Annotated in this window: 53 protein-coding genes (1 of these 53 running past the window's edge); 18 read left to right on the top strand and 35 right to left on the bottom strand. The window is 50.2% G+C overall.

Annotation, left to right across the window (positions count from 1 at the left end):
- The 3 genes from GS535_RS05590 to GS535_RS05580 form a co-directional block, all read right to left on the bottom strand.
- A protein-coding gene (locus GS535_RS05590; RefSeq protein ID WP_160791157.1) for a flagellar biosynthesis protein FlgB crosses the window boundary here: on the bottom strand, nucleotides 1–260 show its 5' portion. The gene continues 163 nt to the left of window position 1, outside the view; 260 of the gene's 423 nt are visible here — the first part of the coding sequence; it begins with the start codon at nucleotides 258–260; its stop codon lies beyond the left edge, outside the window.
- 46 nt (nucleotides 261–306) lie between these two features.
- A complete protein-coding gene (locus GS535_RS05585; protein WP_370518135.1) occupies nucleotides 307–2877 on the bottom strand; it encodes a hypothetical protein in 2571 nt (856 codons plus the stop codon).
- Nucleotides 2878–3094: 217 nt separating this feature from the next.
- Nucleotides 3095–3340, bottom strand: a complete 246-nt coding sequence (locus tag GS535_RS05580; protein WP_018980951.1) for a hypothetical protein — start codon at nucleotides 3338–3340, stop codon at nucleotides 3095–3097.
- Between the two features lie 245 nt (nucleotides 3341–3585).
- Here GS535_RS05580 and GS535_RS05575 point away from each other — a divergent pair, with 245 nt between their 5' ends.
- The 7 genes from GS535_RS05575 (at nucleotide 3586) to glf (ending at nucleotide 9919) form a co-directional block, all read left to right on the top strand.
- Complete coding sequence (locus tag GS535_RS05575; RefSeq protein WP_160791155.1) at nucleotides 3586–3954, top strand: flagellar hook-basal body complex protein FliE; 369 nt, start codon at nucleotides 3586–3588, stop codon at nucleotides 3952–3954.
- Nucleotides 3955–3966: 12 nt separating this feature from the next.
- Nucleotides 3967–4242: a flagellar biosynthetic protein FliQ gene (locus tag GS535_RS05570; protein ID WP_018980949.1), complete on the top strand. Its 276-nt coding sequence runs from the start codon at nucleotides 3967–3969 to the stop codon at nucleotides 4240–4242.
- Between the two features lie 2 nt (nucleotides 4243–4244).
- Nucleotides 4245–5084, top strand: a complete 840-nt coding sequence (locus GS535_RS05565; RefSeq protein ID WP_370518123.1) for a flagellar biosynthetic protein FliR — start codon at nucleotides 4245–4247, stop codon at nucleotides 5082–5084.
- 19 nt (nucleotides 5085–5103) lie between these two features.
- Complete coding sequence (locus GS535_RS05560) at nucleotides 5104–6192, top strand: flagellar biosynthesis protein FlhB (protein WP_160791154.1); 1089 nt, start codon at nucleotides 5104–5106, stop codon at nucleotides 6190–6192.
- A 206-nt stretch (nucleotides 6193–6398) separates the two neighbouring features.
- On the top strand, nucleotides 6399–8126 hold the full coding sequence (locus GS535_RS05555; RefSeq protein WP_160791153.1) for a flagellar hook-basal body complex protein: 1728 nt from the start codon (nucleotides 6399–6401) through the stop codon (nucleotides 8124–8126).
- A 135-nt stretch (nucleotides 8127–8261) separates the two neighbouring features.
- Nucleotides 8262–8696, top strand: coding sequence for a hypothetical protein (locus tag GS535_RS05550; protein WP_160791152.1), 435 nt, complete (start codon nucleotides 8262–8264; stop codon nucleotides 8694–8696).
- 62 nt (nucleotides 8697–8758) lie between these two features.
- On the top strand, nucleotides 8759–9919 hold the full coding sequence (gene glf / locus GS535_RS05545; RefSeq protein WP_160791151.1) for a UDP-galactopyranose mutase: 1161 nt from the start codon (nucleotides 8759–8761) through the stop codon (nucleotides 9917–9919).
- A 66-nt stretch (nucleotides 9920–9985) separates the two neighbouring features.
- Here the strand turns inward: glf and GS535_RS05540 are convergent, their stop codons facing one another.
- The 9 genes from GS535_RS05540 to GS535_RS05500 form a co-directional block, all read right to left on the bottom strand.
- Nucleotides 9986–10372, bottom strand: a complete 387-nt coding sequence (locus GS535_RS05540) for a flagellar biosynthesis regulator FlaF (protein ID WP_160791150.1) — start codon at nucleotides 10370–10372, stop codon at nucleotides 9986–9988.
- A gap of 39 nt (nucleotides 10373–10411) precedes the next feature.
- Complete coding sequence (locus GS535_RS05535) at nucleotides 10412–11152, bottom strand: flagellar hook assembly protein FlgD (protein ID WP_160791149.1); 741 nt, start codon at nucleotides 11150–11152, stop codon at nucleotides 10412–10414.
- An 18-nt stretch (nucleotides 11153–11170) separates the two neighbouring features.
- Nucleotides 11171–13072, bottom strand: a complete 1902-nt coding sequence (locus GS535_RS05530; RefSeq protein WP_160791148.1) for a hypothetical protein — start codon at nucleotides 13070–13072, stop codon at nucleotides 11171–11173.
- 63 nt (nucleotides 13073–13135) lie between these two features.
- Nucleotides 13136–13999: a flagellar motor stator protein MotA gene (motA, locus tag GS535_RS05525; protein ID WP_160791147.1), complete on the bottom strand. Its 864-nt coding sequence runs from the start codon at nucleotides 13997–13999 to the stop codon at nucleotides 13136–13138.
- 76 nt (nucleotides 14000–14075) lie between these two features.
- Nucleotides 14076–15203 carry a flagellar motor protein MotB gene (locus GS535_RS05520; RefSeq protein ID WP_160791146.1) on the bottom strand — a complete coding sequence of 376 codons (1128 nt, stop codon included), beginning with the start codon at nucleotides 15201–15203 and terminating at the stop codon, nucleotides 14076–14078.
- A 51-nt stretch (nucleotides 15204–15254) separates the two neighbouring features.
- A complete protein-coding gene (locus GS535_RS05515) occupies nucleotides 15255–16028 on the bottom strand; it encodes a hypothetical protein (protein WP_160791145.1) in 774 nt (257 codons plus the stop codon).
- Between the two features lie 180 nt (nucleotides 16029–16208).
- On the bottom strand, nucleotides 16209–16676 hold the full coding sequence (locus GS535_RS05510) for a flagellar FliJ family protein (protein WP_018980937.1): 468 nt from the start codon (nucleotides 16674–16676) through the stop codon (nucleotides 16209–16211).
- A gap of 16 nt (nucleotides 16677–16692) precedes the next feature.
- A complete protein-coding gene (gene fliI / locus GS535_RS05505; RefSeq protein WP_160791424.1) occupies nucleotides 16693–18081 on the bottom strand; it encodes a flagellar protein export ATPase FliI in 1389 nt (462 codons plus the stop codon).
- A gap of 202 nt (nucleotides 18082–18283) precedes the next feature.
- Nucleotides 18284–19129, bottom strand: a complete 846-nt coding sequence (locus tag GS535_RS05500) for a DUF1217 domain-containing protein (protein ID WP_160791144.1) — start codon at nucleotides 19127–19129, stop codon at nucleotides 18284–18286.
- Between the two features lie 193 nt (nucleotides 19130–19322).
- Between GS535_RS05500 and GS535_RS05495 the strand changes: the two genes are divergently transcribed.
- Both GS535_RS05495 and GS535_RS05490 read left to right on the top strand, forming a co-directional pair.
- Entirely contained in the window at nucleotides 19323–20063 is a 741-nt protein-coding gene (locus tag GS535_RS05495; RefSeq protein WP_160791143.1) for a glycosyltransferase family 25 protein, read from the top strand.
- Complete coding sequence (locus GS535_RS05490; protein WP_160791142.1) at nucleotides 20060–20524, top strand: hypothetical protein; 465 nt, start codon at nucleotides 20060–20062, stop codon at nucleotides 20522–20524. Before GS535_RS05495 ends, GS535_RS05490 begins: the two co-directional genes overlap by 4 nt.
- 62 nt (nucleotides 20525–20586) lie before the next feature.
- Here GS535_RS05490 and GS535_RS05485 read toward each other — a convergent pair whose 3' ends face one another.
- The 3 genes from GS535_RS05485 to GS535_RS05475 all read right to left on the bottom strand — a co-directional run bounded on the left by GS535_RS05485 (nucleotide 20587) and on the right by GS535_RS05475 (nucleotide 22601).
- Nucleotides 20587–21099: a hypothetical protein gene (locus tag GS535_RS05485; RefSeq protein WP_160791141.1), complete on the bottom strand. Its 513-nt coding sequence runs from the start codon at nucleotides 21097–21099 to the stop codon at nucleotides 20587–20589.
- 9 nt (nucleotides 21100–21108) lie between these two features.
- Nucleotides 21109–21441, bottom strand: coding sequence for a rod-binding protein (locus GS535_RS05480; RefSeq protein WP_237442207.1), 333 nt, complete (start codon nucleotides 21439–21441; stop codon nucleotides 21109–21111).
- A 92-nt stretch (nucleotides 21442–21533) separates the two neighbouring features.
- The gene (locus GS535_RS05475) at nucleotides 21534–22601 is read right to left on the bottom strand and encodes a flagellar basal body P-ring protein FlgI (protein WP_237442221.1); all 1068 of its coding nucleotides are present in this window, start codon (nucleotides 22599–22601) and stop codon (nucleotides 21534–21536) included.
- Nucleotides 22602–22943: 342 nt separating this feature from the next.
- Between GS535_RS05475 and GS535_RS05470 the strand changes: the two genes are divergently transcribed.
- Nucleotides 22944–23813, top strand: coding sequence for a transglycosylase SLT domain-containing protein (locus tag GS535_RS05470; RefSeq protein WP_160791140.1), 870 nt, complete (start codon nucleotides 22944–22946; stop codon nucleotides 23811–23813).
- Between the two features lie 55 nt (nucleotides 23814–23868).
- Here GS535_RS05470 and GS535_RS05465 read toward each other — a convergent pair whose 3' ends face one another.
- Nucleotides 23869–25467: a tetratricopeptide repeat protein gene (locus GS535_RS05465; RefSeq protein ID WP_160791139.1), complete on the bottom strand. Its 1599-nt coding sequence runs from the start codon at nucleotides 25465–25467 to the stop codon at nucleotides 23869–23871.
- Between the two features lie 223 nt (nucleotides 25468–25690).
- On the opposite strand from GS535_RS05465, the gene flhA reads away from it, so the two are divergent.
- Together flhA and GS535_RS05455 are read left to right on the top strand one after the other, a co-directional pair.
- Entirely contained in the window at nucleotides 25691–27898 is a 2208-nt protein-coding gene (gene flhA / locus GS535_RS05460) for a flagellar biosynthesis protein FlhA (RefSeq protein WP_202401514.1), read from the top strand.
- 168 nt (nucleotides 27899–28066) lie between these two features.
- Nucleotides 28067–28819: a hypothetical protein gene (locus tag GS535_RS05455; protein ID WP_160791138.1), complete on the top strand. Its 753-nt coding sequence runs from the start codon at nucleotides 28067–28069 to the stop codon at nucleotides 28817–28819.
- A 24-nt stretch (nucleotides 28820–28843) separates the two neighbouring features.
- Here GS535_RS05455 and fliP read toward each other — a convergent pair whose 3' ends face one another.
- The 12 genes from fliP to flgG all read right to left on the bottom strand — a co-directional run bounded on the left by fliP (nucleotide 28844) and on the right by flgG (nucleotide 38589).
- The gene (gene fliP / locus GS535_RS05450) at nucleotides 28844–29635 is read right to left on the bottom strand and encodes a flagellar type III secretion system pore protein FliP (protein WP_202401513.1); all 792 of its coding nucleotides are present in this window, start codon (nucleotides 29633–29635) and stop codon (nucleotides 28844–28846) included.
- The gene (locus GS535_RS05445) at nucleotides 29628–29975 is read right to left on the bottom strand and encodes a hypothetical protein (RefSeq protein WP_160791137.1); all 348 of its coding nucleotides are present in this window, start codon (nucleotides 29973–29975) and stop codon (nucleotides 29628–29630) included. Before GS535_RS05445 ends, fliP begins: the two co-directional genes overlap by 8 nt.
- Before the next feature lie 80 nt (nucleotides 29976–30055).
- Nucleotides 30056–30418, bottom strand: a complete 363-nt coding sequence (fliN, locus tag GS535_RS05440) for a flagellar motor switch protein FliN (protein ID WP_160791136.1) — start codon at nucleotides 30416–30418, stop codon at nucleotides 30056–30058.
- 3 nt (nucleotides 30419–30421) lie between these two features.
- A complete protein-coding gene (locus GS535_RS05435; RefSeq protein WP_160791135.1) occupies nucleotides 30422–31090 on the bottom strand; it encodes a hypothetical protein in 669 nt (222 codons plus the stop codon).
- 42 nt (nucleotides 31091–31132) lie between these two features.
- On the bottom strand, nucleotides 31133–32233 hold the full coding sequence (locus GS535_RS05430; RefSeq protein WP_160791134.1) for a flagellar motor switch protein FliG: 1101 nt from the start codon (nucleotides 32231–32233) through the stop codon (nucleotides 31133–31135).
- An 11-nt stretch (nucleotides 32234–32244) separates the two neighbouring features.
- A complete protein-coding gene (gene fliF, locus GS535_RS05425; protein ID WP_370518122.1) occupies nucleotides 32245–33945 on the bottom strand; it encodes a flagellar basal-body MS-ring/collar protein FliF in 1701 nt (566 codons plus the stop codon).
- A 138-nt stretch (nucleotides 33946–34083) separates the two neighbouring features.
- Nucleotides 34084–34449 carry a hypothetical protein gene (locus tag GS535_RS05420; protein ID WP_237442206.1) on the bottom strand — a complete coding sequence of 122 codons (366 nt, stop codon included), beginning with the start codon at nucleotides 34447–34449 and terminating at the stop codon, nucleotides 34084–34086.
- Nucleotides 34450–34459: 10 nt separating this feature from the next.
- Nucleotides 34460–35122, bottom strand: coding sequence for a MotE family protein (locus tag GS535_RS05415; RefSeq protein ID WP_160791133.1), 663 nt, complete (start codon nucleotides 35120–35122; stop codon nucleotides 34460–34462).
- A 103-nt stretch (nucleotides 35123–35225) separates the two neighbouring features.
- Entirely contained in the window at nucleotides 35226–35843 is a 618-nt protein-coding gene (locus tag GS535_RS05410; protein WP_160791132.1) for a hypothetical protein, read from the bottom strand.
- A gap of 169 nt (nucleotides 35844–36012) precedes the next feature.
- Entirely contained in the window at nucleotides 36013–36753 is a 741-nt protein-coding gene (gene flgH, locus GS535_RS05405; RefSeq protein WP_160791131.1) for a flagellar basal body L-ring protein FlgH, read from the bottom strand.
- Nucleotides 36750–37784: a flagellar basal body P-ring formation chaperone FlgA gene (gene flgA, locus GS535_RS05400; RefSeq protein ID WP_160791418.1), complete on the bottom strand. Its 1035-nt coding sequence runs from the start codon at nucleotides 37782–37784 to the stop codon at nucleotides 36750–36752. The genes flgH and flgA overlap by 4 nt, the downstream gene beginning before the upstream one ends.
- 16 nt (nucleotides 37785–37800) lie before the next feature.
- On the bottom strand, nucleotides 37801–38589 hold the full coding sequence (flgG, locus tag GS535_RS05395; protein WP_018980913.1) for a flagellar basal-body rod protein FlgG: 789 nt from the start codon (nucleotides 38587–38589) through the stop codon (nucleotides 37801–37803).
- A 345-nt stretch (nucleotides 38590–38934) separates the two neighbouring features.
- Here flgG and flgF point away from each other — a divergent pair, with 345 nt between their 5' ends.
- From flgF to GS535_RS05380, 3 genes are all read left to right on the top strand, one after another.
- Nucleotides 38935–39687, top strand: coding sequence for a flagellar basal-body rod protein FlgF (gene flgF / locus GS535_RS05390; protein ID WP_160791130.1), 753 nt, complete (start codon nucleotides 38935–38937; stop codon nucleotides 39685–39687).
- A gap of 153 nt (nucleotides 39688–39840) precedes the next feature.
- Complete coding sequence (flgK, locus tag GS535_RS05385) at nucleotides 39841–41394, top strand: flagellar hook-associated protein FlgK (protein WP_237442205.1); 1554 nt, start codon at nucleotides 39841–39843, stop codon at nucleotides 41392–41394.
- 23 nt (nucleotides 41395–41417) lie between these two features.
- On the top strand, nucleotides 41418–42506 hold the full coding sequence (locus GS535_RS05380; protein ID WP_160791129.1) for a flagellar biosynthesis protein FlgL: 1089 nt from the start codon (nucleotides 41418–41420) through the stop codon (nucleotides 42504–42506).
- A 145-nt stretch (nucleotides 42507–42651) separates the two neighbouring features.
- Here GS535_RS05380 and GS535_RS05375 read toward each other — a convergent pair whose 3' ends face one another.
- The 6 genes from GS535_RS05375 to GS535_RS05350 all read right to left on the bottom strand — a co-directional run bounded on the left by GS535_RS05375 (nucleotide 42652) and on the right by GS535_RS05350 (nucleotide 48890).
- Complete coding sequence (locus GS535_RS05375) at nucleotides 42652–44076, bottom strand: tetratricopeptide repeat protein (RefSeq protein WP_160791128.1); 1425 nt, start codon at nucleotides 44074–44076, stop codon at nucleotides 42652–42654.
- A gap of 144 nt (nucleotides 44077–44220) precedes the next feature.
- The gene (locus GS535_RS05370) at nucleotides 44221–45201 is read right to left on the bottom strand and encodes a flagellin (RefSeq protein ID WP_160791127.1); all 981 of its coding nucleotides are present in this window, start codon (nucleotides 45199–45201) and stop codon (nucleotides 44221–44223) included.
- A 169-nt stretch (nucleotides 45202–45370) separates the two neighbouring features.
- Nucleotides 45371–46072, bottom strand: a complete 702-nt coding sequence (locus tag GS535_RS05365; RefSeq protein WP_160791126.1) for a hypothetical protein — start codon at nucleotides 46070–46072, stop codon at nucleotides 45371–45373.
- A 60-nt stretch (nucleotides 46073–46132) separates the two neighbouring features.
- On the bottom strand, nucleotides 46133–47332 hold the full coding sequence (gene fliM / locus GS535_RS05360) for a flagellar motor switch protein FliM (RefSeq protein WP_160791125.1): 1200 nt from the start codon (nucleotides 47330–47332) through the stop codon (nucleotides 46133–46135).
- A 19-nt stretch (nucleotides 47333–47351) separates the two neighbouring features.
- Nucleotides 47352–47885 (bottom strand): flagellar basal body-associated FliL family protein, encoded by a 534-nt coding sequence (locus GS535_RS05355; protein ID WP_160791124.1) that lies wholly within the window; start codon nucleotides 47883–47885, stop codon nucleotides 47352–47354.
- A gap of 198 nt (nucleotides 47886–48083) precedes the next feature.
- Nucleotides 48084–48890, bottom strand: coding sequence for a response regulator transcription factor (locus tag GS535_RS05350; protein WP_160791123.1), 807 nt, complete (start codon nucleotides 48888–48890; stop codon nucleotides 48084–48086).
- 329 nt (nucleotides 48891–49219) lie between these two features.
- Between GS535_RS05350 and GS535_RS05345 the strand changes: the two genes are divergently transcribed.
- The 3 genes from GS535_RS05345 to GS535_RS05335 are packed head-to-tail and all read left to right on the top strand — an operon-like array spanning nucleotide 49220 to nucleotide 51046.
- A complete protein-coding gene (locus GS535_RS05345) occupies nucleotides 49220–49894 on the top strand; it encodes a CsgG/HfaB family protein (RefSeq protein WP_160791122.1) in 675 nt (224 codons plus the stop codon).
- 15 nt (nucleotides 49895–49909) lie between these two features.
- On the top strand, nucleotides 49910–50341 hold the full coding sequence (locus GS535_RS05340; protein WP_160791121.1) for a DUF4810 domain-containing protein: 432 nt from the start codon (nucleotides 49910–49912) through the stop codon (nucleotides 50339–50341).
- 6 nt (nucleotides 50342–50347) lie between these two features.
- Complete coding sequence (locus tag GS535_RS05335; RefSeq protein WP_160791120.1) at nucleotides 50348–51046, top strand: DUF799 domain-containing protein; 699 nt, start codon at nucleotides 50348–50350, stop codon at nucleotides 51044–51046.
- 93 nt (nucleotides 51047–51139) lie between these two features.
- Here GS535_RS05335 and GS535_RS05330 read toward each other — a convergent pair.
- A partial coding sequence (locus tag GS535_RS05330; RefSeq protein WP_160799173.1) for an autotransporter-associated beta strand repeat-containing protein occupies nucleotides 51140–57671 on the bottom strand: 6532 nt, incomplete at its 5' end.

Below are 57671 nucleotides of genomic sequence, written 5' to 3'. Positions count from 1 at the left end.
GTATTATGTGCGTATGTTCCACCCCCCGGCCCTGTCATATGCCCCGGGTGCGTGCGCATCAATGTGACTGCTTGAGCAGAATTAAGCACACCTTGGAACGGAGACACATCTTTAGGACTATATTTAGGCGTGTTCGCATTCGCCACATTCCCTGCCAAAACGGTCTCGCGGTTTTGCAACCACTCCATCCGCCTTTCAGCAAGGTTCAGAAGGTCAACACCACCCACAGCATGCGAGGAAAAACCTGTTATATCTGCCATCAATTTTGCTCTACTACGGAAAAGACGACATGGACATGACGCTTTATCATGGCGAAACGAGCAGCTTAAACATCCGCCCCGTATCACCGTCAAAAGACCGATCACCAACTTTATGAACAACCCAGCGCAATGTTTCAGCATCACCAGCACGCGAAGCATCGGACGCCAAACGCAGTGCAAGAAGCTGCTGATCCATACTAAGAGGCCCCTGATCGGGTATCAAGCTTTCTGCCATCTTTCGCACTTCTATGATAGCTGCAGCCCAATTTTCCTGCCCCTCATAGATCTTAGCCTTCATATCTGAAGCTGCAGCGCTATTATCGCCATTTAAGAGATAAAAAGCAACCTCTGGCTTCCCTGAAGACAAAGCAATACGCGCAACGAGACGGTTGCGTTTAGCGACCTCATTCTTTGGTAAGGCCGCATTCCCCGTCTCAGCTAACGCACGCGATGCATCAGGCAGCATTCCGCGCTTTAAATACGAATCTGCTAAGGCCTCTCCAGCCATTGCTTTCTGAGTAGGGTCTTCAAACATAGGCACAGCTGACGAGAAAGCCTGCGATGCTTCGTCATACAACCCAAGAGAATTAAGCATTTTCCCATAAAACACCAGCACATCAGCCTTTTCAGGCCCCGGCGGCAGATCAGGCAGATGCGCGCGCACCATGGCTGCTCCATGCAAAAGTGCCCCCCCTGTCTTAGGTGAAGCTCCCTGCTGACTTTCCTGCGCCACACCTTTTAAAGCTTGATGCAGCATCGGAGCCAGCTCAGGTTCCTCCCGCATGGGCGCTTTTTTGGCTTGATCCATCGCTGTCAACGCATCATTCCAGCGCTTGACCCGCATATACGCGTCCGCCTGCAAAATGCGTACCCACCCATCACGACCAGACAAACGCGCGTCTGGTAGAAGAGACGAAAATTGGCGCGCTGCTTCCATAGAGCTCAAACGCCCTTCTCTTAACTGAAGAGCAATTCTCTCTTCCATTGCTTTTTCAGCAATCGTCGCGTCACGATCACTTTCCAGCCCCTTTAAGAGTTCCTCACCGATTTTCGATCGCCCACTACGAATATCACGGAAAGCACGCGCAAGACGGTACGGCGCCCCCTTCGGCATTGCGTCGAGAGCACGCATATCTTCCTGCGTGCCATAGCGCGCAATATGCTCCGTCGCGAGCGGTAGCACGACATCTCGCAATGTCTCTGGGTAGTTCAGAAGTCGTGGAAAGTCCGTGGCTAAATAATGCGCTGCCTCTTGATCGTGTCCACCTTTAGCCGCGTAATAAAGGCCTTTCCAAACCTGGATTGCCCGCTGCTGGCTTTCAGGCCACTCATCATCAAGAAGCTGTGCCCCTTGCGGATTCCCGTTAAGCAACTCTGTCGCCCCTAGGAAAAAACGCACATCAGGACGGAATGCCTCCTCAGGGTCATCCTCCAGAGCAACATTTGCAATTGAACGCGCCTCTGGGAAGGAGCCAATATTAAACGCCGCCTTCGCCGCCTCCAGTCGTTTTGCAAAACGATCTTTAGGCTCAGCATCTGCCGCATCAATCAATGCTTTGCGATAGCGTGCGTTCGCTTGCTGATACGAAAGATGCTTCAGCCCCAGCCATGTCAAATCGACATCACTGGCGTAAACGGCTTGATCCAAATCAGGCGGCTTCCCACCGCTGATGGTCATTAAGTCCCCCACCGGTGTGCGCTTCAGTTCAACCTTTGGTGGGGCGTGATCTGCAATAACAACCCCTTCAAGAGACGGCCACACATCGTAACCATCCCCTTTCCGCAGCGACAGAATACCGCCATTATCAAAAGCTGCCGTCCCCACAACGAGGCTTTCCCCTGATGTCGGATCTTTTAAAGACAACACACGCCCCGGGCGCTTCATGGGGAATAAAAGCCCAGCCGGCGTTTCTTGCGGAGTAATGACCTGACGCGTGTCATATCCACCACCGGGCGGCGGTACGTCTCCTAACACCCAGCCGTTACTTTGCTGCGACAAAAACAACCGACGCGTATCAGGCAACGGCACGGTGATCATCGTCGTTTTAGGTAATGTTTGGACGCTCAGATTGGAAAAAATACCATCGCCACGCAGCGATGATGTATCAAGCGGCTCTTCACCATCAATAATCAGAACGAAATTCCGACCACTTTGATACGCTGCAATTCCCATCTCTGTCGGAATTGGTATCAAAACACGATTAACTGAAGCAGGATAAGAAGGCACTTTCCGAGCGGTGCTTGAATGCTCTAAAGCATCACCCGGCTTTACCCCATTTTGTACTTCTTCTTTCGTAAAAACAGGCGATAACGCTGCTTTTGAATGGCCATCTTTAACACCAGCAGCGCTCTTAGATGCCGGATGATCGTCAGCTTTCTTTTGGGAAGTCCCTGCGCCAATTACATGCGCCCGCCACCCTGCCGGAACGCCCTTCAGTAATACGTCTCCACCATCAGAAGAGGCCTGACCCTCCTGTCCTCCTGAGGACGTTGGCCCATCCTGAGAGTGAGGAGCAGAGGCCGTAGCCGCGCGATGATGGTGCCCTTTATGACTGTGCACATGGTGATGATGTGAAGCCGCAGCGTAGCTATCTCCACCCCATACAAGCCCAACCACACAGGACAAAAGAAGAACCCTTTTAAAAGAAAGGGTATCTCCATACCTGCTCCACCCGCGCGCGTGGCCCATAGGGCCTGTCAAAACCTCGTGACGAGTGAGCAGCATTAAACGGTTTTCTCCAAGTCTGGTTCGGCAGCAAAGCACGTCCGTCCTTTTACAGGAGGTACCTCCTATGAGCTCAGGCACCCCCTACAAAAAACATCGCGCAAACGGATCAGGCCAGAAGGTTAAGAATCGAGTTCGATGAAGCCCCTTTATCATCACTCTTCGCAGAAGGAGAGATCTGCCCCGTTGCATCAAAAGGTGATGTTGATTTCGCGTTCCCACCGCCTGTTGCCGAAAGCTTAAGGGAATCAGCCATACGCTCTGGCTGGACAGCCTCACGCACAGAGCGGGCTTGATGCGACGTGGCTGAGCGCATCACAGATGCGAGCTGAGAAGCAGCAGAAGCTTCTGACATGACAATCCTCTTTGCTAATGAGAGCCGAACACCGGACGTTCGATCCCTTTCGAGATACCCTATCGCTACATGTACTCCAAGAGTTTTTTAGTAATAATATGGGAATCTGCCCTTATTTGTCCTTTTTACTATGGAAAACAACGCTAACATAGGATAGGTCTTTACTGGAGATTATGCCCTTAGGGCTTGTCACGCTAGCTTCTCTAATACATCACACATGACATACCTTGAGAGGATTTTGGGCCATGTCGATCAGCGGAACATCTCTCGCTTCTGCTCAAAATATCGATGCCAGCACGGCTTATAGCAACGCGCAAAAACTGACCCAATCGACATCATCCAATGCTCTGGGATCGGATCAAGATAACACCACAAATGGCGCGACTAACAATGCCGTCACGAGCTTTAGCGCTGTACTGAACAACGCTCTTCAGGGCGCTGTTGACACAGGGAAAGCAGCTGAAGTCCAAACAGCTAAGGCACTTTCTGGCAAAGGCAATATGTCTGACGTCGCAGCCTCTGTTGAAGAAGCAAAACTGACTCTACAAACCGTTACAACATTACGAGATCGTTTTGTCAGTGCATACCAAGAAGTTATGAGAATGTCCGTTTAGGATATATTCTTCATGAACGGCACAGTCGATGTTCAAGAAATCCTTCGCCAAACTCTGATGGTCGCCGTCAAGTTGGGAGCTCCCTCCCTCTTAGCGTCGCTTTTGGCTGGGCTTATTGTGTCGCTCTTCCAAGCCATGACCCAAGTCAGCGAAGCGACTTTGTCGTTCGTTCCAAAGTTCGTCGCGACAATGGCCGTTTTAGTGCTTACGGCGTCTTTTATGTATTCCACCATTCATGCCTATACCCAAATGATCTTTGACCAAATTATTCGGGTTGGGGGCTCCTGAAGGTGAATGGACTGGCTGGCTTCTTTGGCTCTCCCAATATCGGGGCCCCCAATGGGTCAATCGCCATTCTCGCAGGCACCTTTGTCATTATTTTATGCCGTGTCAGCGCAGTTATCATTACCGCTCCCGCTCTTGGGGAAACCACCATCCCCACACGGATCCGAGCAGGGATCGCCTTAGCCGTTACCATTGCCCTTCTTCCCGTCATTCAAGACCGCCTTACCGCCGTTTCCGGTGAAGCACTCCGTATGCCGGCTATGGCGTTGCTTATCGTGGGGGAGGAGCTTCTCTGTGGTTTCTTTATCGGCACGTTAGCGCGCCTCATCGCTCTATCACTTACTATTTCCGCCCAAATTATCTCCGTCTTCACCGGGATGACCAGCATCATTCAGCCTGACCCGCAATTAGGCGCGTCCAGCACAGCAATTAGCCATATGGCGAACTCTCTCATTCCGGTCATATTGATGACTACCGGGCTCTACGCCCTCCCCTTACACGCCATATCGGGCTCTTACAGCCTTTTCCCTGCTGGGCATATCACGAGCCTTCTTATGGGTGATATGACCGTCAGCATCGCACGCACGGCGTCTGAAACTATGCAAATTTCCATGCAGCTCGCCGCACCTTTTATTCTCATCGGGGCCTTATGGCCTGCAATGTTAGGGGTGCTTAACCGCCTTATGCCGTCTATTCAGGTGTATTCTACGGTTATCCCCGCCCAAATTATCGGTGGCATCCTTCTACTAGCTATGCTTATTCAGGTCATTAGCGGGACATGGACCGAACGTATTCAGGGGATTTTGTCCAATCTCCCAGGCATCGGCTTTCCCCCTCACCCATAAGGCACAATAGTAGGAGCATATGGCTGAAGAAGGCGGTGGCGGTGGTGGCGAAAAGTCACAAGACCCGACAGAAAAAAGGCTCGAAAAAGCACGCGAAGAAGGAAATGTCGCTCAATCTAAGGAACTTCTTCTGCTAGTTTCCTTGGGAACATTTGTTCTGGTATTTTCGATCACGATCGTCAAATCTGCCTCTGTCTTTCTGACGACGATGAAAGGCATTTTCACCAATATTGGTCTTTTATCAAGCGACCCGGCTATCCTCTACACCGTTATGCAACAAGCCGCGAGAGGCGGTCTTCAGCTTGCACTTCCTATTATGATTACAGGGGCTTGTGCTGTTCTTGCCTGCGGGGTGCTACAAACGCGCTTTCTTTTCCGTCCGCAAGCACTCAAACCCGACCCTAGCCGCCTCTCTCCTATGAAAGGGATCAAACGCGTTTTTGGGCTCAACAACCTGATCGAAATGCTCAAAACACTCGCAAAATTCGCTGTTTTTGGGCTTATTTTATACATCGTCGCCTGTGAAACGCTCCGTATCGCCCCTCAAAGCGAACGTTGGGCTCCCCCTCACCTTATGTCAGAGCTCAAGAATTGGTTTCTCTACGCAACACTTCTCGTTATTATTGTTCAATGTGTTATTACTGTAATGGACGAACTATGGTCGCGTTACCATCGTTTTTCTAAACTAAAAATGAGCTTCCAAGACATCAAGGATGAAACGAAGCAAACAGATGGTGATCCACAAGTCAAAGCGAAACTTCGACAGATTCGTACCAGTCGCTCCAGACGACGCATGATGAGCTCTGTTAAAGAATCCACCGTTGTTGTGACCAACCCAACCCATTATGCCGTAGCGATTTATTACGACCAAAATGCAGGTTCAGCTCCAAAAATTGTAGCCAAAGGCGTCGATGAACTCGCCTTCCGCATTCGCGATACGGCCCGTGGTGCAAAAGTCCCCGTTGTGTCGAACCCACCTCTCGCCCGCGCTCTTCACACACTGCCCTTAGATACTGAGATCCCTGAAGAATTTTGGAAGCCAGTCGCTGCTATTATTGCTTATGTTGTTAAACTTAAGACACCCGGTGCACGTGTTGGAGGGCCTTAGAAAGGACGTGTTTATCCATTGCACTGTTGGTTAAAAAACTCTATCTTAGAGAAACGTGTGAGAGTGGCTCGCCGGCAGAGAAAAGCATCAACTACACGGTATCCCCTCTCAATTATTCCGTTGCACCCGTTTTCTTGCTCGCGTAACATAACTAAAACAGCGTGAGATTGACGCGGCACGCCTCAACAGCAGGGACTCTTAATCATATGGCTGGTGTTTTTAATGCACTCACCACGGCTGTCAGTGGCATTAACGCCCAAGCAGACGCCTTTACAAACCTGAGTAACAATATCGCAAACAGCCAAACTGTTGGTTATAAAGCGAGCACAACAGCTTTTGCCGATTATGTTTCTGGCAACATGCGATTGAATTCTGCTTCTCAGGCGCAGTCAAATACCGTCCAAGCCGTTACCGTACAGCATGTTGACAACTCCGGAACAGCTACAAAAAGCACGAATAGCTTGGCGATGCACGTCTCTGGTGCCGGAATGTTCACGGTTTCCAAACCATCTGGGGTAAGCTCATCAGCATCAAACACGACCACTTTCCAAGCACAGCAATATTACACACGAAACGGCGATTTTTATCAGGATAAGAAGGGTTATCTCGTTAATACGTCCGGTTATTACCTCAACGGGTACATGGTGGACAGCACGGGGGCTCTGAGCAACCAACTTTCACAAGTTAATGTGGCCAACATTGGCTTTAAGCCGACAACAACAACGACATTAAAGATGAATGCGGAGATCGGGAAACTTCCCGCACAAAGCACGAACTATACTCCACAAAGCTATACCTCTCCAACAACGACGACATATGATTCCTCGTCCAATCCTCACAAGATTGCGACACAATGGCAGGAGAGCTCAACAAACCCACTCGTTTGGGACATGTCCGTTTATGATGCTGATGGAACAGGCACAATCGCACCAAACGACTATCAAGTCACATTTGATAACTCTGGGAACCTCGCGTCTGTCGTTGATAAATCTACAAATCAACAAGTAGGCTCGAGCACACCGGGCTCCACAGTCAGCATCCCGATTAGCGCGAAATATGGCCAGAATGATTCACAACACATGAATTTTCTTCTGGGTACGATCGGTGGGAAGACAGGGACGACTATGGTGGCTCCTAATGCTATACCGTCCACCACAAGCCAAGCTGCCCCTCTCACCGCATCTGGCACCACATTGACTATGGGCAAAACACTCCTCGGCACGGCCACGGGTAGTAATCAGAGCTACATGACAACCCCGATGGAGGTGAACGGCACGCAGGTCGCTGCGAAATGGACACAAAGCTCAGCGTCACCACCAACATGGACGGTGCAGGCTGTAAATCCTTATGATTCATCCTCTTCATCTTCCGTTCAGGGGGCTACTCATACAGTCGTCTTTAATCCTGATGGCACGATGAAAACAGTCGATGGCGGTGATCCTTCAGCCGCAAAAACAGCCATTACTGCCTCCATCAAAGGTCAAAATTATACGTTAGATATGAGTGGTGGGTCGTTAACGACGAGCCCAACTCTCAATGCCGATACGAGTGCTTTGACAAATGATAGTGTGGTAAGCGGAACTTATACTGGGCCAAGCATTCAAAGCGATGGCTCTATCATGGCGCAATTTGATAACGGTTACTCGCAACTTATCGGTAAGGTTTCTCTGACGAACTTTAACAACTTCAACGGACTACGTGCTGTTGATGGTCAGGCCTATCTCGCAACGTCTGAATCTGGAACACCACAAACAGGTGTCGTTGGTACTAATGGTACCGGGTCACTTGCTGTTGGCTATACCGAGTCATCCACGACAGATCTGACCGGTGATTTGTCTGCACTCATCGTGGCTCAAGAAGCCTATACGGCTAATACAAAAACCGTCACAACAGCAGATCAAATGCTGCAATCAACTATCGCGATGAAGCAGTAATACTTTCGTTAATGTGAGGTCTTCCATTTGAGGAACACCTCACATGACATGAAAAGGGAGATATTTCCTTACCTGTTGGTATAATTATATAAATATCTTCTCTTTCTAACGACCGACCGAGCGAGGTAAATGTTTATGGTGTCTGCTCTTTTGTCTCCATATCGTTTGGTTCGCTTGGTCTCGCTTGCTAGCTTCTGCCTTCTTCCTTCAGTTGGGCAAGCCCAAGTATCCTTCCATGGAACGCGGCCTTATTTCCCTCCGCCTCCACCCAATAGAGGGCCCATCGGGCCACCACCGCCTCCCCCTCCTCCGGCAGCGCCAGGCCCTCAAGGGCCTTATTATGGTATGCCATACGGGCCTAATCCATATGGGGAAGCCCCGAACCCGGGTTATGCACCACCTCCACCACAACCACCTCCACCGCCGCCACAACCATATTATTACGGCGATTCCTATTATAATAATGGCTATTATGGTGGAGGCGTTCCTTACGTATCCTCTCCGGGCGCGGCTTATCCATCAGCGCCTCCCAGCCGCTCCTGTGTTGATAATGTTTGCACAGGGCAGTAAGTTTCCTCCTTTAAAGAGGAGAATAGCCTTCTCTCCATTTATGATTGAAGCTTTGGGGCGTTATGAAATTTTGTATTGTCGGCGCGGGTTTTAGTGGAGCCGTCATTGCTCGGCATCTTGCACAGCAAGGCCATACCGTCACCCTTGCTGAAGAACGCTCCCATATTGGTGGGAATTGCCATACATCGCGCGACCCCGATACACATGTGATGCTTCATCACTATGGGCCTCATATTTTTCACACAGCCCATCAACATGTATGGGAATATGTGCAGAAATTCGCTACTTTTCAGCCTTATATTAACCGCGTCAAAGCCATTTCTGGTGGGCGTGTATATTCTCTGCCCATCAACCTCTTCACGATTAATCAGTTCTTTGGGAAAACATTAAGACCTGATGAAGCCCAAGAATTTCTTAAAGAAAAATCTGATTCATCCATCAAAAACCCTCAAAACTTTGAGGAACAAGCTCTTTCCATGATTGGCCCGGAACTCTACCAAGCCTTTTTCCGCGGCTATACACTCAAACAATGGGGCGTAGACCCAACGTCGTTGCCTGCCTCTATTCTCAAGCGCTTACCTGTTCGTTTTAACTATGATGATAATTACTTCAATCATCCCTACCAGGGAATTCCTGAAGAGGGATATACGACCCTTATTGAGAATATTCTTGATCATCCGAATATTCATCTCCACCTCAATACAGCATTTGAGGCTCTCACGGCTGCAGAATCTTATGATCATATCTTTTATACCGGCCCGATTGATCGGTATTTCAAGTATTGTCATGGCCGCCTTGGCTACCGCACATTAGATTTTGAGCGTTTCGATGCAGATGGAGATTACCAGGGAACGGCCGTCATGAATTACTGTGATGAAGACGTGCCCTATACGCGTATTTCAGAGCATAAGCATTTCGCCCCATGGGAAGCAGCTCACCTCAAGAAAACGACATGCTTCCGCGAATATAGTCGCCTAGCTACCCCAGAAGACGCGCCTTACTATCCTATCCGCCTGACAACAGAAATGTCACGCCTGGAACGCTATCTGAACCAAGCAGAAACAACAGAAGGTGTATCTTTTCTCGGACGGCTAGGAACCTATCGTTATCTTGATATGGATCGCACCATCGCAGAAGCGCTGTCAGCGTGCACCGTAATTGACCAAAAACTGGCACACTCTTCTCCGATCCCGTCCTTTTTTACAGATCCTCACAGCGCATAAAAAAAGCCCGCTCCTTCAAAAAAGGAAGCGGACTTTTATCAAGCGATCACACAGTACAACAACCGGTTAGGGAGTTCCGGCTCCCTCGTCGGTTATCGTCTGCGTCAATCCATCTAAAACATTCTGCGCAATCTCAATCAAAGGGCCAATCGGCCGTTCAGGATAAAGAAGCGCTTTAATCCCGTATTTCTGAGCTGCATCTGCCATCCGTAAAAATAGAAGCCGATCCTCATTGTCCACAACAGACAAATCGACAGCATTTGCTTTTTGAATAAGCGACCAAAGACGCTGATTCTTGGAAATAGCTTCGTTGCGTACCAAGATATCATCCGTATGTTCTGCCAATTTTAATTCCGTAATGAGCTTACGGAAGCACATAGCATCGGCCTCTCGGTCGGACAAAGCCGCACTCACCGTATTCCGGTACGCCCTCATCCCATCATTCTGATACATCGTCTATGATCCCTCCTTCACAACGCTCTATACGCCTTCTTACGAAGAAATAGACTGTACATTCGACATTGGGACAACAGCCCCGCCCATCTGAACGCTCACGCCGGAATCACCCTTGGTGATCCCGGTGATCTTGCCATTAACAGAAAACGGCACATCCGTCGTCGTTCCATTGCCATCAACCGTTTTGACAGAAACACTATAAGGCCCATCAGAAAGTTGAGTGCCGTTATTACTCTTCCCGTCCCAGCTCCATGTATTATTCCCACCAGAGCTCTCCAACACATCACTCTTGACCACTTGCCCCGCAGCATTCGCGACTGAAATTCCGACAATTTGGCCGGGTGATGTATTCCCAACAGACAGAGATGCAGAACCAGATTGTAGCGGCAGTGTCGAAGTCTGGGCTGAGGCCATCTGCCCTACCATGGAACGATTCTGAGTAAGCTGAGAGCTTTCATTCAGAGAAATCAACGCACTCAGATTCTTATTCGTTTGCACCTGCTGTTCTACGGCAGAAAACTGAGCAAGCTGCGAAGCGAGCTGATCATTCTTCATCGGACTTGTCGGGTCTTGGTGCTGTAACTGCGTCGTCAACAGTTTGAGAAAATTATTCTCATTCCCTGCCATAGAGGCAAAAGCCCCCGATGCCTGACTAGACGCACCGGAAGCCGACGTCGAGCTACTCTTGCTTGTTGAAAGTGTTGAAGCCCCTGAGCTTGCGGCATAATCCGTCGCTTGCTTCAGCGAACTTATAGCTGATGAAACGGACACTGGCATGGATACTTCCTCTTCAGGTCAGACCGAAATATTCAAACTACCGCTCGACGCAGCAGGTAACGTTCTACGATGAGACACGATGTTTTCAGCCCCCGAAACAGGCCCAACATCCTCATCTCTGGATGATAAAACAGAACGAACACCGTCATAATTCTGGCGTTGCTCTTCTTGTGAAGCTCCTCCCCCTTGGCCAAACTGGCCACCAAAGGAAGGATCCTGTCCCAAATGATCTTGAGCTTGATCACCGTTCATACCACCTAATTCAGCTGGGAGCACCTCAATTTTCACAGAAGTTGAGTGAATTCCCGCAGCATTAAGCTGCTCAAGAAGGTCGTGATGGCTTTTGGTCAACGCTTTCGTCGTCGCGTCATCCGCTCCTTGAAGCGCGACCTCCGCCACACCATCTGGCAAGCGCGTCACCTGTACCCGGACAGATGCTGCATCTGCTGTTTTTACCGTCATCTCAAGCTTAGACGACGAATGAGACACCTGCTTCTGTGCTAAAGCAGCGATTGATGAATGCGTATCAGTTCCCGTATCTCCTTCGTCAGTACGGGTTGCTAAACCCGCCGTATCAGCCTTTTTGGCCGTCACGTCCCCGCTATGATGAACATCTCCTGCATTTATCATCGTTTGGAAGGTTGTCGATATTCCTGAAGAGGAGGCCTCATCCGCCTTAGCCTGTCCGTCATGCTCAAGCTCACCAGATGCTAAAAGAGAGTCCTGATTATTGCCCTCTCCATGCCCTCCATCATCAGACAAAGCCCCCTGAGATGGCGCATTTTGTAACGCATTAACAGGATTTGAGCGTGCTGTATCAATCGTTGCAAGCCCTAGTCCTTCCTGATCACCGTTCTCCCCAGCCTCATTCTCACTGCTCTGGCGCGTTGTGCCCGACGATTTGGCAAGATTTTGTTCCACCGTAGCAGAAGCTTGAGTAGATGGCGTTGTGTAGAGCGCTTCTGACTTCACATTAAGATATGACGCCCCATCCACACTCACTTCTTGATGATGTGCTGCATCCGAACGTTCTGACGAAGCAGAAGAGGGCCCCCGTGTCACCGAAATATCAGAGATCTGCACATTCTCAGGCAGAGCAACAGAAGAAGTATTACCAGCTTGCATCACAGGAGGCGACGGCGTCACTGTAGGCAGAGCATCATGAGGTGATTGTGCCTGCGCAGCTTCTGAAACTGACTGAGAACCTACCGTCATCGTCGCGGCAGAAACCGAAGACGCCCCCGTGCCTTTTTGCTCTTCTGGCGACGATGCTATTTTCACCATAGATGCAAGGGCTTTATCTCCCTCCACAGATTGCTGAGGTGCTTTTTTCATCGCATCGGGAAGCTCCACCTTGCCGCCCGCCTGCAGTGACGTCTCTGCCGACAACCCGGCCTCTCCATCTTGAGACGAATGTGCTTGCAGCATCTGCACCATCTCAGGCTGATTGAGCATAGAGGATAAAAGCACCCATGCTTGGTCACTCTGCACACCGTCGCTGTCTCCAGCTTTTCTAGCCGTAGCGTCTTTGTCCGATGTGGAAGAGGCTTTTTCTTCTTTCGTGGACGTATTTTGTGTCTCTGTTGTATCCTTATCCTGTGCTTCTTGCTGAGTAGCAGAAGCGTCCTTCACGCTTGCAGACATGTCATCTGACTGATCTGCGTCTTGAGCTTGATCCTGCTGCGAGTCTTGCGACGAAGAGGCAACTTTAGGTTTTGGGAACGTCTCGCGCTGCTGCGACGCATTAACACAGTCAGCCCCCTCTCGAGCTTGGCGCTTATACTCATCTAAGAGCGCCGAAAAGGTCGATGCCGTCGATGGGGTCACAGTCGCAGAGGAGAGATCTTGTCCACCTCGTCCCTCAGCCACAGGCGTCCCCTCACGACGATCGACCACCTTAAGAAGGGAGATCGAGATCATTGCACCAAGTCTTTCTTGGCATAACCATCATACTGACGTTCCATGACCACCCCCTCTGAAGTCTTAGCGCGTAAGATCTGCAACCATTGAATCCACCTCAGAAAAGCCAGGCATAAATTCTTCTGGGATTTCCTTACGGCCTAGCTCAACACAGACCTGCGGTGGCTGCCCCTGCACAAAAGCCACCAACACTGTTCGGATAATATCATAATACTTGCTATCCGTTGTGACCACTGTTTTCATCTTTGCTGAAAGCGGGGCCACCACACCATAGGCAAGCAACACACCCAAGAAAGTTCCCACAAGGGCGCCACCAATCATCTCACCCAACACAGCAGGTGGCTTGCTTATGGCAGCCATAGTCTTGATCACCCCCAACACGGCCGCAACAATCCCCAGAGCAGGAAGCGCATCGGAAAGACTTTGCAAGCTTTCAGCCATATGAAGCTCTTCATGCAAACGCTTCTTCAACTCACGGGTCATCACCTCATCAAGTTGATAACCTTCATCCAAATTCATGCTGATAAGACGTAAATAGTCACAAATCAGATCACGCGTATGTGCATCATTTTGAATCGCTGGGGTTTCTGCGAAGATAGTACTTTCCATAGGGGTTTCAAAGTCATTCTCGAGCGAGACCATCCCTTTGGTATTAGCCTGCCGTAAAAGACGATATAATAAAGCAAGAAGATCAAGATAATTTTGTTTACTGTAGCGTGTCCCTTTTAGAACAAGCTTGAGATTCTTAGGAAGCTCCTTTAGCGCTGCGATACTATTGGACATGATAAAAACGCCAATAGCCGACCCAAGAATGGTTAACAGCTCAAACGGCATAGACGCAAACAAGGGAGCCAAGGCCCCCCCTGATGCTGCAAAGGAGCCAAAAACACACAAAAGCGCAAACACAAGGCCACCGATAAACAGCATCTCGATACCATCCCTTTCAAAGCACGCGCTCAAGCGCTCACTCTCATTAGTGCACAACCGCGTTATGCACCGTCAATCATTTATGCGCAGCATCCTGTGTCGCTCCATCACCACTCGGCTGTGGAGACGCTGACGCAAAGGAGGCCGGCAGCGGATAACGCCGATGAATAACCAAAACAATCCTGCGGTTTTCCGCCGCTTCAGGCTGTGATGGTACCGTTAAATTCCTATCGGCTTGCCCCGTAACACTTTCAATCTTACGGTCTGGGTAGCCTGCTCGCACGAGCACTTCCCGAGCTTTATCAGCGCGCATAGCTGATAATGTCCAGTTTGATAAGGCTCCATTGCTGGCAGATTTACGCGTATGATAGGGAACTCCATCCGTTTTGCCAATAATAGAGATATTTTCAGGCAATGTAGAAAGCCATTTCGCAATCTCTGTCAGCATCGCTACGCCGGCTTTATTAGGCGCGATGGCTCCCGTATTAAACATAGACTGATGTTCAGTATCCTGCATCTCAATACGGATTTCGTCCGACCCCACCTTAAACGATAGATTATTTTGATGGTCAGTAAGAGAATCGTTTTTCTTAACCTCTTCTTGCAACTGTTGAACCATCTCTTGCAGCTTACGGTTTTCATCAGCCGTTTGCTCAACACGGTCTGCATTTCCCTGCCCCACTTGTCCCTCTTTCTGCGATGCTCCACTTTGTGGGCCGCCTAAAGGGATCACTGCGGGGGGCTGTGGTGGAACATCAGCTTTAATTCCTTGAGAAAAGCTGTTCGTTGTTGACGGCAAAATACTCATCCCCATAGAGGTTGAGTTCTCTACACCATGTTGTTCATGCTCCGTCGCCTTAGTCTCTTCTTTCCCCTCTGCCTTACTCTCTTCCTTACCTTGCTCATCATTCGGCTCATGGTCGGAATCTTTCACGGTAGAGGATGGCGACGATACCGGAGAGGTTTTCTGAATCGACTGCGCAAAACTGGCTGTACCGGACTTATCAGCCATAGGATTAAAGAACAGCGCAATCCCGCGCCGTTGTTCATCAGTCGTCACGTTCAGAAGCCACATCAGCAAAAAGAACGCCATCATCGCCGTCATGAAGTCCGCATAAGCGACCTTCCATGCACCACCATGATGCCCATGACCACCCCCTTCTTCCCGCTTGATAATGATTGGGGAGTTGTTTTTATCAGCCATATTTGCGGTATCGTTCCATCAACAGTCTCTGGCACAGCGCCCCGAGGGCCATTAAGTCTTCAGGCGGTTATGAGCAATGCCAAGACGAACCGAAGGCATCCCCGTAAAGGACGCACGCCCCGCATGGGTCAACTCGAGCGAGGTATCCAGCCAGACCTCACCCCCTATATCGCGCCAACGCTTACAGAACGTGTAGTCCTCGCTTAAATACGTGCCTGTTTCAGGGTCGATACTCCCATCAAACAGGGCAAAACTCCGAATACCACTGCCATCATTGGGCGCATCAATACGCTTATACTCCGTTTCCGGATACGCTTTGATCATGCGTTCCACAGCCTTCCGGCTCACCATAAGAAAGCCGGTTCCCGCATAGTTACTTTCTACAAGCGGGCCCTTTTCTAGGCTCGTGTGCATCTGGGCTGTTTCACCCACATAGCGCAAAGACGCTGTTTGCTGACGTTCCCCAGCAAGGATGTTCTCTTTAGTTTTGGCGTCCCAAAAACGGTCACGCAACGGGTAAAGCCCCCCGACTACGTCCTTACCTGATTCAAAGAGCCGAGTTGGGGCATCCGCATGAAAACCGATATCAGCATCAACAAAAAGAATATGCGTGCAATCTGATTTAAAGAAAAAATTCGCGAGCAATGTATTCCGTGCACGCGTGATCATCGCATCATCGCCAATATGCATAATCGTCATGGGAATACTTTGCCCACCTGACGCATATCCAATAACGGAAAGCATATACTCCGTCGTGACCATACCGCCAAAGCATGGAGTAGCAAGGAGTATCTTGCCCGGAGGCGTATTGACTGTCTGTTCCATGACGTTCCTTGGCTAAAGCTGTTGTAAAAATTGATGGTAAGACCGCGCAACCATCCGCTTGACAGGCATCACGCTATCGATACCGGTCATAGAGCGCTTTCTCAAGAGCTCACATCGAAACCTTAAGATATTATCTCTGCTCGCTCTATTAAATACCTTTAGGCGTAGCGAGGGAAAAAATCAAAAAAACGTCTGCTCCAAATGCCGTCGAATGAAGGTTGTACGCGCAATATCATCAATATCCGCTTGTTCTTTGCGTTGGCGTTCCATGTCGAGTTCTGCATTGATCTCTTTGATCAATTTTCCTGTCGCCTCAAGCGCGGTATTGGTTTTCACCATCGCTTCACGCGCCATTTCTGTATGACGATGCGCTTCTTGTAGGGCGTTGTTTTTCTCTTCAATCTGCCGACGCGCTAGCGGGAGCCACTCTCTATAAGAGCGTTGTAAGTCCAGTTTTCGATTTTCATCGCTTTCTCCTTCAAAAGCAAAAAGCTTATTAGACACAATATCTTTTTCAATCCGTTCAATAGCCGCTTCAATAAGCTCCTCATCCTGCACACAACGCGCAAGATGGGCTCTCGCTTCATCGGCTTCTAAGTCTTGCAGCTTTTCGAGTGAATGAAGGGCCTTCAAACGTGCAGCACTCACGGTCTATTCTCCTCGATTATGAAGCCTGCGGCACAACCTCGCCACTCTCGCCAGTTTCCAGCACATGCTTTAACGCCTGAAAGCAGTCTTCCAAACCCATCATTTCCCCTTTGCGCTGGGTGATAAGCTGCTCAATCGCAGGCCCAATCTGAACGGCCTCATCAGCACTGGGGTCTGCTCCCTGCTTATACGCCCCTAAACGCACCAGATCTTTGACATCACCCCATGCCGCCAAAATACGCCGCGCCTTTTGGACAAGCGCATTCTCATCAGGAGATAAACATCCCGGCACAGAACGCGATAAAGATTTGAGCACGTCAATCGCAGGATAGCGTCCGGCTTCCGCAATATCACGCGCCATCACGATATGACCATCTAAAATGCCACGCACCGCATCGGCCACGGGCTCATTTTGGTCATCCCCCTCCACAAGAACGGAGAACACAGCCGTAATTTGCCCAGATTGGCCATTTTTTTGCAAAGGCCCCGGCCCCGCACGCTCCAGCAAGCGTGGTAATGTTGAAAAAACGCTAGGGGGATACCCACGCGTTGCGGGTGGCTCCCCAGCGGAGAGGCCAATCTCGCGCAACGCTTGGCAAAAACGCGTCACGCTATCCATCAGAAGCAATACAGACTTGCCTTGGTCACGAAAACGCTCCGCAGCAGCCAAGGCCGAATACGCCGCCTCACGCCGCATCAATGCTGATGTGTCCGACGTTGCCACCACCACGACAGACTTCGCCATACCATCAGGGCCCAGATCATCCTCGATGAACTCACGCACCTCGCGGCCACGTTCCCCGACCAGTGAGATCACCGCTACATCGCATTCGGTACTACGTACCAACATGCCCAAGAGGGTGGACTTCCCGACACCAGACCCCGCAAAAAGCCCTAATCGTTGCCCCTCACGGCATGTTGTGAAGAGATTCATTGCTTTAACGCCAAGGTCAATCCGTGGGCCAAGGCGCGCCCTTGTCGCCGCTTCTGGTGGCGATGCATGCAGCTTTTGCACCTCTCCACCCGGCAAAAGTGCTCCTTTCCCGTCTATCGGGCGGCCTGTCGGGTCTATAACCCGCCCCACCCAAGACTCATTAACCTGCAACACACCGCCGGATAACTTCTGGCGTTGTTGGCGGTCATAAAGTGAGAACGATACCTTGCAGCCCGCACCGATCCCTTCCATCGACCCATAGGGCATCACAATCGCGCAATGCTGCTTAAAGGCAACGACCTCGGCCATAATATCGCGACCATCAAGGGCCTTAATGACGACGCGATCCCCAATACCGGTGAAGTCCCGCATCCCGCTGACAGAAGCAGAAAGCCCGGAAATATCCAACACTTCCCCTTCTAACACACCAATAGGTACGCTCTCACGGGACGGCGCTATCACAGAAGACATGGAGCGCCACGCCTCTTGGGCACGACCATTATAGGCGGCCGCCTCCTCCCGTGCTGCCTGCACAGCGTGCTTAACCTCTTCCAGCGAAGGAGAAGGGAACGTGGGGGGAGTCTGCACCTGAACTCTTCCTTTACAATCGATCCGTTAAAAGGCCCGTGCTTGGGCCCATACCATTCTTTAACGGCTCGACGGGAGACCTCGTTTAAAAAAGACTGGCGAGCTGAGAGCCATAATCACTGTTACCGGACGTATCACCAAAGAGCGAAAGCACGCTATCACCATCCCCGCTGCCACCAAACAGATCCATCATCGTCGCAGGCTTGTCCGGTTTATTATATTCAGGATGGATCTGAAGTTGCGCCAAATACCGCTGCGCATAGCGATTGATCTGATCCGGCGTCTGTAGCTTGGAGAGGTCAACCTTGTTCGTGATGATACGCTTCTGCTGAGAGAAGTCGAGCGCACCGAATTGGTCTGGCTCGTAACCGCTGACAACCTCAGCCACTTTCAGTAAGGTTTTATCAGACATCAGCTGGTCGACAGTTTTGATCTTCCCACCCTGCATCTTGCGCGAGAAATACAGCGCATCTCCCACGCCATTCTTCTGCAGAGAATCACTCGTTTCATATTGCTGAAGCTGATAAGCTTTCGTCGTCAAATCGATCGACTCATTTGTAAAAGGCGTTGCATCCGCTGTACCCTTTCCTTTGCCAAGCGTAGAAAACGCATCAGCAAAAGAAAGCCAGCTCGCATTACCAGACTTCCCCGCAACAGAGGTCTTATCTGCCGGGTCTTGAGACAAAAGATCACGCTCCAATGCCGTCTGGTTTGCCATAGAGCTCAGATTATACGCCCCAAGTACAACCTGGTTAGACGCATAGTCTCCCATAAGCTGTTTGGTCGTTGTGATGTTGGGTGCGTTTTTCTGGAACGTATCAACGTTACGCTGGAGCGTTCTATTCTCTTTGAAATAGGTTTGCGCCGACGAAAGCTCGTTTTTCTGAGCATAGATAAACTGACCAACGGGAGAAAGACCACTGAGACTCATATCATTGCTCCAATACGTAACGACACATGCCGACTATCATGATGCATGGCCACCGTTTAAAGCACTCCCACATCGACACACATCATGGGAAGAATAACCTTAGCCATTGAACATCGCTAGAGACACATAGTACACTACAAGTAGTAACAAAAACATTGCAACGTTGCTTGCAAAAGTCAGTGCGGGAATGCCAATGCAGAAATATGTGATTAGCCTAGCGCGTACACCAGAACGTCTCGAACGCTTCCGCCGGGTGAATGCGCATGTACCCGACATTCTGCATGCTCCTGGCATTGATGGGTCAACGTTAGACCTCACCCAAGCTGCCGAGCAAGGTTTTGTGGATCATCATTGCCAGTTCACCAAAGGCGCTATTGGTTCAGGCATGACCCATGTTTCACTATGGGGCGCTACGGCTAAATACGGTAATCCCTCTCATATTTTTGAAGATGATGCCTTCCTCTGCCATAATTTTGAGGAAGAAAGCGATCGCGTTATCCGCTCCCTTCCAGATGATTGGGACATCATTTTATGGGGCAATAACTCCGACACCATCCTACATTACGACCTTTTGCCCGGCATTACAGATTGCGTTGCGCGTTTTTCAGAAGAAAAAGTACGCCGCGCTATTGAGACATTCCGTCATATGGACGTGGCCACCCTGCCCTTCCGCCTTCGCCAAACCTTTGGCATTTGTGGCTACTCAGTCTCTCCCAAAGGAGCCGTAGAGCTGATTAAACGGTGCCTGCCTTTTACCTCACCGCTCGTGACCTATCCGAGCATGGGGGGCAAAGTCCTCCAGGCAAGCAGCGTGGATCATCTCATGAACCAACATTATGCTGACCTTAAAGCCTATACCTGCATGCCACCTCTCGTACTGACAGATAACGTCCAAGCACGTAGCCTCAACCTAGCCTCTGGAGCGTCTTCATGAACGCTCCACGCGTCCGGTCTTTTTGGGCAGCTATCGGTAGCCTAGGCGCTGCCACACTCGCGAGCTGCACATCTCCTGCAGAGACCTATTTTGACAATGGGCAAGAGCTCGCTCGCGCGGGGTTCATCGCCCATGCAGCCGATACAACGGCACGCTATACGATGCTTAACCAACTCCCCCCTTCACGACTTACCTTTCGGCCTATCCCTGATGGGGGAAAGATTTACCTCTTTGCCGATCCTATTAGCTGCACCTGCGTCTATATGGGCAATGAAAGCTCGTATCAGAGGCTCATCCATACACCGAAGCTCAACCGTCGTTTCATGCGCACCATTCTCTCCCCCATTGAGATGGCGACTGAAAACCGGCAAAATACCGCCTCATGGGACTGGACAGCTTGGGCCCCCAGCGCTGATCCCGGTGCTAACCAGCCCAAACACGTTACTGGAGCTTCGTGGTAAATAACGAAGCGCCTTTTTTAACGGTGTAAGGCCTCCCTGCCCCTCTCCGGTGCAACGTGGCTTTACACTTTATTGTCGAGAGAAAAACTTGACCGAGATGAATCTTGGCCCGCCTGCCCAGTCTGGCCATAGCCGTGCTGGCTCTCTTCAAGAGCACTTTCAACCAAAATGCGCATAACGATATTTTGCGTTTCTAAAGCATGACGCAACAAAGCTTGGTTACGCTCCGCGACATCATCGAAATGCTGTTGCAATTCCCGCAACGGCTCCGCAGCTCCTTCAGGAAGCTGCCCTTTTTCTTTCACAGTCTCAATAAGCTGACCAAGCCGATTTATTGAGGCTGTTTTCTCAGGCAATAATGCCATAGCTTCAGCCATAGCATCATCCGATAGAAGGGCATTTTCACGCTCCATAAACGCAATGGCCTGCGAAAAAGCCTCTACAAGAGCGTCACGGGAGAGCTCTTCTCCTCCCCCATCCGCAACAACAGACGTTTGAGACGTGGCCTCCTGATGCTCTGCTGCAAAATGCTGCGTTGCACGCTTAACCACATCTCCTAAGCGAGGCATTTTCATCGCTTAATCCTATCGTGAGCCGTTACCAGAATGGCTCTGCATCTTCTGCATGGTCTGATAGACTTGGTGGGCAATCCCCACACCGCCATTCCGAGCGATCTGCTTCCCAAGCTCAAGCACTTGCAAAGAGCGGAATTGCTTTTCGGCTGACCCTCCCCCAAAAGGTTTGCCAGAGGTATCAACCGTTTCAAACATCGGTTGCATCATTTCCCCCAACGCCACGGCCTCAAAACCCTCTGCTCCTTGCTGGATCTTTTTATCCACTTGGGAGGCAGAAGGCGTCGTCGCACGCATTTGATGCTGAGCCGCTAAGGGAGCCGTCAGATGTGGAAACGAAACCAAAACACTACCCTATCTTGTCGAGATAATCTGCGCATCACATTACCACTCAGCATCCGCACCTGTCACGCTTTATCTCTTAAGCGCACGTGCCTTTAGCGCACTTCAAGCTCCGCCTGGAGCGCCCCGTCCGCCTTAATAGCTTGGAGGATACTAATCATATCACGAGGCCCAACGCCCAGAGCATTCATCCCCGTAACAAGGCTCGATAAAGAAGGGCCTTCTGGCAGAATGGCTATCTTATTTTTATTGTCCGTATCAACATTCACCTGCGTTTGCTGCACCACAGCTGTTTGCCCACCCGCCAACGGGTTCGGCTGCACAACTTGAGGGGTTGAAGCAATCTGGATGGTCAAATTCCCTTGGGCAACAGCCACCGTCGTGATCCGCACATTATCACCCATCACGATCGTTCCCGCCGCTTCATCCACAATGACTTTGGCCATGTTATCGGGAACCACTCTGAGATCCCCAATTTCATACAAAGCCTGCGCCGCATTACGCCCTGCCAAACGCACTGTCACCGTGCGTGGGTCTTCCACTGTCGCCGTTCTACGACCAAGGCGACGATTGATCACATCTGCAATACGGTTCGCTGTCGTAAAGTTCGGATTTTTAAGAGCGAGATGAATAATGCCACCCGCTCCCAATACGACTGGCACTTCTCGTTCCACAACAGCGCCGTTAGCAATATGGCCGCTCGTTGGCACGTTACGCACGGCCTCCGCAGCGGGGCCACGTGCGGAAAATGCATTTGTTACGAGAGACCCCTGCGCCACCGCGTACACTTCACCATCTGCCGCTTGCAACGGTGTTACGATCAGCGTCCCACCTGTTAAGCTTTGTGCATCACCAACCGCAGAAACCGTTACGTCAATCCGATTCCCACCATGAGCAAAAGGCGGCAACGTTGCCGTGACCATCACCGCCGCTGTATTATGTGTTTGAAGCTGAACAGCCTTGTCACGAATATTCACACCAAGACGATTAAGCATACCAATCAACGTTTCTCGGGTGAATAAGGTATTCGTCAAGCGGTCTCCTGTCCCGTTCAACCCTGCAACGAGACCATATCCGACCAATTGGTTGTCACGAATCCCTTCATAATCGACAATATCTTTAATACGCACCGTTTCTGCATGCGCAGGGAAAGGCCATGTCATCACACTCAACACAAACCCAACCAATACAAAAATCACGCTAAGCCCTCGGCCTGCGTGCTTCTTTGTCTTGTAAAGAGTCTGATCTTGGTGTTGTGCAACCTGCATAAAATGCCTTCTCCTGTCCGCCGCCCTGTGCTTTAGCAAAAAAAACATAAAAAAACATCTTTTTCATGCAAATGGATCAGCTTCCTCGGTCATGCTTTTTGCTTTGCTAGCGCTCTTTCATCCAAAAAATATTCTTATTAAAGAAAACAGAGTAATACGAATAACAACACAATCGCGATACGAAAGACGTTTGAAAATTATTGTCAGACCATGAGGAAAAAGCGTATAGAAACCCCTATGCACAGTCAGCTTTTGGTTTCCGCTTTGGCACGTACAATGTCGCGCCTTGTTGGTGCCTGCGCTTTTCTATGCGTGGGGCTCCTCTCGGGTGTGCACGCCTACGCAACAGCATCAGCGCCCTGCATGGCCGCGACAGCTCAAGTCGAACGTGCCTTGCAACTCCCTGATGGATTTCTCTCCGCTATCAGCCGTGTTGAGACAGGCCGCCCCCAAGCTGACGGGCGCCTCCTCGCTTGGCCGTGGAGCGTCAATGCTGGTGGCGTCGGCTATCAGTATCATTCCCTTCAAGAAGCGGTTGAAGCCGTCAAAAAGTTTCAGCAAGACGGGATTCAATCCATTGATGTAGGGTGCCTCCAAGTCAATATCATGCACCACCCAAACGCGTTTTCATCCCTTGACGCCGCGTTTGACCCCTATACGAACGCCCTTTATGCGGGACGTTTCCTCAAGCAAATGCACGACAAAACGGGAAGTTGGCCTCGTGCCGCAGCAGCCTATCACTCCCAAACCCCTTCAATTGGCGCTCCTTATCTTGACCATGTTCTCGCTGAATGGGCCGTTCCTCAAGACGGGCGTCCTTTAACGCCGCTCAAGACGATCCCACTCCATGCCACGTCTTTTTTCCGGAACAAGGCGCCATCCACACATCCTTTAGCGCCCCTTCAAGAGGTCAGAACGCCGGCGGCTCCTTCATCAACGCCTGATAGGCCACAGCGTGATTTTCATCCGTTCAAGGGGTTCCAACATTTTTCAGAACCCCCGAGCCATCCGCGCATGGCGGGCTCTCAACAAAGTCGTAATCTGGCCTCATATCGCAGGAACCCCGTGCGAATCGTTAATACAATGCCTTATCCTTCTTCCTACTAAATCATGAGATGGGCGGGCTTTTCATCGTCACACACAAGCCCGCCTCACACCCAGATCAGGACGAAGACGCAACGAGAGACCGTAGTGCCTCACCAATCTCATTAAGAACCGGCACAAAAGAACTTTCATGAGCCCGAAAGATACGTAGGGTCGGATACCATGCAGACTGTGTCCCCTCATCGCCCCAGCGCCAGCAGGAATCCCACCGATTAGCCAACCATACCGGGATACCTAACGCACCAGCGAGATGTAATGGCGCTGTATCAACCGAAATCACGAGATCAAGTGTTTTCATCAATGCCGCACAATCAGCCATATCAGTAACTTGATCCATCAGGTCATACACAGGCTGCGGCGTTCCCTCCGTAAGCTCTTGTCGAGGGTCCCCATATTGCAGAGAAAAGAAGTCTACCTCCGCAGGGGCCAGAGCGCCCATCATCTCCTGAAGGTTCGTTGAACGACGACGATCAGACGCGACATCACGTGCGAGGAAACGCTTTCCTCCAGCCCACACAAGCCCCACTCTTAAACGCCGCTTCCCATTTGTCGGTCTGCCCTCTTTTTCCAAACGCTCCGACACATGTCGCGCAAAAAGGGCTGCGTCCTGCTCTGGCACGGTCATATACGGTGCGAAGGGAGGAATATCCGCTTCCGCCTTCATCCCACAGATATAGGGGAGATCAGCAATCGGGCAGCCATAATGATACTGGCTCTGTGTTTGCGGTTCTGCCTCTACCTCATTACTTAATCGAACGTCCACCTCGGGGAAGCTCTGCCTGAGCAACCTTAGCAGCTGAAGAGGAACCGCAAGCGTAACGCGCGCACCTCGCGCTAAGATCTGTGGGAGGAAGCGAATGAACTGGATCGTATCACCTAAGCCTTGCTCTTGATAAAAGAGGATGTGCTTCCCTTCCAACGCCACATCCGGGGCCAAACGGTAGAGGTCTTTCACATACCAACAAGAAGGATTGATCACAAACGGGCTACGGAGCGCGTAACGTTGGAATCCTTCCTCAAAATGGCCAGCTTTCAGCAAACAAATCCCAAAACCAAACGAGATGAGCTCATGCGATGGCGCAAGATCAACACCCTTACGGTAATAAGCGATCGCTTCTTCCGAGCGATTAAGCCGCTCAAGAGCACACCCCATGTTATTATAAAGCGGGACAGACACAGGGCCCTCCGCCAACCAGCTCTCTAAAACCGTCTTGGCCTCTTCGGTGCGACCAGCCTCTAGTAAGCAGGCAGAGAGATGCTCCCCAACAGCAAGGCGATTTTGCTTAGGTGAGGCTTTCAAAACGTCCGCATAAAGACCCATGCTTTCATCATAATGACCCAGCGCCATGAGCTGGTCTGCCAAATGTAGCATAATATCGTAACGAACGGACGTTAAATGCTCGTCATTGACCTCTGGCAGAACGAGAAGCGCCTTACGCAAGATCGTCATCATGAGATGATGATGAGCGGTATGTTGCACCAAAACGCCATAGGCAGCCAACAACAGAATAACATCCGTCGTTTCGCAGCTCACCTGCCGGATAATATCCAGTGCATCCGCCTCTCTGTCATGAGAGTATAAAAAGTTACCCGCTTCTGTCAGATTTTCTGGGGTGAGATCATTCCACAGAGCCTTTTTCAATACATCAATGTCCAACCGACACACCCCTTCTGATCAATGAACAAGCACACTTGTCTGATATTTCTGCCACAGCTCCTCAAGATGTTTCAACTCAGAGCTCTAAAGAAGACATGCTGTGGGTTTTAACGCTTGATTGCCCTCTCTCCCATGCGTATTTTAAAAAACCTATCACAGATAACAGATAATCTAGGCTAAACGCGCTCAATACGCGTATCATAGCTTTATTGAGGGGACTCTCTTGGCGACATCCAGCAGACCGACAGACCAAAAAACCTCTTCGGCCGGAGCTGGTGCTTCTCTCGTTGCCACTATCAGGGCACGCCTTAATCAAGCCGTACATGTTTTTTCTAACCCCAAAGCTTTTTTCCAGCCGGGCGGGAAAGGGCTTACTGCTGTACGGTCAACCTTGCCGGGGACGGATATCCTCCTCGCTCTTGGCGTTATCCTCCTTATTTCCATTCTGATTGTCCCACTTCCAACATTTGTTTTGGACATTGGACTCTCTCTGTCTATCACATCATCTGTTCTCATTTTGATGGTGGCTCTTTTCTTAGAAACACCACTCGACTTCACCTCATTCCCTACCCTGCTACTTCTGACGACCATGTTCAGGTTGTCTCTGGAGGTCGCCACAACACGACTTATCCTCAGTCATGGGAATGAAGGCGCCTATGCAGCAGGGCATGTCGTTGCCTCCTTTGGTGGCTTCCTTATGGGCAATGACATCGTCATTGGAGGTATTGTTTTCTCCATTTTGATGGTCGTCAATTTTATGGTGATCACCAAAGGGTCAGGCCGTATTGCAGAAGTATCGGCACGCTTCTTCTTGGATTCCATGCCCGGGAAGCAGATGGCTATTGATGCTGACATCGCCTCCGGTGCCATGAACGAGAAAATGGCCCGTGCCAAACGTAAGGAGCTTGAAGCAGAAAGCTCTTTCTACGGCTCCATGGATGGTGCAGCTAAGTTTGTGCGTAATGATGCCATTGCAGGCATTATCATCACCGTCATCAATATCCTTGGGGGGCTAACGATTGGCGTGTTACGCCATGACATGCCGATTTCTGAAGCGGCGCAAACCTTTACCACCCTTACGATTGGTGATGGGCTCGTTTCCCAAATTCCGGCTCTTTTGGTGTCCTTAGCGGCTGGTATCGTCGTCACGAAGGGCGGCACAGATGGATCAGCGGACGTTACCTTGTTTCGCCAGCTTGGCGGGAGCGCCAAACCACTAGCCATTTCATCTATTCTTTCTGCAGGCTTTGCCTTTATGCCGGGTCTGCCCGCTTTCCCGTTTTTGCTCATTGCAGCCGTTGCTGGAGGAGGCGCTTGGTGGCGTTACAAGCAACCTCTGCAAGACGAAACTGCAGAAGATGCAACGCAAATTGAGCCTGCTCCTTCAGCTCAGCCCATTTCCGACTTGCTGCATGTTGATCTTCTCCGTCTGGAAATCGGTTACGGGTTATTACCCCTTGCCAGTGGGGAACATGCGCAAATTACAGAGCAAATCCGAGCACTTCGGCGCAAAATGGCTTCTGAAATGGGCTTCATCACACCATCAGTGCGTATTCAGGACAATATTCAGCTTCCAACAGACAAATATGTTATCAAACTCAAGGAAATTGAAATTGCTTCCGGCGAAGTGCGCCCTAACCGTCTTCTCGCTATTTGCCCATCGGGGATCGACCCTCATAACGCGCTTCCGGGCGAAGTCACCACGGAACCTTCCTTTGGTCTGCCCGCTATTTGGACGGAACCGACGTTAAAAATTCAAGCAACGAATGAAGGCTATACGGTGGTTGATCCCACCACGGTCATCATCACTCATTTAACGGAATCTATTAATCAAAATCTCGGTGAACTCCTCACCTACGCCGCCACGCAGCAACTTTTGGATGATCTCCCGAACGATCAACAACGCCTTGTGAGCGACCTGATCCCCTCGCAGGCATCACTCAGCACCATACAGCGCGTGTTGCAATCTTTGCTACAAGAGCGGATTTCCATTCGCGATCTCCCCACCATTCTGGAGAGCATTCAGGAAGGAAGTGCCCTAATTTCCAAGGGAATCAAGGCTCTGACCGCCCATGTGCGCGTCCGTCTTTCTCGGCAAATTTGCAGTAATTATGTCGGGCCGTCAGGGTGTATTTCCATGATTACACTCTCGCCAGAATGGGAAACCAAGCTGCTCAATAATATTGTTGGCCAAGGGGACGATCAAACGCTTGCTATGCCACCTAATATGCTGGATGAGTTTGTAAAATCTCTCCGTCGTGCCTTCGATCAAACGGCGAATATTGGTGAAACTCCAGTTATTGTCACCACATCAGGCACGCGTGATTCTGTGAGGATGATCATTGACCGTATTCGTCCGTCTATGGCCGTGATGGCACAAGCAGAAATTTACCCCCGCACGCGTATTCGAACCGTTGCTACAGTGACGTAACATCCCTCGCGTTCTTAACGTCATACCTCCTTATGATGTTCTCCTCCCTTCTTTCTTAAACGCCCATCTTCTCTTGAGAGCGGACGATACGTTATGATTGACAGAGCGAGACGGTTAAACCACACCGTTACCACGCACCGTCAGACGCTAATGCAACAGGATACGACCATGCCCTCATCGCCCGGTGCATCTCTGCCTCTCCCCAGTTTGAGTGTGGAAGATATCCTTCTGTGGCATTCAATCCCACGTCCCCTTGTTGCAGCGATGTCGGGCGGCACTCTAGAAGAAGGGCTTTGCAAAGCCATCGCTTTTGAGCGCCTTCCTATGACGCCCGGTCGCATCATCGCTCTTGGTGGGGCGCCTGGGTCTGGCAAGAGCCTTACCTTAGCCAAACTCGCCGCTCGTTACGCTCTTAAAGCCCAAAAATCAGAGGGGCGCCTCAAGAAACCGCTCGTCCTCGCATGCGACCACAACCCGGGAAGCTACGCCAAACTCGCCTCGGTTCTAACAGGGTATGATGTCGAGCTTGTCAAAGCGTATCATGGGATCGTCCCAACCGGCCTTGACCGTCAAGATCGTATGACCTTAGTGGATCTACCGGGAGTTTGTATCTATTCCCGCAGTGGCATGGCAGAGATGCAAGAAATTGTGGAACGCACAGGCGCCACCCTTTCTCTCGTCATTCCAGCTGGTATGGATCCAGAAGAAACAGCCGATATTGCTGACGCTTTCTACAAAAAAGGAGCGCGCACCCTCATTGCCAGCCGTCTTGAACAATCGGGACGTATTGGCGGCATCGTAACGGCTGCCGCCTGTGGCCTTACCCTCACTTATGGAAGTTTTTCGTCCAGTATCACGGCGGGCTTTACCCATCTCACACCGCAAATTTTGGCCAAAAGGCTTCTTATTCTGCCCACCTAAACGGTGAGACAGGGAGAGCAGCAGCTACCCCCCGCCAAAACTTCGTACTAGCCCACCAGACATCATCTGGAACCCATCAACCAACACGAAGAAAATAAGCTTAAAAGGCAGAGAAATAGTTGCTGGTGGCAACATCATCATTCCCAAGCTCATCAACACACTTGCGGTGACCAAGTCGATCACAAGGAAAGGAAGATACACGAGAAAGCCGATCTCAAAACCACGGCTTAACTCCCCCACCATAAAGGCAGGAACCAACACACGCCACGGCGTTTCTGACGGTGTGGCCACGGGCTTCACATTCGCCAAATGATAAAACGTTCCCAAATCATTCGGCCGCACATTTTTAAGCATAAAGGTACGGAAAGGTTCAGCAGACGCTTGCAACCCTGCAAGCTCCTCCACCTGCCCATCCATCAACGGCACAATCCCCTTGTCCCATGATTGCTCCAACGTTGGCTGCATCACGAAAAAAGTCAGAATGAGTGAAAGGGCAATCAACACCGTATTAGGCGGCGTGCCTTGCGCTCCAATCGCGCTGCGCAACAGAGAAAATGAGATGATAATACGCGTAAAAGCCGTCACCATGACCATCAGGCTCGGGGCAAGCGACAGCAGCGTAATTAAGGCCACCATCTGCACGAGGCGACTGGTCGTGCCAGCCTCCCCAATGCCACCGCCTTTGCCCATATCAAACGTGACGGATTGAGCCATTGCTGGATCCACCGCTATACAGCACGCCAACACAGCCACAGCGAGCAAAGCCCCACCCCATAGGATAGACCGCGTCCGCACGGGGCGCACCATGTTAAGCATGTGAACTATCCTTCTCCGGCACGTGCTCTGGCCCATCGTCATCACCTTGTTCACATGAAGGCGCGTGTTCGTCTTCATGGTCTAACCATCCAATACATACATCTGATGGCCCACCTGTCAGTATAACAGCTAAAGCCTTCTTCCCACTTGGTGCGTGCACAACCACGGATGTGAGACGACGTTTTGGGTCAAGCGCCACAACATCCAAAACAGCGAGAGAGCGAGGTGTTTCGGGCTTTTTCTGAAGCCATCGTGGCATTGCTCTTTTAAGACGCTCAGCAACCACCAGACATATGACAAGCAAACAAACCACCAATACTAAGGCAGCCAATGCGTTCATATGCAGTCCCATCACGGCTTTTAAAAAGCCTAGTGAGCCCTCTTGTCCATCTGTTGCCATCTCTCCCGCCGGACTGACCATCAAGGATTCGCAGAAGAGGCCATAATTTCCGTCATCGTAACGGCAATATTTTCATCTTCAATAATCGTGATTTCACCACGTGCGATTAAACGATCATTCGCGTAAATATCAATGGCTGACCCGAGCTTCTTATTCAACGATACGACAGCACCACGCCCTAAACGTACCAAATCACGCACAGGCATCTTCACGTCACCCACAACGGCCGTAATCTTAACGGGAACGTCAAAAATCGCTTCCCGATCAACCTCTTTGGTTTGTCCATCCGTTACAGGAGAAGCAGGCTTTTGAGCAGCGGTATCTTCCGCTTCTGACGTAAAATCCGAAAGGTCAACGCCTGACGGCTTTTCTGTCTCTGGCATTCTTTAAGTCCTCGTACGTGAGTTTTGTTGGCTCGTTTGGATAATCGTCCTGACAGATGAGAGAATTCTGTCACGTACAGCATTCACCCAGTCATTTTTATCCACCATGATCTGTGCATCTTTTGCGGAAAGCGTCGCCCGCCCCGTTGGTAACTCTGGATTAATCGCCATAGACACCCCCCGCACATCTTTCAAGACTGTTTTAAGGGAGGCGGCATCTTCTTTAGAACAAGCAAGTGTGACATCGCCCTCACATTCCCGTGCAAAAGCCTCGATATCCTTCACCATATCACGCCGTATGACATCACGCTTCAAGTCACCGGAAACGAGCTCTTTAACAACAGCATAAAGAGCTTCCGTGAAATAATCCGCCATGTGGTGCAAAAGCTCTGAACGATGTTCTCCTTCTTCTTGCACAACCGTCAATATTTGAGCGACTGATTGGGCCATCTTTTCCGAAAATTCAGCTTGAGCTTTTTCTTCGCCCGCTTGTTGACCTGCCCTGTAAGCCTCCGCTTTTAGCGCCTCAATCTCCTCCGGCTGCAAGCGTACAGAATGATCAATCTCAGGCTCTTCCTCAGGGGCATCAATCTGCTCCTCTTCAGCAGAAGCATTTTCTTCCTGAGTAAGCTGTGAGCCGAAGTCTTCAAGACGGTCTGCAAATGATGTCATGCCCCATCATATCCTAATCGAAGCGCATGCAGAGCACACGCTTTATTCAATAATTTCATCATCACCAGAGCTCGGCGATAGGTCAATTTCTCCATCATTTGCCAAGTCTTTAATAAAGGAAATGAGAGACATCTGGGCCGCTTCGGCATCACGCATACGCACAGCTCCCAAGCCCGAAATTTCATCAGCAAGGATACCAGACGAGCGCTTAGACATGCAGTCAAAAAAGAGCTTCCGAATATTCGGGTTAGCCCCTTTAAGCGCCAACGGCATCTTGGACTTCGCTTCACCGTCACGATTAATGGCCGCCACAACCGTCATCATATCATCCGGTGTGAGGCGCTTGATATCATCAAAGGTGAATTTCAGCTTGTTCACCTTCTCCATATCATCAACGCTACGCTCACCGAGACGCTCTGTAAGGCTTGCCTCTGTTTTGCGGTCAAAGTTATTATACACTTCCGCCACAAAAGCGTAGCTGTCCCGCTTTGTCGAGCGCCCAAAAGCGCTAATGAGCTCTCGCCTCAATGTCGTTTCCAGACTTTCTAGGACATCACGACTAACAGGTGTCATATGCAGCATACGGACAATAATATCCGTCGCGAAATCTTCAGGGAAAAGCGTTAAAACACGTGCCACATGGGATGGGGCAATATAGCTGAGAATAACGGCCACTGTCTGCGGCTGCTCTCCACGGAGATAATTCGCCAAAGCCGTTTCGGGCATATTGCCCATTTTCGTCCACACATTGCGCCCTGAAGGACCACGGATGTCCTCCATGATCTTCTCTACTTCCTCAGCTGGCAGAGCGCGCCGTAGATATTCTTCGGTTGTCTCAAGTCCTCCTACCAGACCATCAGACACATTAGAGCTGCGTGAGAACTCATGGCATACGGCTTCAACCGTTTCGGCCTTCACCATACCCAAAGAAGACATCGCCATCGAAATATCACGCACTTCATCTTCCTGAAGCGCTTTCAAAATAGCCGATGAGCGTTCCTGACCAATCGCCAGCATTAAAATAGCGGCTTTTTGCTTCCCCGTTAACGAATCTGCCGCCTTAACCTCCTCCGCAGCAACAGCTGGAGGTACCGGGACTGGATCAGACGGAGGCACGGCTCCTTCAATATTTTCAGCCATCATCTCCTCCCTTCTTAACTCGCAGACATTTTCTTAGAGGTCGGATCCGGTTGTGCAAGCCAGTTCCTCACAATCATGATTGTTTCTTCGGGATTTTCTTCAACCTTCTGGGCGACTTTGTTGAGTGCCTCACGGCGCATCTCACCCTCAACGCCATCAACAGAGACTTTCTCAGGCCCACCAACCCCAGTCATGGATGCCACAGCAGCCCCGGCACGTGCAGCCATATCCCCTGCAGAAGAAGAGCTTTCCCCTTCGTTCCCTTCTTTGCCACGCCGCAAAATTGGACGCAGCAGCATAAAGGCCGCCCCAACGATCAGCAGGATCGGGATAACCCACTTCGCCACATAAATGGCCATATCTTTACTAAAGAACGACGTAGAATCCTGCGGAAAATCAGCCCCAGAACCAAGCTTAAAGGGCATTGACACGATATTGACCGCATCTCCACGCTCTTTGTCATACCCAACAACAGTCTGCACAAGACCCGTTAAGCGCTTGATTTGGTCATCATCCAGCGGCCGCCACACAGGCTTCCCGTCTTTACCCATCGTCGATGTGCCATCCACCATCACCGCTAGGCTAATACGTGACACACGCGGGCGGGTTTGGTTGACAATACGCGTTCTTTTACCAATCTCGTAATTATTCGTCTCTTCGACACGATCATCACTAGAGCCGCTTTTATTGTTTTGCCCTGCATTAGCATTGGGCAAGTTATTCGATGTGCTAGAGTTCTGACCGGATTCCGTATTGACGCTCTTGTCAGTATTGGACGTCTGTGACCGCAACACTTGCTGATTAGGATCGTACGATTCCTCTGTTTCACGGACAACATCGCTATTCATCGTCACAGCGGCACGCGCGCGTACATGCCCCATTCCCAAAGTAGACGATAAGAGATCTTCTACAGCTTGCGATAGGCGCTGCTCTTCTGAATGCCGCTGTTTTTCAAGCGATGATTCTTGCTCAGCCAAACTATCCGGGTCACTCGGCTTAGCAAGCACATCACCACGCGTATCAACGATAGAAATGCTCCGTGGTTGCAGCCCTGGAACAGCGGCAGCCACTAAGTTCTGAATCGCCATAATCGCATCGGGAGACACAATCCCAACACGCCCGACATCTAAGATCACACTCGCCTGAGACGGATTCGTTTGTGTAGAAAACAGGTCACGATGAGGCAGAACCAGATGCACACGAACATTACGCACCCCATGAACGAGACGGATAGAGCGCTCTAGCTCTCCTTCCATCGCACGCGTTTCATCGATCCCTTGCTCAAATTGCGTGCTCGTGAGTGTCCCACTTTTGTCAAACAGCTCATACCCAACAGCCCCACCACTCGGCAAACCCGATTTAGCAAGCAACAAGCGGGCATTTGCCACAGTATCTTTAGGCACGTAGATACTACGACCATCAGGGCCCATGCTGGTCGAAATATGCGCTTTATTAAGGTCATCGACCATCTGAGCCGCTTCATTAAGCTCTAGGTCACCATAAAGCAGCGCCTTCTGCTCAAATCCACCACGAAAGACCAGTACGCCAAGAGCACCCAGAAGAAGCGCAGCAACCACGCCCAATGCAATAAGTCTTGTGCGTCCAAGACCTTTAAGGCCTGCTAAAATCTTCTGCATACAGAGGCTGTCTATCCACTCAATCTCAATTACAGAAACGCCACCAATAATCGCATCGTTCGACCGTTGCGATGGCACTCACTCACACAACACAGCGACTTATGTTCAGTTCCTCATAACATAGAAACAGTGATGGTGAGAAAAAAAGTCACTTCTCATTAAACAAACGCCAGTGCGGCGGATGGGTTTATACTAAAACCATACTTTCTTAAAGCCTCAAGGTGGTAGATATTGGCTTGTTGGGGGAACCTTGCCTCTAGGGGCATCCAATCTATTCGCATTTTGATCCTGCGTTAGTCCTCTTGGGCCCTCGTACGTCTCTGCAGCCATATTCGGTGTTAAATCTGGTCGCGCCCAGCAATCCACGCCATTCCAGCTTTTGGTACAATAAGGCTGTGGCGGTGTCGTCCTTTCGACAGGAGCGCACCAATCATCACCCTCCGCCAAATAGCCAGCACTGCATTCACGCCCCGATAGCTTCCGCGCAATATAATCGGGAGCACATGCGGATAGCAGCATCCCTCCCCCAATCAATACAGCCCCAAGCCTTACCATGCGCAACACCATCACAGATTGCCTCATATTGCTCATCCTATTGCCGCGACGGCAGGAAAGGGGTGCTTCCAGACGAAGACTTCTGCTGCGCGCTATAAGAAGCCCCCGGCGGGAGAGTGATCAGCACTCCTCCGGGCCCATTTTCCTCCACAACACCTGCACCCTTCTGGTGGAAACGACGCACTCCCACCAAATACTGCGAAACCATATTAACACGATCACGTGACATCTGTGCCATAATCGCTGAAAGCTTACGCGTATTCATCGCAGCGGAAATCGCCACAAGAACGTGAGGATCCATCACGTTAAAAACCGCCGCCGCATCACGTGGACGCATATTCTCGTAAATGCCCACTAAACGCTGCGTCGCATTTCGGTCTAAAAGCTGTTTATTATCCAGATCATTTGACGAGAGTGACATCGACTCATGCACAGTCCGTGCATGAAGTGCGAGTGCCTTCCGGGCTGCATCCAAAATTCGCTTCTGGTCTTCTATATCCTGAAAAGACCCAGCGTCACCATCATCTTGATGCGTTTGCTGCCCATCAGGCTTCGGAACCTCCGACGCGGGCTTTACAGGAGACGCAAGCTCGGCCTTCGCTCTATCAGCCTCTTGCCCAGAGTCAGCCCAAGCATGGTGACCAAAGCAGAGAGTAGCGCCTATCATACAGGTCATCATGACGCCCAACCGGCGATTCATGCGGCAGTAATGCCTTATGAAGGCCTTGTTTGTTATCACGCTACTCTCACCTCTTGCGCTTGCTTTGCTAGATCATCAATGAGCACAACCCTCAAAAGAGGCCTTAGTCACCTAACGGGATCTCAACCTCGGCTGCATCATCAATGTCATACCCTCCCTTAGCACTCGCCTCATGGGACGCACTGCCATAGGACGTTCCACCAGAGCCATGCGTGCTGCCCGAAGAGCCATTATCGTGAGATGTTTTTTCATGCTCAGAAGAGCCACCTGAAGAGAATGACTTAGAAGAGGATGAAGAATCCTGCTCCTCACGCTCTTTCTTCTCAGAAGGAGCACTGGCACTAGGAGTAGAACGAGAAGCACCCTGAGACCGCACAACAGCGATCTTCACATCACCTTCAAAATGCGCATTTTCGTCAATCGCACAACCTGTCGGATTGCTCATTTCAATCATGCAGTCTGAAATGCGCGCGCTTGCACCTGCAGACAGACGACCAGCCCGGAAGGTCATCTGAGAAGCCTGACCTTCAATGATAATGGTCTCAGCCTCAGCCACACCATCCGTCATGCGTCCTGTTTCCGCCACGACGAGCTGCTCGGTTTTAATATCAGAGCGTTCAACAACACCGGCAATCGTTAGAGAACCAGCGGCTGTCCCATGTAAATCGCCAGCAACCAGACCCTGTGGAATAAACCCTTCGGCATTTTTATCGTCACTCATCAAAGCTTCCAATCCTTCAAAAGGCCGCGCACACAACACCCAACGGCCTGGCCACTATTTAACACTCTTCACAGGCATATATCCTAAATGGATACCCTCGCTCAATGCCACGATGAACGCTTAAAAACCATTGTAAAACAGAATCGACCTCTTGCACCACCATCCGTCATCAGAATGGCAACACATTATCCATTATCTGCTGCCCCAAACGTGGTTGCTGGCGCTGCATTAATTGGCCACGACCGCCATAGGAAATACGTGCTTCTGCAATGCGATCATGCGTGACAACATTATCCTCAGAAATATCCTGTGGCCGGACAACACCGCTCAGAACAAGCTGCCGTAGTTCGCCATTCACACGCACCTCTTGCCGCGCAACGATCACAAAATTACCGTTTGGCAGAACCTGCGTAATCACACCAGCAAGCGTCATGGTGACTGTGTCAACACGACGGATCGTCCCAGCGCCATTCACAGCATTAGAGCTGCTCGTGTTGAGCGCATCGGCTTGGGTGATATGCGACATAAACTTGCCTTTGAAGCCAAAAAAGCTCGGCACGCCAAAATCTTCAGACCCGCTTCCAGAGGCTGTTAGGTTGTTCGTCACATTCGCGTTGTCAGCCACTTCTACCTTCACAGTGAGAAGGTCTCCAGCCTGAGCGGCGCGTTGGTCTTTAAAGAAGGCTCGGCTCCCCGGACGCCACAAGCTGCCTGCTTCTGTCGGTGGAGCCTGAAGAGGCGGCATTGGCATTGTAATAGGGCGATAGTCTGGCGCAAGCGTTGGGTCTGCCGTTTTAGTCATACGGGGTGGATGGCCCATCTCACTCAATGAACCAGCCCCCATGCACCCCCCTACACTGACCAGCGTAAAGAGCGACATCCATCGCACCGCTTTGAAAGATACGTTCATTCTCTTCTGCCGCCATTGGTCGTCATAATTGCCATACCAAAACGCTTCACTTCTGGCGAGTTTGCAGGCAACGCTGTTGACGTTGCATCCACATTAACCTCTCCAGCCGCATTCACTTTACCAGAAACCACCATCCGACTTCCAAGATTCAGCGCATGGACATATTGCCCACTTCCCCCTTCTTCTAAAGCACGCCCCGTAGCGGTTAAACGGATGCCCGGCACTGTGTACGTAATTAAGACGGGGTCACCTTGATGCACCAAAATGGCACGACGTAAATCCATTGTTTTCACAGCTTGGCCAGCCGCGACTGCATGAGAAAGGGCCATCCCTACAATCGTATTCGGATCCGGCAAAGCTTGTGGAGACGCCGGGAGTTCCCCTGAATAAGACGGGTCTAGGTGCATATCACTATCTTGCATAATATGACCCGCTGGCAGAGAATCATTATACACAACGACCGATTGCGTTATTCGAATGGTTCCACGCACAGGAAAAGAATCAACCAACGGATCTCCCGTCGGGTGAGAAAGATAGGCGGTCGTCGTAAAACGACCAGAACGCTTATCCCAACTAATTTCTGAAAGCGTTACGGGGTCTTTGTCATCAAACGCAACCGTGACAGAGTGGAAGTTGGAAATGTTCACCACAAATCCACCCGCATTCTCATTGAGGGCAATACTGCGCTTCACCAAATGGGCAAAATAATCACGCCCTAGCACGCGCCCTGCCCGTGTCACGAGAACATTGACGGAGGACGACTGATCTTCCCACTCAACGCCATATTGGTCAGCAATCGCGATGAGCTGATAGCCTCCGATCTGAATGGTCTTACCGGGTGCTGGCGCTGGCCCTAGAACACGATCTTGCCCTGGCTCAAGCCCATCAAAAAGGTCTGACAAAGAAACCACATCACCCGATATTTTTACCGAAGGGCGCACAGTAGCAGCCTGTGCAATATCTGCACAAAAGCAGGACAACACCCACATGCCGAACGCTATAAAAGCGTATGTAACCCCTCGGTAAGGCATCAACTCTCTTATCTCTTTACTTCAAGTTCGTCAGTGTCTGTAGCATTTCATCTGACGCGGTAATGGCCTTACTGTTCATCTCATAAGCTCGCTGCGCTGTAATCAGATTCGTAATCTCATTGACAGCATTCACAGCCGATTCCTCTACAAAACCTTGGCGAATATCACCAAACCCCGTACTCGTTGGATTTCCGTTAATCGGATCACCAGACGACGTTGTTTCAGTGAACAAGTTTTGCCCCATGGCGGCCAACCCGTTTTCGTTCTGGAAGTTTGTCAGCTGTAGCTGGCCCGCAACCTGCGCATTCGCCTGACCGGACAGCGTGTATTGCACCTGTCCAGTCTGATCGACTGTAATATTTTCCGCATTATTGGGAACCGAAATGTTCGGCGTTACGGGATACCCATCCGCCGTGACGATCGTCCCATCTTGGGACAGAGAAAAAGTCCCATCGCGCGTATAGGCATATTGCCCTGATGGCAGAAGAATACGGAAATACCCCCGCCCTTCGACCGCTAGATCCAGCGCATTTCCTGTCTGGCGCAATGACCCCTGCTCATTAATGCGATAGATCGCTGCTGTGCGAACACCCAATCCAACCTGCGCCCCAGCTGGCACACGATAGCCTGTATCGGAACTCATCGTACCAACACGCCGCAAATCTTGATACATCAAGTCCTGGAATTCAGCACGACGCCTTTTATACCCTGTCGTCGTCATATTCGCGATATTGTGCGAAATCGTGTCAACATTTGTCGACTGGGCTTGCATACCTGTGGAAGCGATATCGAGGGATCGCAGCATGGACGTGGAATTCCTTCAGTTTGGAACATCAACCAACAGGCCACCCTATCGTATTGATACAGTGAGAAGGCTTTGCCCGCTGGCACGCTTTATTAAGGTGATTTATACTTTCGTGAGAGATACGGACTAGAACAGCATTATGCAAGATATTTCTTATCACATCAGGAAACAGTGCAGGCCGCTCTATTTTATGGTCACACTGGGGACACCTCTTACTCCAGATTTTTATGGAGAATGCTCCCCTCTCCATATATTTTTTATATCAAAAGATTTTTTCTTCAGTTATTCTAGAGCGAACGTTTTCGTCTTCATTCTTATTCATCCTATGTCCTCAACGGAGGGATCGTGGACAGCACGAATTTCTTAGCGCTCTCACGCGTCGATGCGCTTACGCGCTCACTTGAGGTAACGGCTAACAACTTAGCCAATAGCAACACAGATGGGTTCAAAAGCTCGCGCGTTCTTTTTTCCGACTATCTATCCAAGCAACGCAATGCTCATGGGCTCGGTTCGGAAAAAACGCTGGATTATAACCAAGACAAAGCAACCTACCGTGACACATCCCAAGGAGCCCTTCGCCAAACAGGCAATCCTTTGGATATCGGGATCAATGGTGAAGGCTTCTTCAATATTAGAACCAAAGACGGCGTCAAACTAACGAGGAACGGACAATTTAGCCGAACCTCTGATGGAACGATTGTTGATCTCTCAGGCAATGCGTTGCTGGATGACCAAAACCGTCCCATCACTCTTGATCCCAACGACGATGTCTATCCGCTTTCCATTGCCGCTGATGGGACAATCTCTACACAACGGCAGCAAGCCATTGCTAAGATTGGCATCTCAACAGTTGAAAACCTCAATACACTTCATGCTGAAGGCAACCATCTTTTCCGCCCAACGACGCGCCTCCGCCCAGTGGATAATGTCGAGATACGTCAGGGCATGCTGGAGTCCAGTAACGTCAATGCTATTCAAGAAACAACGGATCTTATGCGCACTCAGCGTGAATATGACCTGAACTTTCAGCTCATCCAGACCGAATCCACCCGTCTGCAAAATGCCATTGATAAGATCACCACTGAACCATCCTCCTAAATCCTTTACTGAATGATGACCTTGTTCATTGTTAGAAGAACAAAAAACCACCCCGCGCAATCTCTTTGTAACCTTTTTGCGCTATTTACTCTTCTCAAAGAGCCTGTCTAACGCGAGCTGGCCTTAAATGCGTGAGTTTGCCCGTGGAGAAAAATGATGAGCCTTGGTCTGTCCCTTAATATCGCGTCTAGCGGTCTTCAGAATGTTGAAGCCGGGCTTGCGACCACCTCAAAAAATGTCACAAACGCTTCCACAGAAGGCTACGTGTCAGAAAATGCCGTCTCCACCTCCGCGGTTATTTCCGGCAAAGGCACAGGTGTCACCACTGGCAATAATACACTCCACATCTCTCCCCCGCTTCAGGCGGCTTTATATCGTCAGAACGCTAATGTTTCTGGACTGACGACGATGAACAACTCCCTCTCCAGCCTTTCTGCTGTACAGGGGACGACCTCATCTTCATCCGGTGCCACAAACACGATTGGCACGCTCACCAATACCCTCCAGAGCGTGACAAGCAGCCTGACAGCATTAACCAATACCCCTCGCAGCAGTGCGGCTCACTCAACGGTTATCGGCAATGCTCAGACATTGGTAAGCAATATTGGCACGCTGTCCTCAGTCTATCAGTCGCAACGCCAAGGGGCCCAAGACGGGATTGTGAGCACGGTCGCTGGAATTAACTCCGACGTCACAACGATTGGACAGATCTCTAAGCAGATTATGCTCATGCAAGGCACTGGGAAAGACACGTCAGACCTCGAGAATAAACGCTTCGAGTCCATGAGCCGCCTTTCCAGCAAGCTTGGCGTTTCTTTCACCGAGCAACCCAACGGGGATATGATCGTTAACACACAAGACGGTATGCAGATCCCTACGCGCCCTGACCAAATCAATCAGTCAGATAGCAGTCAATCTCTGCCCTCTTCCGGCTGGCCACTCACAACATCAAACGCCACCTTATCCCCTGGAATGTACTATAAGCAGGGCGATACAAATGGCGGAATTCCAGCTATTTCAATCAATGGTCGTGATGTCACAAACCACCTCACAGGGGGGACATTAGGGGCTAACCTTACCCTGCGTGATAACACCTATCCGGGCATGCAGGCACAGCTGGATTCCTTCTCCTACACGATGGTCAACCGGTTTAATGCTGCGGGTTTGCCACTCTTTAGTAACGGAACGTCCCAGCCGCTGTCATCTGACCCGACGAAGACGGCCCCTCAGGGCACAGTTGGCCTGTCGTCCTCTCTTGCCGTTAATCAACAGTATGTGGACAAGCCGTCCTTGCTGACCACAAACAAAAATGGTGACACAGCTGATACAACCGCTGTCACCAATGCGCTTAGTCAGGCGTTAGGCACGACCTCTAGCGCAGTAACGGGAAAGTTAGCAGCCCCGACTGATTCTCTGGGCCCAACTGGAGAGTTCTCGACAGGATATTCTGGGGAGCAAGGGCTCAGCCAGCTTGCGTCTTCGCTGACATCTAATCAAGCGCTCACAATCAGCAACACATCGTCCAACCTTTCCACCGCGTCTTCTGTAAAGACAACGCTGTCAACGCAAGTTTCTAACGTGTCTGGCGTGAATGTTGATAACCAGATGGCCAATGTCATCACCCTCCAAAATGCCTATAGTGCCAATGCGAAGGTCATTTCGGCGGTTCAGTCCATGTTCTCCGCACTCATCAACGCGGTGCAATAAGGTAATAGCGGAAGGTCATTGTTATGAGTCTCTCAGTTGGCCAGTATGGCGCAAGTGGAATGAGCCAAATCCTTTCTGATGGGATTCAGCAAATCCGCGACCAACAGCAGCTTAACTCTTGGCAAGCCACCCAAGGGACAATCTCGAGCAGCATCGCGGGCTTGGGTGATAACCGGGGGGCAACCCTTGCTCTTAGCCCCAAAATCGCACAGCTTGCGGACTACCAAACAAATATGAGTTCTGTGCAGAACCGTCTTTCGATCAGCTCAAAGGCCATTGAGCAAGTGACCAATATTGCCCAAAGCTTCTCCTCTCAAATGCTTGGGATAGAATCGACCTTAGGCTCTAAAGCACAGCCGCTTGATGCTACTATTTCAAATGCACGCTCTTCCCTAAGCACAATCGGGAACATCCTCAATACATCTGACGGAATGGGCTACATCTTCTCCGGTACAGCAGAAAATGAACCAACTGTCCCCTCCCCCAATCAACTGTCAGATTCACCGTTAGCGAAGTCCATTTCTAAGATTGTCTCCGGCCTCTCTGGCAACAATGTTGATGATATTTTTAAACAGGCCACAGCGGCAGCAGCAGATAACTCCTCCTCCATGTCAGTCTTCTCGCCATCAATCTCGACATCTGCTGAGAAGGCCACAACAATGCGCCGACAAGTCGTGACAGGGCCAACGAGTGCCTCAACCTCCTCCAATGGCGTTGTTGCGACGGAAGGTGGTCAGGCATCTGATACCTCCACTGGGTCTCCAATCCGCGATATGATGCGTGATATGATGATCGTCTCTTCTATGCAGGGAATGAGCTCTACGACACCGGGGTTCACGGAGCTGGCTAAAAAACTCCAAGCTTCTTTTACCGATAGCTCTAATCGCTTGATCGACATGAACACCTCTATTGGTGTGGAACAAAACAACATTAAAAGTCAGCAAAAGACCTTCACGTCTGTCCAAACATCGCTACAGACGCAACTGTCAACAAATGTAGATGCTGACATGGCCGTTGTGGCGACGCAGGCCTCCGACCTGAGCACCCGCCTTAAAGCCTCCTACTCACTCATCGCAAAAACGAAGGGCATGACTCTCGCTGATTATATGTGATTTTTGAAGAGGCAAGGCCTTATCCTCCCACCCTTAGGGAGGGACATGATGAGTGCTATGGTTCGATAAAATATAGCCGGGCTTTGCAACTACTACCGAAGGGGGCCTATCAACAAGACGGCCCCCTTTCTCAAACATGCTCTTCTCAGACACCGTGTGCTTTTTCTTTTGCGTCCTGCATGGCTCTTAGGTCACGCTTGGCATCTTCAAACGCTTCAGACCAATCAAGCGGGCGCTTTTGCTGATAGATCGTCAAGCTATCATACCATGGTGAATCAGAACGCTTTGCCAGCCAACGCCAGCATTGATCAAAACGTGACAGCATCATAACAGGCTTGCCAAGTCCGGCCGCTACGTGTGCTGTGGAAGTATCCACAGCTACCACGACATCCAGCTGAGTGATTAATGCAGCTGTATCTGAGAAATCATGAATATGGTCTGTATAATCAATCAACGTCATAGGGGCTGGCGGATGCGCGGCCTGCTCTTTCTTGTCACCAATTTGTAAACTGTAAAAAATCGCCTCTGGTACTGCTTCTGCTAACGGAGCCAACGTCTTCAGGTCAAGAGAACGCCGTCTATTCGCAAACTCAATAAATTTTATATGTTTATGAGGCGCTCCCGCCCACACTAAACCAACACGCAATGGTGCTGAAGCGGCTGTCGACCCTTGATCATGCTGTAAACGCTCTCTCCACTCGGCCATTTTCTCAGGCTGCACTTTCAAAAAGCCTTCTGAAAACGGAAGCGTTTCCAGCGTTACGCCCGTAAAATGCGCAAGGCTCATAATCGGCGTCTGGACATCATGAAGAGGAAGTGTTTCTGCATCGTCCACAAATGTTATCGTCGGGAATGAATAACGCAAAAGCGCTAATAAGGGCTTGCGTGTCGCAACGATAATTTGCCCATTCTGTTTCTCAAGTTGCGGCAAAAAACGGCTAAACTGCACAGCATCACCAAATCCTCCAACGAAATACACAAGCAACGTCCTGCCATTAAGAGGCGTGCCATCCCATTGGATAGCCGCTCTCCCCACACGTTTTGCGCATTCTCTCCAATGCCATTCATATTCACGAAATCCTTCCTTGTAGCGGCCTGTCGCAAGGAGGAAGAGCGCATAATTCGTATGTGTTTCCACATGCGTCGGGTCCACCTCTAAAGCCGCCTTATGGAAACGCTCCGCTAGCGTGAACTCTCCGATTGGTTTCAGGGCTGATGCCAAGTTTCCCAAAGCAGGCGCATGAGTTGGTTTGATTGTTAGCGCTTTTTGATAACAATTAATCGCTGCAAGATAATCCTGCAAAAGCTGGCAGGCATCCCCAAGATTACTCCATGCATCATAGGCTTGAGGATCAATCTCAACAGCCTGCCGCAGAACAGTCAGAGCACCATTTAAGTCATTTTCTTTTAGAAGTAGGGCGCCGTAATTATTAAGAGCAATGACATTGCGTGAATCGAGCGTTATGACCTCTTTATACAAAGCCATTGCCTGATGAGTGCGTCCATTGCGATGATGCCCAATCGCTGCTTCCAACTTATGAAATAGTGGCGTCTTCTCATCATCCGACACGCTTATTACTCCCTCACATATACGTTACACATCACGCTACTTTAAGCGTTATCATGATGTCATAAATTCATAAAAAAACGCCACCACATTTCTGTGGTGGCGTTTCCTCCACTCTCACTCAGCCAAAGCTGAGAAAAATCACTCTTATTGGAAGAGCTGCAGAATGTTCTGAGACTGGCTGTTGGAAATGGACAGAGACTTAATGCCCAAGGACTGCTTCGTCTGCAGAGATGTCTGTTTTGCACTCTCAGAAGCCATGTCAGCATCTGTCAGCGCACCGCCAGCAGCTGTCAGAGAGTCAGATGTGACCTGACCAAAGGAGCTCATCGTGTCGATGGTCTGCTGATTTGCACCCAGCTTACCAGAAACATTCAAGACTGCAGACTTCGCCTTGCTCACGATGTCAATCAAGCTAGCGAGCGTCTTCGTGCCTTGATTGATGCCAGAAGCGGAAACCTGTGAGCCTGCTGTCGCAAGTGCGATGGCGCTACCAGAACCCGTCACAAAGACGTTCCCTGTCGCATCACCACCCGTTACTGTACCTGTAGACAGACCAAGAAGATCGCTCAAAGATCCAGCCTGACCAGTCGCACCAGTTTCAGCCTGGAAAGTGCTTGCAAAACCAGAAGTCGTCTGTGTTTCACCACGCAGACCCGTCACGAAGCTCAGGTTGTTTGTGGTAATACCTAGACCATCGCCCGTACCAGCGGTCAGCAGATTCACACCCTGAAGTGTGGAGTTACGAGCAATCGTGTTGATCTGGTTAATCTGACCCGTGATAGTGTCATTGAGACGTGCCAGAGAAGCAGGGTCACCAACGTGCTGACCCAAGCTGGTCACGGAACCACGCAGGTTATCCAGAACAGAGCCAATGCTGGAAAGAGCAGAGCTTGCTGTCGTGTTAATGCGTGAAGCATAGCTCAGACCGTCATTCACGGTGTTCTGACCGGAAATGTCGTTGTTGATCTGAGAAGCAATGCCGTAAGAAGCTGGGTTGTCAGAAGCGGTAGAAACCTTCTTACCGGTAGAAATCGCATTCTGGGTCTGGGACAGCTGGCTCTGCGTGCTGCTCAGGTTTTCCAGAGCGATCATTGAGTTGACGTTTGTATTAATCGATAGTGACATTGATCTATTCTCCGAGATCGCCTGGCCCATCGCCAAGCCGTTTGGATGACATGAGAGAATAAAACATCAAATGGCTACAAGAAGATTAACAGAGAGATGAAATTCTTCAGAACGATGATAAAAATCCTTATAAAACAAAGAATTATACTCGTTTAATTTCATTTTTCTCTTATTTTTTCTCATCCACGGCCTTCATATAAGGTCGCGGAGAGCGCATGGAATGCGGCATAGGACGTTCAAAATGATCCTCAAAGTTGGAGGAATAGACAGATGGCTCCTCTTTTGGAGAGGGCGATGTATCGTGTTTAGGGTCAAAAATTTCAGGATGGAACGATACAGTCAGCGAATCACCTCCAACATGAGGGGACATTGGCATAAATGCCTTTTTCATCGTTTCTTCCACCTCTTTCATCTTCTGCTCATACTGAGCTTTGAGCGTCTCCGCTGAAGGAATATCATGGTAGGAATCAAGGCGTTTTTCGAGTAAATCTGCCGCTCTTTGCGCCCTACGAATCGCTTCCTCAAGAGCCGCCTGCCGCTTATCTGCTTTGGTGACATCCTGCTCTAGCTGAGCAGAAACCTCGCTCACCATTTTCTGAAGATCCGTTAAATCTTCCCCCGCATTACGCGCATGCTCAACAAGGGTGTTGAGCCGCTTCCCTCCCTTGCTGGCCTCCAGCTTCATGGCATCAAACAAACGCCCGACATGCTCTGTTGAGGTATCAAGACTGGCCACCATCTCATTAAGCGCAGCGTAGGTTTCACGAATCACGCCAAGACGCTTCACGATTCGCCGCGAGCTGATAATCCCCGCCACAATGACGAGGGTTAAAATCACCTCAATGATGGTCTGGCTATTTTCTAAAAGCATGACGTCCTGCGTGATTATCTTTTAGGAAGAGCCACGATAACGCCCTCCCTACACTATGGCCTATTGTTGCTGGTCAGCACTTTTATGCGTAGAATCTTGGAAAATCCCAAGGTCAGCCGCCGTATGAATCTCATCTTCTGGCGGGATAAGACGCTGATCAATACGTACCACTTGCATATTATGCGCCTTCCCCAACGTGCCGACAAACATAGGAGTGCCATCACATTCCATCTGTACTTGGTAAGGCGCGCCCCTTTTGTGTGGGAGATGCAGGACAGAGCCTTTCTTAAGATCCAATATCTGCGATAAGGGCAGAAACGTTTCTTCAAACACCGTCGACATCGTGATGCTGGTCTCCATGATCTCAGAAATGAGATAATCTTCCCAGGCTGAGTCACTCCCGAAATTTTCCCCCATAAACTGTTGGGATAATTTTTCGCGCACAGGTTCCAGCGTTGCATAAGGGAGGATAAGATCCATATTGCCGCTGCGATCCCCCATATCCACATGGAAGCGCGCTGTTACCGCAGCGTTTGAAGGACGGACAATCGTCGCAAAGCTTGAGCTGATCTCCAAACGCTCAAAATGAAGATTAATATCACCCACGGGCACAAAAGCTTCAGAAAGCTCTGTCAGACTAATCGTCGCCAGTTTTTCGATCAAAGCACGTTCAAGAGCTGTCGGAGGACGGTTTTCGATAATTTTTAGCCTTGATCCTCTCTGCCCACCCATCAGAATATCAACAATAGAATAGGACAAAGATGCATCGAAAATCAGGAGGCCATAATTCTTCCATTGCTCCGCCTTGAAGACGTTGAAAACTGACGAAGAAGGCACTTCTTGCATATAGTCCCCAAAACGAAGGGAACGCATACTTTCAAGCGTGATGTCTACCGTATCATTGGTAAAACCAAGTAACTTTGACGACAAAAAACGCACAAACCGATCGAACACATTCTCGAGCATCGGCATGCGTTCGTACGCAACAAAACCCGTCTTGATGACACGTTCAATTCCGCTTTCTTCACGCACTGACGAGCCGGCGAAAGTATCGCCCAGCATGGCATCAATAGCGGATTGATCAAGCGTCTCTTGGCTGTCGTCTTCCCCTTGAGCAGCTCCAGTTCCCTCAGAGGGCTCTTCGGTAGTTTCTTCCTGTGTAGCGCCCTCATTACCCTCATCAGATGGCTGCTCCTCAGCCTTAGAAGCCTCATCTGTGGAAGCCCCTTCTGAGATGTTCTGCTCTTCTTCGTCGGCCATAATGTCACGTGATCCAGTGTTATTGGGTCAATAATTCGGTGATATAAATATTGCTCACTTTGAGTGGAGCAAGATCAGCACGAAGCCGCCGCAAAAGCGCTTCCCTCAACCGATAAAAGCCGCTCCCGTGAAGGTCTTCTGGCCGTGTCTCATGAAGATAGGTTTGGAAAATGTCCTGGATCTCAGGCACGCGCCCTTGCAGAGAGGTGGCATCTTTTGCGCCCTCAATTTCGACACGTGCTGTCATCTTGACGTAAACAGTCCGCCCATTGCCAGTGTCGAGATTAGCCGTCGCCGCAGGAATACCTAGCTGTAACGACCGATCAAGAAAACCACCCGCGCTCTGCCCCTTTCCATTATGAGCTGCTTGAGGTTTAGCAGCAGGCAGAAATGGAAGAAAATTCTTCTCCCATGCAAAGAAGCCACCAGCTGCCAAAAGAACGACAGCACCGATAATCGCAAAAAGGGTCTTTTTAGATTTCCCCTTTCCCTCACGAGCAGACTGTTCGTTTTCTGCTCCTTCAGCAGAAGGATTGGAAGGCGTTTCACTCATCTATATGCAGCTCCAGGTCATCACAGTGCGACTATCTCAGCCGCTTTTACTGTCTTGGCCACCCCTTCTCAATGGGGAATAGCGTCTCCATTTCAGACGTCTTTCTCCTTTCATGCCACATCAGAAGGTGCTTTGGCTATTTTTGATGCACCTGTCAGCGCAATTAGTATCGCTCGTGAGGCTTTTTAAAACAACGAACTATTGGTGCTGGTCAGGTAAACCCGCTGTGATATTCCCGCCTGCTGTAATTGGCATGCTCGATTCCCGTGCAGAAGAAGGTGCAAACTCCATATCATCCTCATGACGGGCCCCAAACGGCAAAAAGGCCTCCTCATTCAAGCGATACCCCATCCCCCAACTCGTTTTAAAAGGAGTTTGTATTCCTCTTTTTCTAAGCTTTTGGCGGATACGACATACCATGACATCCACCGTTTTACTCGCTGGTTTTTCTCGATCTGCATAAAGCGCAGCTAGAATGGCCGATTTATTAAGAAGATTGCCACGTCTGCGTACCATCAAAGACATAATGTCATATTCATTATGTGTTAACGGCACCATATCATCATCAACCAGCACCTCTCGCGTGTCTTCCCGCAACATAAGACGACCGATCGTAATCGTTTGGCTCGTTACCCCAACGCCAGAAACACGACGCACGATAGCACGCAGACGCGCCAACAGCTCCACAGGATCCATCGTTATCGGGACACAATCATCCGCTCCTGCAGCCAACACAGCAGCGACACTTTCAGCCGTGCTCTCGCGTGTAATAATAAGAATGGGGATACTAAAACGATTATTACGGATCATCTGAACCAACATCGGGTTCGGTTGAATTTGCTGGATGACCGCAATATCGGAAGGGAAATGCCGCAACGCACTCAATACCCCTTCCTTCCCTGTAATACGGAGGGAAATATGCCCCTTAGAAATCGCCTCTGACAAAGTTGAGCATGGTCGGCCATCAGCATTTTTCTGACTGTCACCAATACATATCAGCCGCATAACTGCTCTCCTACGAGGGGTGCCATCCCCCATTCTTTATAAATCGCCAGATAACAATAGCGTTTGAGTAGAATCAACTTAACACTAGAATAGTGGCGATTGAGACAATATACCCTATTTTTACTTCTTAATCAAAAATGAAAGATCAACCTGTTTCCCAGACCTTTCCCCACTCACGATCTCTTATTCTCTTACCTATTATTGCCGATTACAAGCGTTCAGTATGTGGTATTTATAGCACACTTAATAATTAATAAACATTTCATTTCCTCATCGCAAGAAAAATTTATATACTCAAATAGATAGCTCACAATGGAAGAATAAATGCAATGAAGACCTCCTCTTTTGGCTATATTTTACTCGCCTCTATGGCATTAACAGCTGGTTGTGCAACAGAATCATCGCACACACTTCCGGTGGAGCATGTCACGTCCACTAACCAACCCTATCAAGGCCCTCGCCCAGCTATTGCCATTGGACAATTCCAAAACCGTTCTCATTACATGAATGGATTATTCTCTAGCGGAACGGACTATCTCGGGAATCAAGCGAAAACGATCCTCGCAAGCCATTTACAAGAATCTAATCATTTCAATTTGATGGATCGCAGCAATCTTGATGCTATGGCCCAAGAAGGGCACTTCTCCGGCACGCAACTCCATATCAAAGGCGCTCGCTTCCTCGTAACAGGTGACGTGACAGAATTCGGTCGTAAAGAAACAGGCGACCAAGCGTTATTTGGTATGTTGGGACAAGGACGTAAGCAGATCGCTTACGCTAAAGTTGCCCTCAATATCGTCAATGTTGATACCTCTGAGGTAGTGTACACGGTTCAGGGAGCAGGCGATTACCAGCTTTCCAACCGTGAAATTGTCGGATTCGGTGGCTCTTCGAGCTATGATTCTACCTTGAACGACAAAGTGCTTGATCTTGCCATCCGTGAGGCCGTCAACCGTTTGGTTGAAGCTCTTGACCATGGCGCATGGCCTTTCCCTTCTAAATAAAGGTATCTCCCATAGATGTTTCCTCTCTCCCCATGGCGGACAGGGCTCGCCACAGTCACACTTCTACTCGCCCCTGCTTTAAGCGCCTGCTCTTCCCACCGGCCACCGCTTTACTATTGGAAAGGCTATCAGGATCAAGTGTACAACACACTAAGCCAAAAGGCAGACCCTGCAGCAGGCATCGCTGTACTTGAACGCGGGATCGCACAAGCACAAAGCAAAAATCGTATTCCAGCACCGGGTTACTACGCTGAATTGGGCTATCTTTACGCTCAAGTTGGTAGAGCTAACCAAGCCCGCGATGCTTTTGAGAAAGAAAAATCACTCTTCCCCGAAAGCACGCCTTATATGGACAGGCTGCTCCATACAATGACCGGCGAAAACGCCGCCCCTGCTCCGACAGCTCCTGCACCATCATCTTCTTCCAACACGGCAGCCCGGAGCTAACATCTCATGCGTATCACGTCTTTTAAAACGCTTCTTTCTGCTGTCAGTATGACCGTACTGTTATCCGGCTGCGCTCATAAAAGCGTACCCTATGATTATACAGCCTTTCGCGCGAGCAATCCGGCCTCCATATTGGTCTTACCGCCCATCAATCATAGCGTGGATATTCAAGCATCTAACAGTGTTCTCTCCCAAGTCACGCACCCATTGGGTGAAGCGGGATATTACGTGTTGCCTGTCGCCCTCACGAATGAAACATTCCGCAGCAGTGGCGTTATGACATCGGAAGATGCTCAAAACATTCCACCGACTAAACTGCATGAAATCTTCGGAGCAGATACGGGGCTTTATCTGACGGTGGAACGCTACGGGAATTCCTATCAGGTTTTTAATAGCGTCACGACCGTAAGCATCAAAGCGCGCCTTATTGACCTCCGCAATGGTCTGTCCATTTGGGAAGGTTCCGCCATTAGTCGCCACAACACAAATGATAATAGCAGCTCAAGCCCTCTGGGTTCTCTTATAACAGCCGCAGTTGGGCAGATCATGAATTCCCAACTCGACTATGCCCATGAGGTTGCAGGAGAAGCCTCTGAATATCTTTTGTCTCCTTCTTCCATAAACGGCATTCTACCGGGCCCTCGCTCTCCTGCTTACACAGCAGCACGCGGCCAGCTTGATAAAAGCACCCAGCCTCACAAGTGAGGCTCTTTCATACCGTTTGATATAGTAATGGCGTTCCATCATATCTATGGAACGCCATTATTTTGTACGATCTATCCCGCCTAGCGGAGCGCCTTAGAAGGCCAAACGCACATGTCCTTCTGCCCCACTATCCACGGAGTGTGTTCCATACTGACCGATGTAAGACACACCCACGTCAATACGGTTCGTTAATTTCGCCGTCATCCCCAGTTTCAACACAGCGGAATTACTCGACAATGGCGCACCAACCGTCTCGATAGAGCCAGCACTCGCTCCTGCAAACATCGCACGTGCCGATGGTGTCCTCAGACCAAAGCTATGACGATAAGCAAACATGGCCTGTGGCGTAATCACTGTTTTCCCCACCATAAAGGAGGTTGAAGCACGCATACCGAAGGTAGAGAATGTGACGCCTGTATCCATCCCATGACCACGCAATGCCGCATCACCCCCGTGCTCATGATAACCATTCATATGGAGATTAACGTAGGCCACATTGGCGAAAGGCTCAATCACCGCATGACGCATGTGGAATTTATAACCAAGCTCAGCAAAAGCTTGCGCTGTTCCCCCGAGATAGCCGCTCGTCATACGACCATTATAAGCCCCAACCGCGACAGAACGACGGGTATTCATAATGTTCCACGTATAAGCTGCGCCTAGACGGAGATGGAGGTTGCCCCAATGATTACCCGCATAACCACCAATCGTAATGTTATTGCTATGGCCAGAGGAATTCGAATCCCCTTTCAGGTTGAACATTGAACGCCCATAGCTGACCAAACCACCAACACGCCACGTTGCAAATACTGGTGCATCAGCCCCCATCACGAAACCTGTGGTGGAATGGTGCATAGCGCTTGCTCCGCCATTACCACCATTATTACCCAGACTTCCATAAGACTGGCCCCAAAGAACTGGACGGTTCGACAAGCAAGCATTCACTTTGCGACCCGTCTTCAGGTCAGCCACACCCATGCCACCACTCGTTGGGCTGCCATCGCAATCAGCACTATCAAGGCGGTCAAGAACAGCCTGACGCGCATAATAGCTGTCTTGGATCAAGGCCGTCCGTGCAGAAGCATGAACCTCACCGGATAAAGACTTCATCGCATGGCGGGCATCAGCCGCATTGAGAGCCTCCATTTCCTGCACAAGCTGGCTGTTTTCTGGCATATGCTGCAAGGCATTGCCGATCATCGCCTGTTGTGCTGTTTGTGCGATGCTCGCAAAGCTCGTGCCATTGTTTTTCATGATCACGTCCACATCATCAGCAGCATAAGCGAGCTGCGGCGACAAGAAGGCAGACGTGCCCAAAAGGTTCGTATTGAGCCCATCATAATGTCCCGTGACGCCCTTGCTAGCTGTCAGCAGAGTATAGCCCTGACGCGCTGAGATCTTCGTTCCTTCAGGAACATTGAAATCAACTGTCCCCCCCTTGAGTGCCGCCGTGCCAATTACCTTGATCAGACTGCTTTGCAATTGTTGATATGACCGTCCATTGACCTCCATCGTTTGGCCTGTTGCCGTCGTCGTTCCTTGGGCCACAAGATGAGAATCATGATCCATCCCTAGATCACCATGCACCGACAGAACCCCTACAGGGCTACTTTCTTCCTGCGGAGCACTCTGCACAACAGGTGCGACAGGGGCTGCATCTTCCTCAACAAAAAGACTTCTCAGCATCAAAGATGGTGCCGCCTGCTGCGCGAGCTGAACATCGTCCTTTTTATCCACCACCGTTGCTGCCAAAGTCCCCCCTTGGCCAACGTGGGTCTGCCCGACAGAACCTCCTCCGGAAAGAGTTGCCCCTTGTGTGACATCCATTTTGGCATTTTGGAAGTTACCATCAACTTTCATTGTGCCTTTCTGAACCAAGACCTGACCGGTAAAGTGGGAATCATCACGATTGCTTGGAAGATGCAGAACACCATCACCTCCAGCAACAAAAGTCCCCGTTCCACGTAGCTCATCTTTCATGACACCCGGTTTGTTCATAATGAGCATAGCATCATCAATAACCGCACCTGTGCCAAAACTACGTGGAGACCCAACAATCGTCCCACTCATCAAGTGGAAGTCACCGGTATAAGTGTTATTCTCCGTCATCATGGTCATGTGGCCCTGACCATTCGCAATGATATTTCCCGATCCTGAGATCGTTTGAGCCATCAACACGCTATCACTGCGATTGATATAGAGCGTTCCGTCATTAATTAAGTTACTCGCACTGATAGACCCATTCGTCGCGCCATTCCCAATCTCTAATGATGATCCCGGTTCGACGATCGTATCCCCCGTGTAAGTATTATCCGCCTTCAGGATCGTCCGACCCGACCCTGCTTGAATAAAGTCCCCACTTCCTGAAATCACATGGTCAAACTGCACATTATCGCTATGATTAATAATCAGCTGACCATTATTAACGATTTTCTTACTTTCAACCGCTCCGGTCGTCCCTCCATCACCGAGCTGCAACACCCCACCATTAACTGTCGTATCTCCTTTATACGTATTGTCGGCCACCATCATCGTCATACCCGGGCCATCTTGATGAAAGGCACCAGAGCCAGAAATCTGCTGGCCTAATGTCACGTCATCACTGCGGTTAACAGACAACACCCCATTGTTGATAATGTTCTTACTCGCAACAGAGCCCGCTTCTCCACCATTACCAAGCTGGAGCGTGCCATGATTAATCGTGGTATCACCCGTATAGGTGTTGTCGTTGGTCAGAATGGTGCGGCCCGTTCCATCTTGATGGAAAGCACCCGTGCCAGAAATCTGCTGCCCCAACGTCACATCATTGCTATGATTGACCGCAAGCGTGCCGTTATTGACGATATTCTGGCTCGCAATAGATCCTGTTTCCCCACCATTACCAAGCTGGAGCGTGCCATGATTGATCGTGGTATCGCCCTGATAATGGTTATCGTTGGTTAAGACCGTCGTGCCCGTGCCATCCTGACTGAAGGCACCCGTGCCTGAGATATTCTGGCCAAAGACAGCATCATTGCTACGATTAACCGCAAGAACACCATTATTGACAATCGCACCTGACTGGACAGAACCCGTTGTGCCGCCATCACCAAACTGCAAGGCCCCTTGATCAACAAAGGTCGTTCCTTGATAGCTATTGTCGTTCGTCAGAGTTGTTTTGCCAGTACCTGCCTGATGGAAGTCACCTGAGCCAGAAACCTGCTGACCTACCGTCACATCATTGCTGTGATTAACCGCAAGCGTGCCATTATTGACGATATGTTGCCCGGCAATTGACCCTGTGCTACCGCCGTCGCCCAACTGAAGAGCACCATGCTCAATGGTCGTATCGCCTTGATACGTATTGTCATTGGTTAAGGTCGTCTGACCAGTGCCAACCTGATGGAACGCCCCTGTGCCAGAGATCAACTGATTGAGCGCGACGTCATTGCTACGATTGACTGCAAACACACCATTATTGACGATCTTCTTGCTAGCGAACGATCCTGTCTTCCCGCCATTGCCTAATTGCAGCGTGCCGTGATCAATCGTTGTATCGCCCGTATAGCTATTGTCATTGGTCAACACTGTTTTGCCTGTGCCAACCTGATGGAACGACCCTGTACCAGAAATCCTCTGGCCTAACGTCAGGTCATTGCTGTGATTAACCGCAAGAGCACTATTATTGAGAATATTCTTGCTAGCAATCGACCCGGTCGTGCCACCATTCCCCAGTTGTAACGTGCCATGGTCAATCGTCGTATCGCCTTGATACGTATTGTCATTGGTGAGCGTCGTTGTGCCCGTGCCAACCTGATGGAAGTCACCAGAGCCAGAAATCCTCTGGCCTAACGTCAGGTCATTGCTGTGATTAACCGCAAGAGCGCCGTTGTTAACAATGGCCTGACCCGCAATCGACCCAGTCGTGCCACCATTACCGAGCTGTAACGTCCCATGATCAATCGTTGTATCGCCCGTATAACTGTTGTCATTGAGCAGCGTCGTTTTGCCCGTACCAATCTGATGGAACATCCCCGTGCCAGAAATCTTCTGGGCTAAGGCCACATCATTACTGTGGTTAATCACAAGATCACCATTATCAAGGATGTTCTTGCTGGCAACCGACCCTGTTGTGCCGCCATTACCAAGCTGTAACGTCCCACCATTGATACGGGTATCGCCATGATACTGGTTATCACCTGATAGGATTAACGTGCCGGAATCCGTTTTTGTTAATGCTGTCCCACCAGCAACGGATCCATCATCAATAACAGAAGCAACTTCTGCTGTGATACCGGTTCCTTCAGACGTGCCATCACCAACACGAATAATCGTGTTTGCGGTTGCCGCATGAAGCGCATCCCCTGAAATCAGGTAACTTTTATTATCAAGGTTCGCAAACTGCATACCACTGAGCATTACAGGGGCATTTTGGCCTCTGACATTCTGATCTTTTACCGTAACATGACCAGCTTTCCCTTGGAAAATGGCCATAGATCCTGATGCCCACGGTGCATTGCGCGATCCATTAGCGTTCGTCCAGTTATAATCCCCGCTCCCATTGATCGCCGTCCAGACACCATCGCCGCCATCAACGGAACTATTCCCGTCACGGTTATTAGCACCATGCTGTGCGACATCGCTGCCATCCCAGAAGCTCAGCTCACCACCATGAGAGGAAATCAGGTTCACTTGTTTATCAATTGATGTCTGAATTCCTAAATGAGGATCAAGAACACCATTAGACATTACTCCGTTCAGATTATCCTGACCGGAAAGCTTACCCCCGTAGGAATACATGCGATAAACACCGCCCCCTAGAGAGTTGTCTTGAACGTCTGGCCCGCCGCGTGCTGTGGAAATATTAATCGTCCCACCGAGCTGCAAGTTACCCTTAACATTCACGAAGTCGTTATATTGACCGCCTTCCTTACTGGCCTGGCCCATATTCCAATCTTGCCGAGCATTTGGATCAAACGAAAGCCCGCCATTAATCGTCATCTTCCCTGCGCTATCTAAGCTCCCTCCGGGAGAGAGGGTGCCACCATTATGCACAGCAACATCACCACCAATCGTGCCATTTCCTGCCAGCGTTGCACCAGAAGCAACGGAAGTCAGACCATGCGATCCACTCTGATTCCCATCAACCTGCAAGGTTCCCGCATTCACATTGGTTGGGCCCGCATAGCTGTTATCGTTGGTCAGCGTCGTCTTGCCGGTGCCATCCTGGTTCAGACCGCCCGTGCCAGAGATATGCTGATCAAGCTTCACATCATCACTACGGTTAACCGACAATGTCCCGTTATTGTTGATGTTCTTGCTCTTAATGGAACCGGTCGTACCACCATCACCAAGCTGTAACGTCCCGTGATTGATGTTCGTATCACCCGTATAGGTGTTGTCGTTGGTTAGCGTCGTCTTGCCGGTGCCATCCTGGTTCAGACCGCCCGTGCCAGAAATATGCTGATCAAGCTTCACATCATCACTACGGTTAACCGACAATGTCCCGTTATTGTTGATGTTCTTGCTCGCAATCGAGCCGGTCGTGCCACCATCACCAAGCTGTAACGTCCCGTGATTGATGTTCGTATCACCCGTATAGGTGTTGTCGTTGGTCAGCGTCGTCTTGCCGCTACCATCCTGGTTCAGACCGCCCGTGCCAGAAATATGCTGATCAAGCTTCACATCATCACTACGGTTAACCGACAATGTCCCGTTATTGTTGATGTTCTTGCTCGCAATCGAGCCGGTCGTACCACCATCACCAAGCTGTAACGTCCCGTGATTGATGTTCGTATCACCCGTATAGGTGTTGTCGTTGGTTAGCGTCGTCTTGCCGCTACCATCCTGGTTCAGACCGCCCGTGCCAGAAATATGCTGATCAAGCTTCACATCATCGCTACGGTTAACTGTCAGCGTTCCGTTATTGTTGATGTTCTTGCTCTTAATGGAACCGGTCGTGCCACCATCACCAAGCTGTAACGTCCCGTGATTGATGTTCGTATCACCCGTATAGGTGTTATCGTTGGTCAGCGTCGTCTTGCCGGTGCCATCCTGGTTCAGACCGCCCGTGCCAGAAATATGCTGATCAAGCTTCACATCATCACTACGGTTAACCGACAATGTCCCGTTATTGTTGATGTTCTTGCTCGCAATCGAGCCGGTCGTGCCACCATCACCAAGCTGTAACGTCCCGTGATTGATGTTCGTATCACCCGTATAGGTGTTATCGTTGGTCAGCGTCGTCTTGCCGGTGCCATCCTGGTTCAGACCGCCCGTGCCAGAAATATGCTGATCAAGCTTCACATCATCACTACGGTTAACCGACAATGTCCCGTTATTGTTGATGTTCTTGCTCGCAATCGAGCCGGTCGTGCCACCATCACCAAGCTGTAACGTCCCGTGATTGATGTTCGTATCACCCGTATAGGTGTTGTCGTTGGTCAGCGTCGTCTTGCCGCTACCATCCTGGTTCAGACCGCCCGTGCCAGAAATATGCTGATCAAGCTTCACATCATCACTACGGTTAACCGACAATGTCCCGTTATTGTTGATGTTCTTGCTCGCAATCGAGCCGGTCGTGCCACCATCACCAAGCTGTAACGTCCCGTGATTGATGTTCGTATCACCCGTATAGGTGTTGTCG

This window comes from Saccharibacter sp. EH611, from assembly GCF_009834765.1.
Classification (GTDB): domain Bacteria; phylum Pseudomonadota; class Alphaproteobacteria; order Acetobacterales; family Acetobacteraceae; genus Saccharibacter.
Note: the sequence above shows the minus strand (reverse complement) of the source record. Positions and strands in the feature narration are given on the sequence as shown.

What these genes read in the sequence shown, in the direction of transcription:
- GS535_RS05340 (WP_160791121.1), top strand. Translation starts at nt 49,910, where the DNA reads ATGTTTCCTCTCTCCCCATGGCGGACAGGGCTCGCCACAGTCACACTT.
- fliN (WP_160791136.1), bottom strand. Translation starts at nt 30,418, where the DNA reads ATGCCAGAGACAGAAAAGCCGTCAGGCGTTGACCTTTCGGATTTTACG.
- GS535_RS05555 (WP_160791153.1), top strand. Translation starts at nt 6,399, where the DNA reads ATGGCTGGTGTTTTTAATGCACTCACCACGGCTGTCAGTGGCATTAAC.
- GS535_RS05575 (WP_160791155.1), top strand. Translation starts at nt 3,586, where the DNA reads ATGTCGATCAGCGGAACATCTCTCGCTTCTGCTCAAAATATCGATGCC.
- GS535_RS05380 (WP_160791129.1), top strand. Translation starts at nt 41,418, where the DNA reads ATGAGTCTCTCAGTTGGCCAGTATGGCGCAAGTGGAATGAGCCAAATC.
- GS535_RS05515 (WP_160791145.1), bottom strand. Translation starts at nt 16,028, where the DNA reads ATGGAACAGACAGTCAATACGCCTCCGGGCAAGATACTCCTTGCTACT.
- GS535_RS05580 (WP_018980951.1), bottom strand. Translation starts at nt 3,340, where the DNA reads ATGTCAGAAGCTTCTGCTGCTTCTCAGCTCGCATCTGTGATGCGCTCA.
- GS535_RS05490 (WP_160791142.1), top strand. Translation starts at nt 20,060, where the DNA reads ATGAACGCTCCACGCGTCCGGTCTTTTTGGGCAGCTATCGGTAGCCTA.
- flgA (WP_160791418.1), bottom strand. Translation starts at nt 37,784, where the DNA reads ATGCCTTACCGAGGGGTTACATACGCTTTTATAGCGTTCGGCATGTGG.
- GS535_RS05475 (WP_237442221.1), bottom strand. Translation starts at nt 22,601, where the DNA reads ATGACATGGCCTTTCCCTGCGCATGCAGAAACGGTGCGTATTAAAGAT.
- GS535_RS05530 (WP_160791148.1), bottom strand. Translation starts at nt 13,072, where the DNA reads ATGATCTCGATCTCCCTTCTTAAGGTGGTCGATCGTCGTGAGGGGACG.
- GS535_RS05500 (WP_160791144.1), bottom strand. Translation starts at nt 19,129, where the DNA reads ATGAGTCTCAGTGGTCTTTCTCCCGTTGGTCAGTTTATCTATGCTCAG.
- GS535_RS05455 (WP_160791138.1), top strand. Translation starts at nt 28,067, where the DNA reads ATGCCCTCATCGCCCGGTGCATCTCTGCCTCTCCCCAGTTTGAGTGTG.
- GS535_RS05570 (WP_018980949.1), top strand. Translation starts at nt 3,967, where the DNA reads ATGAACGGCACAGTCGATGTTCAAGAAATCCTTCGCCAAACTCTGATG.
- GS535_RS05430 (WP_160791134.1), bottom strand. Translation starts at nt 32,233, where the DNA reads ATGATGGCTGAAAATATTGAAGGAGCCGTGCCTCCGTCTGATCCAGTC.
- GS535_RS05485 (WP_160791141.1), bottom strand. Translation starts at nt 21,099, where the DNA reads ATGAAAATGCCTCGCTTAGGAGATGTGGTTAAGCGTGCAACGCAGCAT.
- GS535_RS05345 (WP_160791122.1), top strand. Translation starts at nt 49,220, where the DNA reads ATGAAGACCTCCTCTTTTGGCTATATTTTACTCGCCTCTATGGCATTA.
- fliI (WP_160791424.1), bottom strand. Translation starts at nt 18,081, where the DNA reads ATGTCTTCTGTGATAGCGCCGTCCCGTGAGAGCGTACCTATTGGTGTG.
- GS535_RS05550 (WP_160791152.1), top strand. Translation starts at nt 8,262, where the DNA reads ATGGTGTCTGCTCTTTTGTCTCCATATCGTTTGGTTCGCTTGGTCTCG.
- GS535_RS05535 (WP_160791149.1), bottom strand. Translation starts at nt 11,152, where the DNA reads ATGCCAGTGTCCGTTTCATCAGCTATAAGTTCGCTGAAGCAAGCGACG.
- fliM (WP_160791125.1), bottom strand. Translation starts at nt 47,332, where the DNA reads ATGGCCGACGAAGAAGAGCAGAACATCTCAGAAGGGGCTTCCACAGAT.
- GS535_RS05335 (WP_160791120.1), top strand. Translation starts at nt 50,348, where the DNA reads ATGCGTATCACGTCTTTTAAAACGCTTCTTTCTGCTGTCAGTATGACC.
- GS535_RS05520 (WP_160791146.1), bottom strand. Translation starts at nt 15,203, where the DNA reads ATGGCTGATAAAAACAACTCCCCAATCATTATCAAGCGGGAAGAAGGG.
- GS535_RS05350 (WP_160791123.1), bottom strand. Translation starts at nt 48,890, where the DNA reads ATGCGGCTGATATGTATTGGTGACAGTCAGAAAAATGCTGATGGCCGA.
- GS535_RS05470 (WP_160791140.1), top strand. Translation starts at nt 22,944, where the DNA reads ATGCACAGTCAGCTTTTGGTTTCCGCTTTGGCACGTACAATGTCGCGC.
- GS535_RS05435 (WP_160791135.1), bottom strand. Translation starts at nt 31,090, where the DNA reads ATGACATCATTTGCAGACCGTCTTGAAGACTTCGGCTCACAGCTTACT.
- glf (WP_160791151.1), top strand. Translation starts at nt 8,759, where the DNA reads ATGAAATTTTGTATTGTCGGCGCGGGTTTTAGTGGAGCCGTCATTGCT.
- GS535_RS05495 (WP_160791143.1), top strand. Translation starts at nt 19,323, where the DNA reads ATGCAGAAATATGTGATTAGCCTAGCGCGTACACCAGAACGTCTCGAA.
- GS535_RS05370 (WP_160791127.1), bottom strand. Translation starts at nt 45,201, where the DNA reads ATGTCACTATCGATTAATACAAACGTCAACTCAATGATCGCTCTGGAA.
- GS535_RS05365 (WP_160791126.1), bottom strand. Translation starts at nt 46,072, where the DNA reads ATGCTTTTAGAAAATAGCCAGACCATCATTGAGGTGATTTTAACCCTC.
- fliP (WP_202401513.1), bottom strand. Translation starts at nt 29,635, where the DNA reads ATGCTTAACATGGTGCGCCCCGTGCGGACGCGGTCTATCCTATGGGGT.
- motA (WP_160791147.1), bottom strand. Translation starts at nt 13,999, where the DNA reads ATGCTGTTTATCGGTGGCCTTGTGTTTGCGCTTTTGTGTGTTTTTGGC.
- GS535_RS05560 (WP_160791154.1), top strand. Translation starts at nt 5,104, where the DNA reads ATGGCTGAAGAAGGCGGTGGCGGTGGTGGCGAAAAGTCACAAGACCCG.
- GS535_RS05540 (WP_160791150.1), bottom strand. Translation starts at nt 10,372, where the DNA reads ATGTATCAGAATGATGGGATGAGGGCGTACCGGAATACGGTGAGTGCG.
- GS535_RS05355 (WP_160791124.1), bottom strand. Translation starts at nt 47,885, where the DNA reads ATGAGTGAAACGCCTTCCAATCCTTCTGCTGAAGGAGCAGAAAACGAA.
- flgK (WP_237442205.1), top strand. Translation starts at nt 39,841, where the DNA reads ATGATGAGCCTTGGTCTGTCCCTTAATATCGCGTCTAGCGGTCTTCAG.
- GS535_RS05445 (WP_160791137.1), bottom strand. Translation starts at nt 29,975, where the DNA reads ATGAACGCATTGGCTGCCTTAGTATTGGTGGTTTGTTTGCTTGTCATA.
- flgH (WP_160791131.1), bottom strand. Translation starts at nt 36,753, where the DNA reads ATGAACGTATCTTTCAAAGCGGTGCGATGGATGTCGCTCTTTACGCTG.
- flgG (WP_018980913.1), bottom strand. Translation starts at nt 38,589, where the DNA reads ATGCTGCGATCCCTCGATATCGCTTCCACAGGTATGCAAGCCCAGTCG.
- GS535_RS05420 (WP_237442206.1), bottom strand. Translation starts at nt 34,449, where the DNA reads ATGAGGCAATCTGTGATGGTGTTGCGCATGGTAAGGCTTGGGGCTGTA.
- GS535_RS05415 (WP_160791133.1), bottom strand. Translation starts at nt 35,122, where the DNA reads ATGAATCGCCGGTTGGGCGTCATGATGACCTGTATGATAGGCGCTACT.
- GS535_RS05410 (WP_160791132.1), bottom strand. Translation starts at nt 35,843, where the DNA reads ATGAGTGACGATAAAAATGCCGAAGGGTTTATTCCACAGGGTCTGGTT.